A 57,671-nucleotide genomic window follows, 5' to 3' on the forward strand; every position below is an offset into this window, starting at 1 on the left:
ATGGTCGCGCGATCCGGCAGCGACAGCGACTTCGTGCCTTCGCCGAAGAACTCGACGAACTTGCCGACAACCTTCTCTTTACGCAGCATTTCGGTAACCGTCAGCACCAGATCGGTTGCCGTCACGCCTTCGCGAATCTTGCCCTTCAGCTCGACGCCGACCACATCCGGCGTCAGGAAATACACCGGCTGGCCGAGCATGCCGGCTTCCGCTTCAATACCGCCCACGCCCCAGCCCACCACGCCGATACCATTGATCATCGTCGTGTGGCTGTCCGTGCCGACGAGCGTATCCGGGTAATACACGGTGTCGCCGTCGACCGTCTTCTTGTGCACGCCACGCGCCAGATATTCCAGGTTCACCTGGTGGACGATACCCACGCCCGGCGGCACGACCTTGAACGTATCGAAGGCTTGCATGCCCCACTTCATGAACTGGTAGCGCTCGTTATTGCGCTGGAATTCCAGCTTCATGTTCAGGTCGAGCGCGTCTTTCTGACGGAAGTAATCGATCTGCACCGAGTGATCGACCACCAGATCGACCGGCACGAGCGGCTCGATAGCCTTCGGGTCCTTGCCCGCGCGTTTCGCGACGCCACGCATCGCGGCGATGTCGGCGAGCAGCGGCACGCCGGTGAAATCCTGCAGCACGACGCGCGAGACGACGAACGGGATTTCATCGGTACGATCCGCGACCGGCTTCCAGTTCGCCAGTTGCTTGATGTGTTCTTCGCCGATCTTCTTGCCGTCGTAGTTGCGCAGCACCGATTCCAGCACGATGCGGATCGACACCGGCAGGCGTTCGATCTTGACGTTCAGCGCCTTTCCGAGTGCGGGCAACGAGTAGTACTTGCCTTTGCCGGAACCGCTGTCGAATTCCTTGAGCGTTTTGTGGAGATTGTGGGCCATGTTTTTTTTCCCTTGGTTTAAACGAGGAAATACCTTCGAAACGTTTGATCTAAAAGCGGGTGAAGAATCCTGACTAAATCACGTACAAATCTACATATTCATTGACCGGCATTGCTTCGAGCGTTGCCTGATCCAGCGATACCGCGAGGATCGCCTCTTGCTGCTTGGCTGGGAAACGCCGTGCGAGATTGGTCCTGAACTTCTCGACCAGAAGGGGGATGCCGTCTTCCCGGCGACGCTTGTGTCCGATCGGATATTCGACGACGACCTCGTCGAATTTGCTGCCGTCATTAAACTCGACCGTCAGCGCGTTAGCGATCGAACGCTTCTCCGGATCGTGATAATCCTTCGTGAATTGCGGGTCTTCCACGCATTCCATCTTCGCGCGCAACGTGTCGATGCGTTGATCCTTCGCTATGCCGTCTTCGTAATCCGAAGCGGTCAGGCGACCGTGGATCAACGGCACGGCGATCATGTATTGAATGCAGTGATCGCGATCGGCGGGGTTATCGAGCGGACCCTTTTTATCGATGATACGAATCGCCGCTTCGTGCGTGCGGATCGTGATCTTCTTGATGTCTTCAACTTTTTTGCCGGTTTCCGCGAGCTTGGCGTGCAGCGTCATCGCCGCTTCCACCGCCGTTTGCGAGTGGAATTCAGCCGGGAACGAGATCTTGAACAGTACGTTCTCCATCACGTACGAGCCGTATGGACGCTGGAACTTGAACTCGTTGCCCTTGAAGAGCACATCGTAAAAACCCCATGTTTTAGCGGTCAGAACCGACGGATAACCCATCTCGCCCGTCTTCGCGATCAGCGCAAGACGCACGGCGCGAGAGGTCGCATCGCCGGCGGCCCACGACTTGCGCGAACCCGTATTCGGCGCATGCCGATACGTGCGCAGCGAATGACCATCTACAAAGGCCAACGAAACCGCATTGATCAACTCATCGCGCGTGAGGCCGATCATCTGGCCGACTACTGCCGTTGAAGCGAGCTTCACCAATAAAACGTGATCAAGCCCAACCTTGTTGAACGAATTCTCCAGCGCGATACAGCCTTGAATTTCATGCGCCTTGACCATCGCGATCAAAACGTCTTTCATCGACAGCGGCTTCTTGCCGGTAGCCACCGCGTTACGCGAAAGCCAGTCGGCCGTGGCCAGGATGCCGCCGAGATTGTCCGACGGATGGCCCCATTCGGCAGCGAGCCATGTGTCGTTGAAGTCGAGCCAGCGGATCATCGCGCCAATGTTGAACGCAGCCTGAACCGGGTCGAGCTGGAAAGAGGTGCCGGGCACCTTGGCGCCGTTGGGGACAATCGTGCCGGGCACGATGGGTCCCATCAGCTTGGTGCAGGCAGGATAGGTGAGTGCTTCGAGTCCGCAGCCGAGCGTGTCGATCAGGCAGTTGCGCGCCGTGTCGAGCGCGAGCGTGCTGTCGACTTGAAAGTTGAGAACGTAGTCGACGATATCGACTAATACTCGATCCGGCTCGGGCCGGACGTTGGAAATCGGTGCGGACATCGAAAAACCTCTGGTAAAAACTTACTTGACGTTCTTGATCAGTGCGTTGGATTGCGTCGGAGCCGGCGTGCCTGCTGCAGCCATTTCATCCGTCTTGCATTCGTCGGCGAGACGCGACGAGTCCTTGTCCGAGAACAACATGGCCTTGCTCGGGATCACGACGAGGTCCATGCCCGTTGCTGCATCGTGGAAGCGGTCTGCGCCGGTCGTGGTGTTTTCACGCGGCAATTGATAGTCTTTCTTCGCCCAGTTCACGGTAATGACCTGGTCACGCTTCATGTCGCCTTTCAGGTAGAAGGCCAGGCCTTCATTGCACGACCATTTCGTCGAACCTTCCGGGATCGAGTCCACTTTTGCCGCAGCTTTAGCTTCTGTGGCGGGTTTACGCTTGATCAGGCGGCGTGCCGGCGCCGGGCGTTTTGCGACTGCCTTCTTGGCCGTGGTGGTGGTCGTCGTGGCGTCTGCGGCCAGCGCGCTCGTGGTGGCGAGCATGCCCGAGAGGGACAGGGCGCCGACAACGCTAGCGATCAGGAGTTTATTCATCAATGACAGCCTTTCTAAATTTCGTTTAAATGTTCAATCGGGGTCTTTGCAGCGCCAGTTCGCGGGGTGAAATGACCGGCTGCATTGGCCCGTTTTGCGAAAGCACGCGCGCCGATTCGGGCTATCCGGCGCACGCAGCGCGCTATTTTCGCTTATTTATAGATTGGAACTTCAGATTTTCGGGACCGGTGTAATTTGCACTCGGCCGGATGATCTTGTTGTCGATACGTTGTTCAATGATGTGAGCGCTCCAGCCCGAGGTCCGCGAGATCACGAACAGCGGCGTGAACATGGCCGTGGGCACGCCCATCGCGTGATACGACACCGCGCTGAACCAGTCCAGGTTCGGGAACATTTTCTTCGCGTCCCACATCGTTGTTTCCAGGCGCTCGGCGATGTCGTAGAGCTTCGTATCGCCGGCTTCCTTCGCCAGCTTTTTCGCGATTTCCTTGATCACCTTGTTGCGCGGATCGGAGATCGTGTACACCGGATGACCGAAGCCGATCACGACTTCCTTCGCGTCCACGCGGCGACGGATATCGGCCTCCGCTTCATCGGGCGTCTGATAGCGCGATTGAATGTCGAAAGCGGCTTCATTCGCGCCGCCATGCTTCGGACCTCGCAACGCGCCAATGCCGCCGGTAATGGCCGAGTACATGTCCGAGCCCGTGCCGGCAATCACGCGACAAGTGAACGTCGATGCATTGAACTCGTGCTCGGCGTACAAGATCAATGACGCATGCATCGCATCGACCCATGACTTCGACGGCGGAACACCATGCAGCAAATGCAGGAAGTGCCCGCCGATGGAATCGTCATCGGTCTCGGTTTCAATGCGCCGGCCGTTATGAGAATAGTGGTACCAGTACAGCAGAATCGAGCCGAGCGAGGCCATCAGGCGGTCGGCAATATCCTTGGCGCCGGAGATATTGTGGTCTTCCTTCTCGGGCAGCACGGTGCCAAGCACGGAGACGCCGGTGCGCATCACATCCATAGGATGAGCGGATGCGGGGATCCATTCCAGCGCGGCTTTCAGGTTCGCGGGCAAGCCGCGCAAACCCTTGAGCTTGGCCTTGTAGGTCTTGAGTTCAGCGACGGTCGGCAGCTTGCCATGCACGAGCAGATAAGCGATCTCCTCGAACTCGGACGTCCCGGCAATATCGAGGATGTCATAGCCACGATAATGCAAGTCATTGCCCGTCTTGCCGACGGTGCACAGCGCGGTGTTCCCCGCTGTCACGCCCGACAGCGCAACCGATTTCTTCGGTTTGAAGCCGCCGGTGGCGGGTGCTTCTTTCTCTAACGTATCGCTCATTCGACCCAGTCTCCTGATATGTAGAACGCGTTACTTGTCTTGTGAAAAAAGCGTCTCCGCGCCTTCGGGCAGCGCCTGTGCCGACGCTTTCGCGCGGCGCAGCACCGACCAGTAATACCGATAACTCGCACGATCGTGCAGCGTGTCCTGATACCGCGTCGGTCCCCACTGCGCGTTTTGCGCGGCGAGCAAAATCGCCGTGGCGGTCGCAATCTCATCTTGCCGCGGCAGGAAGGCATCGACGATCGGCCGGATCTGATCCGGGTGAATGCTCCACATGCGCGTGTAGCCAAACTCGTTGCGGGCGCGCTGGGCGTCGCCCGCGACCACGCTCATGTCGCGCACTTCGGTGGAGACGTTATGCGACGCCACTTTGCCATGCGCGTGGCAAGCCGCCGCGATCTCGAGTTTCGCGCGCCGCACGAGCGGATGATCGAACTGGCCGGGCGAGCGCATTGCAGTGTCGGGGATCGCGCCGTTATGCGCCGACACAAAGTCCATCAGCCCGAAGCTCAGCGCTTCGACGCCCGGAAGCGCCGCGAGTTCGAAGACTTCGGCCAGCGCGCCATGCGTTTCGATCAGCAACTGGCAGGGGATGGCTTGCTTGATCCCAAGCTCACACCGCGACGCTTCGATGAACGCGACCATCTCGACGGCATCGAAGACGCTGCGAATCTTGGGCAGCGTGATATAGGCGGGCGCTTTTTTGGCGGCGCGCAGGATGATGCGCACGTCGTCGCGCCATGCGCGGTTCTGGAAGTCGTGAATACGCACGCCGACGCGACCGAAGCGGTCGTCCTCGCTGCCGAGAAACGATGCCACCAACTCGGCGTGCGACGCTTCCTGACCGACTTGCGCGCCGTCCTCGCAGTCGAGCGTGACGTCGAACACCGGGCCGAGTTGCGCCTGCAACGCGAGCGATTTCCGGATCAGCTTTTCGCTTCCTGCATAGTGATCGCAGGGGGGCATCACGGCGGGTGGAACGTCGCCTTCAAACAGGACTTCGGCGGGGGTGAGAGCGCGCATCGTCGGCGTCGGGTTGCTTGTAAAGAGGGTGGAAACGGCGGATTCGGGTGGGTTCGGACGTTATTCAAGGCGCCATCAGACGCCAGATGCCAAACGCACTCGAATCAGCAGCGAGCGCCGGCCCTGTGGCCAGGCGCTCGCGTGAAACGCAAAGACTGCCAGACCCGCTTACTTGCCCAGCAGATGCGCAACGCCTTCACGCTCTTCGAGCAATTCGTTCAGCGTGCCGGTCATTTTCTCGCGCGAGAACGCGTCGATTTCCAGGCCTTCAACACGCTTGTATTCGCCGTTTTCGCACGTCACGGGGACACCGTAGATGATGTCTTCCGGGATTTCATACGAACCATCAGACGGAATGCCCATGGTGACCCACTTGCCGTTCGTGCCCAGCACCCAGTCACGCACGTGGTCGATAGCCGCGTTGGCCGCCGACGCCGCCGACGACAAACCACGCGCTTCGATGATCGCCGCGCCGCGCTTGCCGACGGTCGGGATAAACGTGTTGCGGTTCCATTCGTCGTCACTGATCAGCTTGGTCAGCGACTCGCCTTCCACCGTAGCGAAACGGAAATCCGGGTACATGGTCGGCGAGTGATTGCCCCACACAGCCAGCTTTTCGATAGCAGCAACCGGCTTGCCCGACTTCGATGCCAGTTGCGACAGCGCGCGGTTGTGGTCCAGACGCAGCATGGCGGTGAAATTCTTCTTCGGCAGATCCGGCGCCGACTTCATCGCGATATACGCGTTCGTGTTGGCCGGGTTGCCGACCACGAGCACCTTGATGTCGCGGCTTGCCACTTCATTGAGCGCCTTGCCTTGCACCGTGAAGATTTCGGCGTTAGCGGACAGCAGGTCCTTGCGCTCCATGCCCTTCGAACGGGGACGGGCGCCGACCAGCAACGCGACGTCGGCGTCCTTGAACGCGACCTTCGGGTCGTCGGTGACGACCACGCCGGCCAGCAACGGGAACGCGCAGTCTTCCAGTTCCATGACAACGCCCTTGACGGCGCCTTGCGCCTGCGGCAGGTCGAGCAACTGAAGGATGACCGGCTGATCCTTGCCTAGCAGGTCGCCATTGGCGATGCGGAACAGCAGCGAGTAACCGATTTGACCTGCGGCGCCGGTGACGGCAACGCGCTTTGCGGACTTAGCCATTGAGAACACTCCTGAACGGTGCGTGAAACGCTAGGGGAAAACGCCATTTTAGGCGCGTTACGCGAAGCGTTGATGAAGCATGTGAATCGAACTGCGCGGGCCGCCCCGAAAATCCAATGGCGCCGCGCCTGAAGCGAGATTGTCATTGTCTTTCCGGTAGCATGCCGGCAATCGCAGCCCAACCCTCGTGCTGGGAATCTGGCTCTGCGAGCATGGGGATTTGCGCTGGATCCTGCTGGTTCAGCGCCGCGCAACACCTCATGCGTCGCGTTTTCGAGGGCGCGCGGGCGTTGCAAGAGCGGGGCACTGGCAGCGGCAGCGAACACGAAAGCCGTTCGGCTTGAGGCGGTGAGCGGCAGGGCGTTCTGGTGACCAGCGCTAGGCCGGCCGACGCACCGGGTGCGCCGCATGACACACGCAGCATCCCGCAAACCCTTGCTCGCCAAGGAGTGTAGGATTCGATCAAGGCAAAGTCAACCGTATCATATGTCTTATATAAGACATAGGAATGTCCGGGAAAACGCTAGACGCGACTCGGCGCTTTATGATGAAATGCGCGCATGAATTCGAACCCAGCGAGCACCACGAACCTTCCGGGCGCAGCCGGCGCGACGGAAGTCGTGCCCGCTTCGTCGCCGACGTTCAGCCCGCTATACCAGCAGATCAAGGCCCTGATTACCCAAGGGCTTGAGTCGGGCGAATGGAAGCCCGGCGAAATGATCCCCAGCGAAGTCGAACTCGCGGCCCGCTACAAGGTGAGCCAGGGGACGGTGCGCAAAGCCATTGACGAACTCGCCGCCGGCAACCTGCTCGTGCGCCGTCAGGGCAAGGGCACCTTTGTTGCAACGCACAACGAAGATCGCGTACAGTTCCGCTTTCTCCGGTTACTGCCGGAAGACGGCGACCTTCATCCCCACGTGAGCCGATTGCTGGAGTGCCGCCGTTTGCGCGCACCCGCTGAGATCGCTCGCCAACTGGACCTGAAGCCGGCCGACCCCGTCGTGTGTATCAAACGCTTGCTGCAATTCGACGGTGAAACCACCGTTCTGGACGAAATCTGGTTACCCGGCGCGGTTTTCCGCGGGCTGACGGCTGAGCGCCTGGCGGATTACAAAGGCCCGCTTTATGCAATGTTCGAAACGGAATTCGGCACGCGCATGATCCGGGCATCGGAAAAAATCAGGGCGGTGGGCGCGGACGACACAGTCGCGGAATTACTTGGCGTGGCCGTCGGGTCGCCGCTGTTGTCGGTCGAGCGGGTGTCGTACACGTATGGCGACCGGCCGGTGGAAGTGCGGCGCGGGTGGTATGTCACGAACGGCTATTACTATCAAAACGATTTGAGTTGAAACGGGACGTGGATGGCTTGGCGGCGAACCCAAGGGGCGCCTTAAAAGCCTTTCTCACGCGATCAGCAATAGCCTCTTGCGCGGCATTTCGCTGCAGCGCGATATAAAAAGGCGCTAAAATCGCGGACTAGTGTGATAACAAAGTTGGGGTCTAGCATGGCTGAAGCCGTAAAAAAACCAAGACCTGAGTACCGGAATATCGGAATTGCTCAGCTAGCAACCTACCGCTTGCCACTAGCGGGGAAGGTTTCAATTCTTCACCGTATCAGTGGTCTGCTTCTATTCGTATCGCTGCCGTTTCTGCTCTATCTGCTGGACCAAAGCCTGACGTCGGAGATTAGTTTCGACTCCTTCAAGGGCTTTCTCGCCAATCCCCTCGTCAAGATCGTCGTCCTCGTGCTTTCGTGGTCCTTCCTGTTCCACTTTTGCGCAGGCATCCGCTTCCTGCTGCTCGATACCCATCGCGCAGTGAGCAAGGAAGGCGGCAAGCAGACGTCCATCGTCGTCCTCACGGTGTCATCTCTGCTGACAATCGTCGTTGCGCTTAAACTCTTCGGAGCCTTCTGAGAATGGCAGCGAATAACAACAATCGAATCGGTCCCAAGCGCCTCGTCGTTGGCGCGCATTACGGCTTGCGCGACTGGCTGGCGCAACGCATTACCGCCGTCGTGATGGCCCTGTACACACTGGTCCTGCTGTTCTGGTTTTTCGGTGCGCGTGATTTTTCGTACGACGGCTGGGCATCCATATTCGCCATGCAATGGATGAAGCTCGCGACGTTTGTCGCGCTGCTCTCGCTCTTCTATCACGCGTGGGTTGGCATCCGGGACATCTGGATGGACTACGTGAAGCCGGTCGGCTTGCGCCTGTTCCTGCAAGTGGCGACGATCCTCTGGCTGGTCGGCTGTATCGGCTACGCGGCACAGATTCTCTGGAGAGTGTAAAGAATGGCTGCAATCAAAACGTCCCTGCCGCGTCGCCGTTTCGACGTAGTTATCGTAGGCGCAGGTGGTTCCGGCATGCGCGCGTCGCTGCAACTCGCTCGCGCGGGCCTGTCGGTCGCGGTGCTGTCGAAGGTGTTCCCGACGCGTTCGCACACCGTCGCGGCTCAAGGCGGTATTGGCGCGTCGCTCGGCAACATGAGCGAAGACAACTGGCATTACCACTTCTACGACACCATCAAGGGCTCCGACTGGCTCGGCGACCAGGATGCGATCGAATTCATGTGCCGTGAAGCGCCCGGCGCCGTCTACGAACTCGAACACATGGGCATGCCGTTCGACCGTAACGCCGACGGCACGATCTACCAGCGTCCGTTCGGCGGCCACACGGCGAACTACGGCGAAAAGCCGGTGCAGCGTGCATGCGCCGCCGCCGACCGTACCGGCCACGCGTTGCTGCACACGCTGTATCAGCAGAACGTCGCGGCCAAGACGCACTTCTTCGTTGAATGGATGGCGCTGGACCTGATCCGCGACGCCGACGGCGACGTGCTCGGCGTGACTGCCATGGAAATGGAAACGGGCGACGTCCACATTCTCGAAGGCAAGACCACGTTGTTCGCCACGGGCGGCGCGGGCCGGATCTTCGCGGCATCGACCAACGCGTTCATCAATACCGGCGACGGCCTCGGCATGGCGGCCCGCTCGGGCATCGCTTTGCAGGACATGGAATTCTGGCAATTCCACCCGACTGGCGTGGCCGGCGCGGGTGTGCTGATTACCGAAGGCGTACGCGGCGAAGGCGGCATCCTGCGCAATTCCGACGGCGAGCGCTTCATGGAACGCTATGCGCCGACGCTGAAGGATCTGGCGCCGCGCGACTTCGTTTCGCGTTCGATGGACCAGGAAATCAAGGAAGGCCGCGGCGTGGGTCCGAACAAAGACCACGTCTTGCTGGACCTGTCGCACATCGGCGCCGAGACCATCATGAAACGTCTCCCGTCGATCCGCGAGATCGCGATGAAATTCGCGAACGTGGACTGCATCAAGGAACCGATCCCGGTCGTGCCGACCATCCATTACCAGATGGGCGGCATTCCTACGAACATTCACGGCCAGGTCGTGGGTACGCTGAAGGGCGGCTACGAAGAGCCGGTCAACGGCTTCTACGCGGTCGGAGAATGTTCGTGCGTGTCGGTGCACGGCGCGAACCGCCTGGGCACGAACTCGCTGCTGGACTTGGTGGTGTTTGGCCGCGCGGCCGGCAACCACATCATCAAGCATGCGCTGGAAATGAAGGAACACAAGCCGTTGCCGGCCGATGCCGCCGACGCCGCGCTTGAACGCCTCGCCGTGCTGGAGAACTCGTCGTCGGGCGAATACACGCAATCGATCGCTAACGACATTCGCGCGACCATGCAGGCGCATGCCGGCGTGTTCCGCACGTCGAAGCTGTTGGCGGAAGGCGTGGACAAGATCAAGGAATTGTCCGAGCGCGTGAAGCACGTGCATTTGAAGGACAAGTCGAAGGTCTTCAACACCGCGAAGGTCGAAGCGCTGGAACTCGCGAACCTGATCGAAGTGGCGCGTGCGACCATGATTTCGGCTGAAGCGCGCAAGGAAAGCCGCGGTGCGCATGCGCAAAGCGACTTCGAAGTCCGCGACGACGAGAACTGGATGAAGCACACGCTGTGGTTCAGCGAAGGCGACAAGCTCGATTACAAGCCGGTGCACATGACGCCGCTGACGGTCGAATCGGTGCCGCCGAAAGCGCGTACCTTCTAAGGCAAGGAAATCGAAATGGCAAAGCGTACTTTTGAAATCTACCGCTACGATCCGGACAAGGACGCGGCGCCCCGCATGCAGACGTACGAGATCGAGATCGACTCGCACGAACGCATGTTGCTGGACGCGCTGCTGAAGCTGAAGTCCGTCGACGAAACGCTGTCGTTCCGCCGTTCGTGCCGTGAAGGCGTGTGCGGTTCGGACGCCATGAACATCAACGGCAAGAACGGTCTGGCCTGCTTGCAGAACATGAACGACCTGCCGCAGAAGATCGTGTTGCGTCCGCTGCCGGGCCTGCCTGTTGTGCGTGACCTGATTTGCGATTTCACGCAATTCTTTAACCAGTATCATTCGATCAAGCCGTATCTGATCAACGACACGCCGCCGCCGGAAAAAGAGCGTCTGCAAACGCCGGAAGAGCGCGACGAGCTCGACGGCCTGTACGAGTGCATCCTGTGTGCTAGCTGCTCGACTTCATGCCCGAGCTTTTGGTGGAACCCGGACAAGTTCGTAGGTCCGGCGGGCCTGTTGCAAGCCTATCGATTCATTGCGGACAGCCGTGACGAAGCGACGGGTGAACGTCTCGACAACCTGGAAGATCCGTACCGTCTGTTCCGTTGCCACACGATCATGAATTGCGTCGATGTGTGCCCGAAGGGACTGAATCCCACGAAGGCTATCGGCAAGATCAAAGAATTGATGGTGCGCCGCGCTGTCTGAGAAGGACTTGTGTCATGAATGACTCCGGGCATCAGTCCGACCCTCTACGCCGCGCACGCCTTCGCTGGCGCGCGCGGCGCGGTCTGCTGGAAAACGATCTGATCTTCGAGCGTTTTTTCAGCCGATATGAGCATGACCTCAGTGACGCGGACGTTGGTGTTTTGACGCAACTGCTGGAACTGGGCGACAACGACCTGATGGACTTGCTGCTGGCACGCAAGGAACCGGAAGGCGAACTGGCCTCGCCGGATATGAGCCGCGTGCTGGAGATGCTGCGCTCGGCCTGAGTTAGTCCACTGAGCCAGCCATGCGGCGCGTGCAAGAGTCGTGCGAATTATCGAAAACCTGTTTCCATACTTCGATTGAGGATGTGCTATGACCCCGTCAGATGTTAAAGCCACGCTATCGTTCAGCGACAACTCGCCGAGCGTTGAAATGCCGATCTACAAGGGCACCCTGGGCCCGGACGTAATCGACATCCGCAAGCTGTACGGCCAGACCGGCAAGTTCACGTACGATCCGGGCTTCATGTCGACGGCGGCGTGCAATTCCGCAATTACGTACATCGACGGCGATAAGGGTGAGTTGCTGTATCGCGGGTATCCGATTGAGGAACTCGCGGTCAAGGCGGACTTTCTCGAGACCTGTTATGCGCTGCTGCACGGCGATCTGCCGACGGTCGAGCAGAAGGCCGAGTTCGTTGAAACCGTCACGAAGCACACGATGGTTCACGAGCAGATGCATTTCTTCTACCGCGGTTTTCGTCGCGATGCACACCCGATGGCGGTGCTCGTGGCAGCCGTTGGTGCGCTGTCGGCGTTCTATCATGACTCACTGAATATCAACGACCCGCGTCACCGTGAAGTGTCGGCGATTCGCATGATCGCGAAGCTGCCCACGCTGGTGGCGATGGCGTACAAGTTCACGATCGGCCAGCCCTTCGTTTATCCGAAGAACGATTTGTCGTATAGCGCGAACTTCATGCACATGATGTTCTCGAACCCGTGCGAAGAGTACAAGGTCAATGATGTCCTCGTGCGTGCGCTGGATCGTATTTTGATCTTGCATGCGGATCACGAGCAGAATGCTTCTACGTCGACCGTGCGTTTGGCTGGGTCGTCGGGTGCGAATCCGTTTGCTTGTATTGCTGCTGGCATTGCTTGTTTGTGGGGCCCGGCGCATGGCGGTGCGAATGAAGCCGCGCTGAACATGCTGGAAGAAATCGGTTCCGTCGATAATATTCCTGAGTTCATCAAGCAGGTGAAGGACAAGAATTCGGGCGTGAAGCTGATGGGCTTCGGGCATCGCGTTTATAAGAACTACGATCCGCGCGCGAAGCTGATGCGTGAAACGTGCCATGAAGTGCTCGAAGAGCTGGGTCTGCATGATGACCCGTTGTTCAAGCTGGCAATGGCGCTGGAAAAGATCGCGCTGGAAGACGAGTATTTTGTGTCGCGTAAGCTGTATCCGAATGTTGATTTCTATTCGGGTATTGTGCAGCGCGCGCTCGGTATTCCGACGGCCATGTTTACGTGCGTGTTTGCAATGGCGCGGACCGTGGGCTGGATCGCGCAGTGGAACGAAATGATCGCTGATCCGGAACAGAAGATTGGCCGCCCGCGTCAGTTGTTTATTGGTGATACGCCGCGCGAAGCGAAGGCGATTGATAAGCGGTAAGTTGTAGAAGTTTTCTGTGAGTTGCTATTGTGGCTGAATCAAAAACGCCCCAACGGATCATCCGTTGGGGCGTTTTTGTATTGAGTTGCCGCAGCACTACATTTTTTTGCGTTTTCGTCCGAATTTTCTCTGGGGAGACGAGCTTGCGGAACAGTAGCAGCATCCGCCGCCCTCCACGGGTCACGGGCCCTTCCTCGCCACGCTCTGCCTGCGGGCGGCATCGTTCGCTCATAGCAGCCGCATTGGACGTCTTTTTGCTAACGTCAGTTTAAACCGCCTTGCCTTTCTGATTTTTTCAATCTCAAAAATCAACATCTCTTTTACGAAAGACTAGCCGTACGGATTTTATATGGAATGCGAATCGATTAAGAAACTGTTCTATTTCGTCAACAGGTTTATTGTCGCATAACGTGACGACAATTTGTGACATCGTCGTTGGTTCGGGAGGCCTACACTGAAAGGATCAAAATAGGCGATCAAAAAATGAGAGATTTATATAATTCGTATAGCGTATTCTTTAAAAATATTAGCGTGCAACTAGCTTTGCATCAAAGCCTTCTGTTCTCCATCTCTGGCTCTTTACGCCGACTCTTTAGATACAGCTTTGCTGTCCTGCTCGCATTGCCGCTGACCTGCGCGTGGGCCGGTTCGATAAATTACAGCTATGACTCACTGGGCCGCCTCACAAAAGCCGTGTACGTAGACGGGACAACGGTTACTACGCTTAACTACGGATATGACGACGCAGGGAATTGGACGGCCGTCACAACTACTACGCCTTAAGTATCGGATTGCGCGGCGCTATCCGCGAGCAGAAATCTGCCGATTGAAAATAACGAAAATAAATCTTGGATACTTATGTACGGATCGATGCGAAAACACCTAGCCGGTGCATGTTTAGTACTTCTTATGGGAGTGGACGCGGCTAGCGCACAGATTGAAAGCGGAACGCAACACATCCAGCAAGCGACCCCGGCCATCAACCTAGGCTTGGCAAAAACGAGCGTTGTAGAGCCTGACCTGACGATGCGCGCGGCGGTTGTTCCAAACGCTGGGAAGAGCGGCAAGGTGACGGTTCGCCGAGGCGAAACAGCAATTCGTTACTCGTCCGCTGATCTGCCCGACGCAGCAAATACCGGACGAGGACGCGCAGAGTCGGAAAAGGGCACCTTGCGGGCCATCATGGTGCCAGCGAGTGCGGAAGAATCGCAGCAAGCGCGGGCATCCCGTGTCTTTCCCTCAAACCTTAACGAAGGCACGTCGCTGGATGTAAGTGCCACCGCGGGCGGATTGCTAAAGGCAGCTGGTATTACCGGCGACACTAATGCGCGAGGTCCCGCATCAATTGCAGAGCTGGCGCGTTCGCTTAGAAACGATCCAGACTTAATTTATCAGTATGTTCGAAACAATATTGAATATTACCCATTCTTCGGCGTGCAAAAAGGTGCACTGGGCGCGGTGCTAGACAATCAGGGAACAGACCATGACCAGGCTATGCTCTTGGTTGAGTTGCTTCATGCGTCCGGATATGAGGCCAATTATGTGAGTGGCGCAATCACGCTTGACGCAACGCAGGCAGGTTCATGGTTTGGCATCGACACGTCGAATGCTTGCGGGTTTTATAGCGTGCTGGCGGAAGGGCAGATTCCTGTATACGATTTTGTCTCGAGCAAGGCTGGCGATTGTCCCGGCCTTTCCGCTTCGATGCTTACCGTGACAATCGAACATGTTTGGGTCAAGGCCAAGATCAATGGCGCATGGTATGTTTTCGACCCGTCCATGAAGACACACACCATCAAGTATGGAGTCGACCTTGCCAGCAGTGAGACCACGGGTTACAACGCGGGGTCCTATCGGTTTTCGGCGCAGGCCGGTGCTACGTTCTCGACTGGCGCAGTTCAAAATATTAACCGCACAAATATTCGCGACAATCTGGCCATTTACGCCGGCAATCTCGCGAACTACCTTCGCAAGAACAAGCCGGCTGCCACGCTGGACGACGTGATCGGCGGCAAATCAATCGATCAATTTTACGGCCAGCTTCGTCAAACCGCGCTGCCCTATCAGGATTTGGGATGGCCGTCCGTCGAATTCGCCGATATGCCGAACAACCGCAAGGTCACGCTTCGCGTTCAATATCAGGGGATCGACCAGTCGTTTACGTCCGACGCGGTCTATGGGCGACGCCTAACGATCACGTATAACGCAGCCAGTCAGCCTGTGCTCAAACTCGATGGCAATCCCGTCGGCCAGCCGGGTAAAACCGCGCCGGCTGGCAGCCAAACGAGCATCACCTTTACTGTGAAGCACAATGCATATGTATCACCCAGTAGCGATCAAACGTTTTCACAGAACATCCGCGCAGGCGGGACCAATACCTACGCCATTGCCGACGGCTGGGGTCCGGCAGGACGTGGCCCTGCGGAGAACTATCGGCGGGTGATCAGCGATTTGCGCGCGTCAGGCGCGGTCGATACATCGGAGCCGCTCTTGGGTTCTACGCTGGCATTGATGGGCGCACAGTGGATTGCGCAAAGCGACCAGGCCGGCCATGTGATGGGTCAGATCGCAAATGCCACGCTGATTGCGCAGCATCGTATCGGTGTTGTCGGCTATGTCAATAACGCTTACGTCGACCTGCCAGGCAATATGATCTCGATGACGAGCGCGAACGGAGATGCGGCGACCGAGCGCGCTACGTTTATCAACTGGGCAATGCACGCGAGTATTCTCGAGTCGGCCGCTGTGCAACAGACCACAAGCATTTCCGCTGTATCCACCGTTAAACTTATCGATATGGCCGCTGCGGCAGGCCAACGTATTTACAGCGCGACCTCCTTGAATTTCAACGGGGTTGTGCAGCCGAACCTGGTCAATTGCAGCAGTCAGATAGCAGGACTGAAGGCTCAGTTGGCAGAAGGCTACGGGGTAATTACGCCTGCCCGATGCGACATCACGGAGAACAACTGGTCTGGTGCAGGCTACTTCGCCGTCGGCCCCTACCACTTTGACGCCATTATTAGCGACGGCCTCTCGGGTGGATTTAGTACCAAGCTCCAGCCGGCCGCGCAGACGAACATCAATGTCAACAGCAATCAGCAATTACCCAGCAGCCTCGCAGGCTCGGCGTTCCAGTATGGAGATCCCATTGACATGGTGCAGGGTAACTTCCTGTATGACCACGACGACATAGACGCGGGCCTTGGCGGCTATCCGCAAGATCTTTCGTTCAAACGACTTTATAGCTCCGGCAAGCGTTATTCGAACGGTGCTTTGGGCAAGGGTTGGACCCATAACTTCAATGCGACGGTGACAACTGGCTCCGATGGCTTCCAGGCAATGGGCGAAAATTCCGCGCTAGATGCGGTCGGCACGCTCGTGGAGCAGAAGGTGTCGCTGGATTTGATGATGGATCCGGCTCTGCCACTCGATAAAATGGTCATTGCCACAATCGGACAGCGGTGGTTTGGTGACCAGTTGATCGACAACACAGTGATCGTCACACAAGGGACCTCCGGCGAAGTGTTTGTGAAGCTGCCGGACGGGACCTACAACCCGCCTCCGGGAAAGTCCGCGAAACTGACCCGGAACACCGACGGCACGTATAGCTACGAGTCACTGAATCGCGCCGTACTCAAATTCAACGCAGGCGGCAAAGCCGATACCTATACTGACCCGAGTGGTGTGCAGATCAAGTACACTTATTCGGCGGCAGGCGACTTGACGCAGGTAGTCAATAGCTTGGGTCGCGCATTGACCTTTACTTACTCGAATGGCCGGATTGCTCAGGTCAAGAACGGCATGGCGACTATCGGTTACGGCTATGACGTCAGCGGAAACCTGATCACCATCACCGATGCCCTTGGCAAGAACACCACGTTCTCCTATTCCGTACCCGGCAGCATTTCCAGCGTCTACTATCCAAGTTTTCCAACAGTAGCAGCGGTCACCAATATTTATGACACGCTTGGCCGCATTAGCAGGCAGACCAATGCGCGTGGAAAGGCATACGACTATTACTTCGCCGGTTCGCGAACGGAAGAAATGAGTCCCGGCGGCCTGACGCGCACGAACTATCTTGATGGGCAGGGAAATATCCTGCAGTCAATTACGCCGTCGCTCAACGTTACGGTCAATACCTATGATGGCCAGTCGCGCTTGATTCGCTCGCAATTGCCGGAAGGCAATGCGCTCGAATATAGCTATGACGACGCAACCTGCGCGGGTGCGGAGAAGCGCTGTACGCATAACGTCAAGACCCGCAGCAAGGTTGCGCCTGCGGGTTCGGGTATCGCCCCGATCACACAAAGTTTCTCTTATGAGAGCGCGTTTAATCGCATGGAGAGTGCGACGGATGCAATAGGAAATGCGACCCGGTATTCCTACACGGCGCAGGGTTTGCCACTTTCTGTGACATCGCCGCCGGATTCCGCTGGCGTATCGCCGGTGACCAGCTACAGCTATACGAGCTATTCACCACCTGATTTCCCTTCGTTCTATCTGCCTACCTCCGTGGCCATAAAGACGTCGGCGACCAACGCGGTCACCACCACGACGGCCTACGACGCTAACAACCACTTCCCGCCAGCGACAAGCACCGTTGATGCCGGACCCGGGAAGCTGAATCTCACCACGTCCTTTACTTACGATGCGCTCGGAAACCTCCTGAAGGTGACATCCCCAAGCTTGAACACAAATACGTTCGCTTATGACGCAGCGCGGCGCGTTGTGCAGGCTGCGGATCCAACCGGCATGAAAACTGTAACGTCATACGACGCTGACGGACGTCAGATCGAAACCGCGAAGCAAATTAGCCGGGCGGGAACGCAGTGGATGGCGAGTTGTTTTCGCTACAGCGTGACCGGTAAGGTCATACGTGCATGGGGACCAGGAACAACTGCTTCAGCGACCGCTTGTCCGGCCGAAGCAGCGCCGGTTAGCGTTACCGATACAAATTACGATGATCTCGATCGTGTTTCGATTGTGGCGCAACGTTTACCTGCTGCGGAAGGCGGTGATCGCACTACTGAAACTTTCTACTACGCTGACGACACGGTGCAAGCCGTTAATCGAGGAGTTGGAACCGCACTTGCGCAGGTATATGCGAATTATGTATATACCCCGAACGGCAACTTGTCAGCGGCCACTGACGCAAACGGCAACGTGACCTTCTATACGTACGATTCGTTCGATCGGCCGTCACGGATTTACTATCCACATCCGATCTTGTCCGGCTACTTCAACCTGAACGATTATCTGGAAAACACGTACGACGCCAATGGCAATGTAACGACTTTGCGCAAGCGAAATACACAACAGGTTACGCAGACCTGGGACAAGTTAAACCGCTTGGTAGCGCGGGCGTATCCCCAAGGAACCGGCAACGTTCAATTTACCTACGACCTGCGTGGACTGCGCACGGCTGCTCAATATGCATCAGGAGCCCACTCGAACGTGTATACCTGGGACAACGCGGGCAGGTTACGCAGTGCTGTCTTGGACGGACGTACGCTTTCGTACCTTTACGACCCGGATGGAAACCGTACCCGGCTTACGTGGCCTGACGGTTTTTTTGTGACCACTGAATACGACTCCCGCAATTATCCTCTAGCGACGAAGGAAAACGGCAGCGCCTCCCTTGCGGCTTACGGTTACGACCCACTGGGCCGGCGATTTGGAATGGACTGGTACAACGGCTCGGAGACACTGTTCCAATATGACACCCAAGGTCGGATGTCCGGGTTGAGCCGTAACTTCTATGGCGCCGACACTGAGCAGGCTATTTACAGCCGCAATCAGTTGGGTGAAGTGACGGGTGTGAACTGGGATAACAACCTGAATCAGTGGACCGGTGCGGTGCGTGGATCTCGTGGCTTTACGGCCAACGGATTAAACCAATACAAATCGATTCCCAGTGGCACGCCGGCCTATGACGCAAACGGCAATCTCACGCGAGATGGCACTGCTTCCTATACGTATGATCTGGACAATCGACTGAGGTCGGGGACTCGTGCTGGCGTTACGACAACCCTTGAATATGACCCGGAGGGAAGGTTGCAACAGATAGTCACGGGAGGGGCCGCGACCAATCTGCTGTATGACGGCAATGATCTGATTGCGGAATACGATGGCGCGGGCAAGCTGCAGAAGCGGTACGTGCATACTCCTGGTACCACGGAACTGATTCTCTCGTATGACGGGCCTGGTACGACGACGAAAAACTATTTCTATGCGGACTATCTTGGAAGCATCACTGCTACGGCCGACAGAAACGGTATTCGCACGGGTGGATTTAACTACGGACCGTACGGAGAGCCAGGGGCAGCGCCGCAAAGGTTTGGTTTTACAGGGCAGGAGTACATTGGAGAACAGGATCTGTACTATTACAAGGCGCGCATGTATTCGCCAACGCTGGGACGGTTTCTGCAGACAGACCCGGCGGGACCGAAGGATGATCTGAACCTGTATGCGTATGTGGGGAACAACCCGGTGAATCGGGTGGACCCCACGGGGCTGGCGAAGGTGGCGGTCGGGGTTGCAATTCAGGTTGCCGGCGTCGTCACTGATCCCAGTCATTATATAAAGCGGGTAGGGGCTGGAAACATTGATTCAGTCGTTAGCGTGGCGGTTGGTATTGCCCAGTCCCCCGGCTTCGTAGGTGGCACTTCATTTGGAATGACAGTGAATGGCGTAAATTATAACGTGCGTAGTTTTGTGCTCCCAATGGGCGATATTAATCTGGGAACGATTCATCCTGATGATGGCCGTCACAGGTGATAGTGATTTCATTTTATAAGGTGTTTTTATGCACGACGACGAGAGACCAATTCTTGATAGCGAGATTGAGCTTATAAAGGCCTTGCTGAATTATGCATTTCCCGGAGACGACGCATTTTTTACTCAAGTAGATCAATTGGAAAAAGTGATTTCATGGAATTGTGACGACACGCTGCTAAAGCTTTGCTTAAAAAGTGAATGTTCTAACTATCAAAATCAATTTTTCCGCAAGAATTTGAGCGGATTTATTGAGGCGTCGGGAATTGATTTGGATGGGGAGGCGGTGAATGCAATTTTGTGGATAACGGACGGCGAAATTAGGGATCTTGAGTTTTTGCGGCCGGATTCGAAAAAGGTTCAACGCCCTCCGATGGCTACCGACCTTCGGAGTTTTGTAAAAGCAATCTGAAGGCGTCGTCTTTCCGTGCGGCGCAAAGAGCGGCCGATGAAAAACGAAGGGCCGCTGACGCGGCCCTTCGTTGTTTTAAGCGGTGGTAATGATGAGCCTGCCGTGCTCGACGGTGATGCGCACTTGCTGGCCTGCTGTTCCTCAGGACATGCAACAGTCGTTTCATTGGTACAAGCTGGCGGCCGATGCTGGAAACGCTGAGGCACAAGTGAGCGTAGCGCAGCTCTATATAGATGGATCCGGCGTGACGCAAGATTATCAGCAGGCGTTAAAGTGGGTTCAGCTAGCTGCCGATCAAGGTTTGGCTCTAGCACATACAAAGTTGGGCTGGATGTATATGAATGGGTACGGAGTTGCACAGAATTACCGAGAAGCCCTGAAATGGGAAACATCTGCCGCGCAGAAGGGCGATCCTGCGGGACAGTTTAATCTTGCATTACTTTATCTCCGCGGCCAGGGCATTAAAGTTGATAAGCAAGAGGCTCTCAAGTGGTTACAACTATCCGCGGGGCAAGGATACGAGGCGGCGAAAACTGCACTGACAGAGCTATAGCAGAGCGTTCAGACTGCCGTGTTCACGTACGTGTTTGTGATGGCGCGTACGGGGCTGGACTGCACAGTGGAACGAAAATGATAGCTGTTTTGGAGCAGAAGATAGGCCGTCCGCGTCAGTTGGTCATCGGCGAAACGCCGCGCCAGGCGAAGGCGATCGACAAGCAGTAGTTTGCATTGAGTAGGGGTTTGAAGGAAGCCCCGGCGCGTATTTGCCGGGGCTTTTGCATCCACGATGCCTGATTGTTTCTCCGCCTGCCATTCGTCCTTCGCGCTTGCCCCCCAACCCCACCTGCCCAAGCCAAAACTCGCGCAAACACGAGCAATATCAACATGCGACTTGTGTAGTAATGCCAAGATATCCAGGCTTACTGACCCTGCGGGCTTGCCCGCAAACCGCACGAGGAGCTACCGATGTTTCCAGAATTTCGCGATCTGATTTCCACGCTCAAGACGGAAGACGCCCACTTCGCTCGATTGTTTCAGCGTCACAACGAACTGGATCATGAGATCAAGAACATGGAGGGTGGGCCGCTACCCGCGGACGGTCGGACTATCGAAACGCTCAAGAAGGAAAAGCTGCTTTTGAAGGACAAGCTCTATGTCGTCTTGAAGAAGGCCGCGACGCCGGCTTAAGCAGGCAGCGCCTCGTTTAACCCTGAGAGGCGGGGCGCCTAGTTATAAGGAAGAGACTTTGACATCACAGCACGAAAAATCCGACGCTCGCCATTCTGCCGTGCGAAGCGTCGCTCGCGGCGACGTCCTGGAGACCGGTACTCCGCGTGCCGCACAGCTCGATGAAACCGGCCGCGCCGTTCAGGCGGCCAACGAGCAAATCACAAGCACTTTGCAGCACGTATTGTCGACGGGTGCCGCGCAGGACCCGGGCACGCTGATGGACACCATCAAGACATTGATGAGCGGCCTCTCCCCCGATGAAACCACCGCCCTTCGCAGCGTCATGCTCGAGGGTGATCCGGCGCTTTGGCATGCTCGCGTTTCACGGCATCCCGACGACGAACTGTCACGTGACTGGCGCGGCGGCGGGTATCCATATCGGAACCTGATGTCGCGCCATGCGTACGAGAAGCAGAAGTATGCGCTGCAGGTTGAATTGCTGAAGTTGCAGGCGTGGGTACGGGAGACCGGCCAGCGTCTGGTGATCCTGTTCGAAGGGCGAGACGCTGCGGGCAAGGGTGGCGCCATCAAGCGCTTTATGGAGCACATGAATCCGCGCGGTGCGCGCGTCGTCGCGCTCGAAAAACCGACCGAGTCCGAGCGCGGCCAATGGTACTTCCAGCGTTACGTGCAACACCTGCCGACATCGGGCGAAATCGTGCTGTTCGATCGCTCCTGGTACAACCGGGCGGGCGTTGAGCGGGTCATGGGGTTCTGTTCGGAACACGAATATAACGACTTCATGCAGCAGGTTCCCGAATTCGAGCGGCAACTCGTTCGAAGCGGCATGCATGTCGTCAAGTTCTGGTTTTCGGTGAGCCAGGAAGAACAGCGCCGGCGCTTCAAGGAGCGGGAGATTCATCCGCTCAAGCAATGGAAGCTCAGTCCGGTGGATCTCGCCTCGCCGGACAAATGGAACGAATACACGGACGCCAAGGAAGCGATGTTCGCGCAAACCGATACGGCGGATTCTCCATGGGCGGTGGTTCGCTCGGACTGCAAGAAGCGGGCGCGGCTCAACGCAATGCGCCATATCCTGCATAAGCTGCCGTATGCGAACCGGGACGTTCGCGCAATTGGGACGGTCGATCCGTTGATCGTGGGGCGGGCTTTGTAGGCTGGTGTTTGACGGGTTGTTGATACATTCAACGGGTGTAGGTGCAGTCAGCGCTTACACCCATTTTTATGTCCGAAAGTTTGTTCCCTGGGCAAGGTTTCTACACCACGTCACTGAGAACCCCGGATGTGACAGATCTACACGAAGATAAACCAATACGAATGGCGAGCGATGGACCCGGTTTTCATCGCAGGCCGCGACCATCCGGCCCATATCCTGCTGCCCATCGAAGAGTTTCCATGGGGCACCGACGCTTCCAACGCGAACATTGTCGAGCGGTTAGCTGCTCCAGACGCTGCGAATATCGAATTCAAGGCGCCGCGGTCAGGCCGCTTATTCCACCCAGCTGATTTCTCCTGATTTGCTTCCTTAACAGGCCGGCCGCGCGGCTAAACGGCTGATTCTTTTCTGCATTCCGGTTGAGCGGCCCATCCCGGTACTCCCCATACAGGTAGCCCTACTACCACCCTAACTCACTGTTTTATATCGGTTTTTTCTTGGTTCACTAGCGCAAAGCGCCGTCCTGCGTGGCATAATCATCAAACCAAAAAACACCCCCGCAGTCACAACACCTGAAAAGACCATGGCCCAGACCCTGTACGACAAGTTGTGGAATTCGCATGTGATCCACACCGAGGAAGACGGCACGTCCATCCTCTACATCGACCGTCATTTGCTCCACGAAGTGACCAGCCCGCAAGCGTTCGAGGGTCTGAAACTGGCCGAGCGGCCGGTGTGGCGGATCAGCGCGAACCTGGCAGTGTCCGACCACAATGTGCCCACTACCGATCGTTCGCACGGCATCGCGGACCCGATCTCGAAGCTGCAAGTCGACACGCTCGACAATAACTGCGACGCCTACGGCATCACGCAGTTCAAGATGAACGACCTGCGACAGGGCATTGTGCATATCATCGGGCCGGAACAGGGCGCGACGCTGCCGGGAATGACAATAGTCTGCGGCGACTCGCATACCTCCACGCACGGCGCGTTCGGCGCGTTGGCGCATGGCATCGGTACGTCGGAAGTCGAGCACGTGCTCGCCACGCAAACGCTGCTGCAAAAGAAGAGCAAGAACTTGCTCGTCAAGGTCGAAGGACCGCTGCCGCGCGGCTGTACCGCGAAGGACATCGTGCTGGCGATCATCGGCAAGATCGGCACGGCGGGCGGCAATGGTTACGCCATCGAATTTGGCGGTTCGACCATCCGGGCGTTGTCCATGGAAGGCCGCATGACGGTCTGCAACATGGCCATCGAAGCGGGCGCGCGGGCAGGCATGGTTGCCGTCGACGAAACCACGATCAACTATCTGAAAGATCGCCCGTACTCGCCGCACGGCGCGGAATTCGAGCAGGCGGCAACCTATTGGCGCACCTTCACGTCCGATCCGGGCGCGAAGTTTGACCGCGTCGTGGAGTTGAATGCGGCTGAAATCGTGCCGCAAGTGACGTGGGGCACGTCGCCGGAAATGGTGACGTCCATCGACGGCCGCGTGCCGGATCCCGAGCGCGAAAAGGACCCGGTCAAGCGCGACGCAATCGAACGCGCGCTGAAGTACATGGCGCTCGAACCGAACACGCCGATGCAATCGATCAAGCCGGACAAGATTTTCATCGGCTCGTGCACGAATGCACGGATCGAGGACTTGCGCGCCGCAGCCTATGTGGTGAAGACGCTTGGCCGCCGCGTGGCGCCGAACATCCGTCTGGCGATGGTCGTGCCGGGTTCCGGCCTCGTGAAGGCGCAAGCAGAACGGGAAGGGCTCGACAAGGTATTCCTCGACGCGGGTTTCCAGTGGCGCGAACCCGGCTGCTCGATGTGCCTCGCGATGAACGCCGACCGGCTGGAACCGGGCGAGCGCTGCGCATCCACATCGAATCGCAACTTCGAAGGGCGTCAGGGCGCAGGCGGCCGCACGCATCTGGTGAGTCCGGCAATGGCGGCGGCAGCGGCTATTGAAGGCCATTTCGTCGATATCCGCGAACTGGCATGAAGCGCGTCTTTACTCTGCTGGCGTTGATCGCGGTCGTCGCCACTGCTGCGGGCTGCAATACGGTCCACGGCTTTGGCGAGGATCTGCATCACCTCGGCAACTCGATCAGCAACGCGGCCGACAAGTAAGCGGTTTTAAAGAACGGTCAAGCAGACCAAACCGGTGACGGATCATGGAAAAATTCACAGTACATAGCGGGCTCGTGGCGCCGCTGGATCGCGATAACGTCGACACGGACGCGATCATTCCGAAGCAGTTCCTGAAGTCGATCAAGCGCACGGGTTTCGGCCCGAACGCCTTCGACGAATGGCGTTATCTCGATGTCGGCCAGCCGGGCCAGGACAACTCGAACCGGCCGCTGAATCCGGATTTCGTGCTGAACCAGCCGCGCTACAAGGGCGCGTCGATCCTGCTGACGCGCAAGAATTTCGGCTGCGGCAGCTCGCGCGAGCACGCGCCGTGGGCGCTCGACCAGTACGGTTTCCGCGCGATCATCGCGCCGAGTTTCGCTGATATCTTCTACAACAATTGCTTCAAGAACGGTCTGCTGCCAATCGTCCTGACCGAAAGCCAGGTCGACAAGCTGTTCAACGAAACCTACGCGTTTAATGGGTTCAAGCTGACGGTCGATCTGGAACGGCAGGTTGTGCTGACCGGCGACGGCACGGAATACCCGTTCGAAGTGCCCGGTTTCCGCAAGTTCTGCCTGCTGAATGGTTTCGATGACATCGCGCTCACGCTGCGCCATGCCGACAAGATCCGTCAGTTCGAAAACGAGCGTCTCGTGAAGCAGCCGTGGCTGAATAACCGCCTCGTCGGGTAAGTACGAGCGAGCATAAACGCGTACGAATCAACAAAGAAAAGGAAACACCATGAAGATTGCAGTGCTGCCCGGCGATGGCATCGGTCCGGAGATCATCAAGGAAGCCGTCAAGGTCCTGAACGCGCTCGACGAAAAGTTCGAGCTCGAAGAAGCGCCGGTCGGCGGCGCGGGTTACGAGGCGAACGGCCATCCGCTGCCGGAAGCGACGCTCGCGCTGGCGAAAGCATCGGATGCAATCCTGTTTGGCGCCGTGGGCGACTGGAAATACGATTCGCTCGAACGCGCGCTGCGTCCGGAGCAGGCCATCCTGGGTCTGCGCAAGCATTTGCAATTGTTCGCGAACTTCCGTCCGGCCATTTGTTATCCGCAATTGACGGCGGCTTCGTCGCTGAAGCCGGAGATCGTGGCGGGGCTGGATATCCTGATCATCCGCGAACTTAATGGCGATATCTATTTTGGCCAGCCGCGCGGCGTGCGCTCATCGCCGGATGGGTTGTTCGAAGGCGCGAAGGAAGGCTTCGACACCATGCGTTATTCCGAGCCGGAAGTACGTCGCATTGCACATGTGGCGTTTCAGGCCGCGCAAAAGCGCGCGAAGAAGCTGACGAGCGTCGATAAAGCCAACGTGCTGGAAACGTCGCAATTCTGGCGTGACGTGATGATCGATGTATCGAAGGAATATGCGGACGTCGAGCTGTCGCATATGTACGTGGACAACGCGGCCATGCAACTGGTGAAGGCGCCGAAGGCGTTCGACGTGGTGGTGACCGGCAACATGTTCGGCGACATTCTCTCCGACGAAGCCGCCATGCTGACGGGTTCCATCGGTATGCTGCCGTCCGCCTCGCTCGATAAAAACAACAAGGGCCTGTACGAGCCGTCGCATGGTTCGGCGCCGGATATCGCGGGCAAGGGCGTGGCGAATCCGCTGGCGACCATCCTCTCGGCCGCCATGATGCTGCGCTACTCGCTCGGTAAGCCCGAGCAGGCTGACCGGATCGAAACCGCGGTGAAGAAGGTGCTCGCGCAGGGTCTGCGTACGGGGGATATCGCGACACCGGACGGCCGTACGGTCGGCACGCAGGAAATGGGCGATGCGGTTGTCGCGGCGCTTTAAGCTTTAATACTGGTAACGCGCTTTTTCATCGGATGGTTTGGCGAAAAATTCCGATGGAAAAGCGTCTCGCGGCGGACGTTTTTGCCGGATGCCGCCGATCGCGATATTTCATCTCGATTCGTCGCTTTTAGCGCACGAACCACGTCAAAAGGCGTGGAACGCTCGCGCGGAGGGACGAATATGCGGGTTATCGTGTAGACTCTTTTGTTATGGCGAAGATCTCTTCAATCTCTCTGGACTCGATTTCATGCGGCGGTTTTAGCTCAGGCGCCCGCACGACTCGTCTCGCCATTACGCGTCTGGACACGCATCTGGGTACGGTTGCGCTGTCCAAACGCATTACGAAAACCATTTCCCTCAAAACGATCACGTTCAACTGATCGCCCGTCGTGTCCGCCCATCTTCCCCGCGCGGTCACGCCGGCGGAGGGTCTGGCCCAAGCGGGGAAGTGTCCACACATAAGGTTTGTCATGAACGTAGGTCTCGTTGGTTGGCGCGGCATGGTCGGCAGCGTCCTGATGCAACGCATGCAGCAGGAAGGCGATTTCGACCTGATCGAACCGGTGTTTTTCAGCACCAGCAATGCGGGCGGCAATGCGCCGTCGTTCGCGAAAAACGAGACGAAACTCAAGGATGCAACAAGCATCGACGATCTGAAAAAGTGCGACGTAATCATTACGTGCCAGGGCGGCGATTACACCAACGAGGTGTTCCCGAAGCTGCGCGCGGCCGGCTGGAAGGGTTACTGGATCGACGCGGCTTCGTCGCTGCGCATGAAGGACGACGCAGTCATCATTCTTGACCCGGTGAACCTGAACGTCATCAAGGATTCGCTTGTCAAGGGCGGCCGGAATTTCATCGGCGGGAACTGCACGGTCAGCCTGATGCTGATGGCGCTGGGCGGTTTGTTTAATCAGAACCTGGTCGAATGGACGACCGCCATGACGTATCAGGCGGCTTCCGGCGCGGGCGCGCAGAACATGCGCGAACTCTTGCAGCAAATGGGCGTGCTGTACGGCGCGGCCAAGGAAGATCTGGCGGACCCGTCGTCGGCTATTCTGGATATCGACAAGCGCGTGCAGGCTGCCATGTCCAGCGATCGTATGCCTATCGATAACTTCGGCGTGCCGCTAGCGGGTTCGCTGATTCCGTGGATCGACAAGGATCTCGGCAACGGGATGTCGAAGGAAGAGTGGAAGGGCGGCGCGGAAACCAACAAGATTCTGGGATTGCCTGCCATGGGCGAGCCGGGTTCGGTTCCTGTGGACGGCCTATGCGTTCGGATTGGCGCAATGCGTTGCCACTCGCAGGCGCTGACCATCAAGCTCAGGAAGGACGTGCCGCTGGACGAGTTGCACGGCATTTTGGCGTCGGCGAACGACTGGGTGAAGGTTGTTCCGAACGAACGCGAAGCGTCGATGCGCGATTTGTCGCCGGCGGTGGTCACGGGCTCGCTGACGGTGCCGGTCGGCCGCTTGCGTAAGCTCGCCATGGGCGGCGAGTATCTGTCGGCGTTCACGGTCGGTGACCAGTTGCTGTGGGGCGCGGCGGAACCGCTGCGCAGGATGCTGCGCATCCTGCTGGACAAGTAAAGTAAACTACGCGCCACGACGCGCAGCAGTTCACCAAAGCGTCGCGCTTGCGCGGCGCTTTTTCGTTGTGCGGCTGAATGGTTGCTGGCTCGCGCGGCTCGGTTGCCGGTATTGCGCAATCGGTCTGCGGCCAGTTTTTGGATATTGCCCCGTTTTGTTGGTTTCTTGTTCGCTGTCCACTCGCCTGGAGTATCAATGATCGTTCGTCCGAGTCGGCCGCTTCATTCACCGCTTCGCTTCCTCAGCCGCTCGCGGCGCGCGGCGCTGATCGCGGCAAGCGTCGCGAGTGTGCTGCTCGGAACGTTCGTTTCCTCCGATGCCACCGCCCAGGCCAGCAGCGCGTCTGCCGTTTCGGAGGCTTCTGCGCCGGTGTCGGTGTCGGCACCTGTGGCACCTGTCACGCAGTACAGCGTGAAACCGGGGCAATCGCTCAGCGATATCGCCTCCCAGATCACCGGCTCGAACGACCGCGCCACGCGCGAGAAGATGTCACGCGCGCTCTTCGATGCGAATCCCAACGCGTTCATGGGCCACGACCCAAGCCGGTTGAAACTCGGATCGGTATTGAACGTGCCGGCGGTTGAGGGTGCGGGAGTGACTGCTGCCCCGTCTGAGGCTTCTGAGGCTTCTGCGCCTGTGGCAGCATCGTCGCCGGTAGTCGAGGCTAGCGGGTCCGTAGGGGCTGCGGCTCCGGTCGAGGGGACATCGAATGCTGCCGGTGCAGTGAGCGGAGCCGCGATGGCGGCGAGCGGCGCGGTCACTGCGGTTGCGCCCGGCGCATCGAGTGAGGCGAACGCGGCGTTGCCGACATCGGAAGCTCAACCTGCGGCGAGTGCGAGTACGAACGCGAGTGAAGCGGCGCCTGCATCGGAAGCGGCTCCGGTGTTGAGCGCATCGAGCGCACCTGCGGCGACTGTCGCACCGGTGAGCGCGCCATCAGCGACAGGTTCTACGGCTATATCGGCGAACGGGTCGATTGGTTGGCTTGTCGGGGCTGTCGTGGTGATCGGCTTGTTGCTGCTCGTTATGCGTGGTGGCAAACGACGCCGTGCTGCAAGCGCCGCCGCTGCGTTGACTGCCGCTGAGCGCGCGCCGCAAGCGCCGCCGGTGGTATCGACGGCGCCTGAGATAACCGCTGTGCCCCCTCACGATGGATCGACGAGCCACGCGCAAGCTTCCACGGGCGCTGCCGATCTCGACGGTGCATCGGTTCAGCGCGCTCAAGGTGAGCTGAACGTGGTGGCTGCGAGCATGGAAAACTACGATGCTGCGCAGTCCTTCGATACCCCAACCGAGGACAAGCCGTTTCCTCCGGCCGAGAGCAATGCAATAGACGACGATGCCGACGGCGCGCAAGTAACGCCGGGCGAGAGCCGTGCGCAGGATGCCGCAAGTCCGGCCCGCGACACGGACACCAAACGCGCGCCATTCATGCCCGACGCGCCCTCAGCGCTGCATCGCGATTTCACGCCGCCGCGCCCGGGTGCGATCGAGGCGGCATTGGCGGCGGAACGGGCAGCGGCGGATCGCGCCGAAGCATTGCGCGCAGAAATGGAGGCTCGGGAACATGAGCTTCGCGAGGCGGCTGCGTTAGAACAGGCGACGCGAGAGGCCGTGGCGCAGGAAGCTGCGGCGCGTGAGCTTGAGGCGCAAGAGGCGACAGCGCGTGAGTTGGCAGCGCGAGAAGCTGCAGCTCGCGAAGCCGCAGCCCGCGAAGCTGCCGCTCTCGAAGCGCAAGCCCGTGAAACACAAGCCCGCGAAACCGCCGCTCAAGAAGCAGCGACGCGCGCATCCGCCGCGCACGAAAGCGGAGAACACGTGGCATCGGCCCAGTCGGCGATCGCACCCCAATCTGCAACGAACGAGCTAAACGATGCGGAAGACGCGTCCGCCTACGACGACGAACCGTCGCCGGCTTCCCGTTTCCCGCAACCCAAATTCCCGCAGGAGGCTATCGAAGCCCTGAGCGCGCTCGATTTCGGTCTGCCACCGCGTCAGGAGGCGCCCGCGCTCTCGGACGTCCATCCACCGGTGCCCGCTGCCTTCGCCGAACCCACGGCGCAAAACGAAGCCCCCTTGGCTCCCGCGCCTGCCACACCCCAGCCTATCGCCGACCCGGCCGTCTTCGATCGTCAGAACGCGCAACATAGCCACCCTGAATCAGCCACGACCCCGCCATCCGCGAGCGAGCAAATCGAATCCGGCACGGCTGGCGCGGCATCGGTGGCGGGCCTTGGCGCATCGCGTTTTGGTCCGTTGAGCCTCGATTTCGATTACAACACGCCCGCGAGCCAGAGCGAGCCGCTACCGGCCTTCACGCCCGAACAAATCTCGACGATAGCCCGCAACAAGCTCGAACTGGCCGTCGAATACATTGAACTCGGCGATTTATCCGGCGCGCGCACGTTGCTGCAGGAAGTGATCGAATCGAACGATCCGGCTACGCGCCAACCGGCCGTCACGCTGTTATCGACGCTGGCGCCGCTGTCCTGAGATGCCTGTGAAACGCATTGCATTAGGCATCCAGTACGACGGTTCGGCGTTTAGCGGCTGGCAGACCCAATCGGACGTCGAGACCGTTCAGGACGTTCTCGAACACGCGTTGGGAAAGTTCACACAGACGCGCGTGCAGACGGTCGTCGCGGGGCGCACGGATACCGGCGTTCACGCGCTCGGCCAGGTCGTGCATTTCGATACCGAACTCGAGCGCACCGACTTCGCCTGGGTGCGCGGCACGAACGCGTTCTTGCCGCAGAGCGTCGCGGTGCAGTGGGCGCGTCCGATGCCCGATGACTTCCACGCCCGTTTCGGCGCCTATGAGCGCACCTATTACTACGCGCTCTATGTCCACCCCGTCCGCTCGCCGATGATCACCGGCCGCGCCGGCTGGTGCTACGCGCCGCTCGATGCCGCCGCGATGCGCGAAGCCGCCGCCAGCCTGATCGGCAAGCACGATTTCACCGCGTTCCGCTCGTCCGAATGCCAGGCGAAGACGCCGGTGAAATACCTGCATCAGATTGATATCGTGGAACAGGGCGATTTCATCCACTTTCGCTTTCGGGCGAACGCGTTCTTGCACCATATGGTGCGCAACCTGATGGGATGTTTCGTCGCGATCGGGCGCGGCAAGCATCCCGCGTCATGGATGGCGGAATTGCTGGAAGCGCGCGACCGCAAACGCGCCGCGCCGACGTTCATGCCCGATGGCCTGTATTTGGCCGAGGTCGGCTATCCTGAGAACTTCGCGGTGCCTGCGCCACGCCTGGGAAGCTATCCGTGGAGCGCGGTCTGGCAGGACAACAAGAACGAGACAAAAGCATGAGTAACGGAATGAGCAGCGATTTGCGTCGGACGAGAATCAAGCTGTGCGGTTTGTCGAAGACGGAAGATGTCGATACCGCCGTCGCACTCGGCGCCGATGCCGTGGGTTTTGTGTTCTATCCGCCCAGCCCCCGTTCGGTCAGCGTGGGGCAGGCGGTTGAGCTGGCGGAGCACGTGCCGCCGCTCGTTTCGGCGGTTGGTTTGTTCGTCAACGCCACGCCGGAATGGATTCGCGAGGTGACATCGAATGTGAGGTTGTCACTGCTGCAATTCCACGGCGATGAAACCCCGGCCCAATGCGCAGCGCTCGCTGAAGTAGCCGGCTTGCCGTGGTGGCGCGCTGTGCGGGTAGGGCCTGATGCCACTGCGCGCGATTTGGTAGAATCATCTCTTAATTATTCAGCAGCCAGCGGTTTGCTCCTCGACACCTTCGTCGACGGCTACGGTGGCGGTGGAAAGGTATTCGATTGGTCACTTATCCCAACAGATCTCGGGCATCGGGCCGTTTTGAGTGGTGGGTTGAACGCGCAAAACGTCCTTGACGCCATCCGGCGCGTGCGCCCTTACGCAGTCGATGTCTCCAGCGGCATCGAACTAGCGGGGGCGAAGGGCGTGAAAGATCACGCCCGAATGGCGGCGTTTGTACGCGCGGTGCGCGAAGCAGACGCTGGATGATCAAGATGGGAAACGACGTGGGTAAGCGCAACGCTGCCACGTACCGAGAGAGTGACACATGTACAACTTACCAGACGATCGGGGCCATTTCGGCCCATATGGCGGCACATTCGTATCCGAAACGCTGATTCACGCACTTGATGAACTTCGCGATGCCTACGCGGAATGCAGCAAGGATCCGGCGTTTATCGCGGAATACGAATACGAGCTGAAGCACTACGTTGGCCGTCCGTCGCCGATTTATCACGCCAAACGCTGGAGCAACATGCTCGGCGGCGCGCAAATCTTCCTCAAGCGCGAAGACCTGAATCACACCGGCGCGCACAAAGTTAATAACGTGATTGGCCAGGCGCTGCTCGCGCGCAAGATGGGCAAGCCGCGCGTGATCGCGGAAACCGGTGCGGGACAGCATGGCGTCGCCACGGCGACCATCGCCGCGCGTTTCGGCATGGAATGCGTGGTCTACATGGGCTCGGAAGACGTGCGGCGCCAGGCGGCGAACGTGTACCGCATGAAGTTGCTCGGCGCGACCGTTGTGCCGGTCGAATCCGGCTCCAAGACGCTGAAAGACGCGCTCAATGAAGCCATGCGCGACTGGGTCACGAACGTGGAGAACACGTTCTACATCATCGGTACGGTGGCGGGGCCGCATCCCTACCCCATGATGGTGCGCGACTTCCAGCGGGTGATCGGCGATGAATGCAAGGTCCAGATGCCCGAAATGACCGGCCGTCAGCCGGATGCGGTGATCGCGTGCGTTGGCGGCGGATCGAATGCGATGGGCATCTTTTATCCGTATATCGACGATAAAGACGTGAAGCTGATCGGCGTGGAAGCGGCCGGCGATGGCATCAGCACCGGGCGTCACGCGGCGTCGCTGATCGGCGGAAGTCCAGGCGTTCTGCACGGCAACCGCACGTATCTTCTTCAGGATGAAAACGGCCAGATCATCGAGACGCATTCGGTTTCAGCCGGCCTGGATTATCCCGGCGTCGGACCGGAACACGCGTGGTTGAAGGACGCAGGCCGTGCCGAGTACGTGGGTATTACCGACGAAGAAGCGCTGAAGGGTTTCCACGATTGCTGCCGGATCGAAGGGATTATTCCGGCGCTGGAATCGAGCCACGCGCTCGCTTACGCCGCGAAGCTCGCGCCCACATTGCCCAAAGACAAGCTTCTGCTGGTCAATCTGTCGGGCCGTGGCGACAAGGACATGCATACGGTCGCCGAGCGCACCGGCATCACGTTCTGAGCCCGCAACCGATGCGCGATGAAATCGATCATGCAAGTGCGCACGGCGCCGCCGGTGCTGCCGGTAGCGACGTCCACGGCGGCACCACTGACCGCGGTATCCACCTGCATCATCGCGATTTCCTGACCGATGCAGCGAACCTCCCGGACGGCTCGATCGACCTGATCGTGGCCGATCCGCCGTACGGCCTGGGCAAGGATTACGGCAACGACTCGGACATGCGTTCCGGCGATGCCTTCCTCGACTGGACCTACGGCTGGCTTGAACTGGCCATTCCGAAGCTCAAGCCAAGCGGTTCGCTTTATATTTTTTGCACGTGGCAATATGCGCCGGAGATCTTCGTGTTCCTCAAGCGCCGCCTCACGATGGTCAACGAGATCGTGTGGGACCGGCGCGTGCCGAGCATGGGTGGGACGGTGCGCAGATATACGTCAGTGCACGACAACATCGGCTATTTCGCGGTATCGAAGGATTACTTCTTCGATCTCGATCCCATCCGCATCCCCTACGACGCAGTGACGAAGAAGGCGCGTTCGCGCAAATTGTTCGAAGGCAGCAAGTGGCTGGAGCTGGGTTACAACCCGAAGGACGTCTGGTCGGTGTCGCGGTTGCATAGGCAACACGCCGAGCGCGTCGACCATCCGACGCAAAAGCCGCTTGAGATCATTGAGCGCATGGTGCTGGCGAGTTGTCCGCGTGGCGGGCGCGTGCTCGATCCGTTCATGGGCAGCGGCACGACCGCGGTTGCCTGTGCGCGACACGGGCGCGAGTTCGTCGGCTACGAGATCAACGCCGACTATCACGCGATTGCTGAAAAGCGCGTCGCGGAGACGGGTTCCGTCGGAGTCCGGGTTGAACCGAAATCCGAGACCACGGACACTGCCGTCGACCAAGCGAGCGCCGCCTAAGCTGCTGTTAAGTCACTGCTAAAAAACACTACAAGGCGCAAATTTCGCGCAAAGAGATTAACTCATGTCCCGTATCAAAAGCACATTTGCGGCGTTGGCCGAGCAGGGCAAGAAAGGTCTGATCCCGTTCATCACTGCCGGCGATCCGAACCCCGAGCAAACTGTTGAATTCATGCACGCGCTCGCCAAGGGCGGCGCGGACGTCATCGAACTGGGCGTGCCTTTTTCCGATCCGATGGCCGATGGCCCCGTGATCCAGCGCTCGTCCGAGCGCGCGTTGGCCAAGGGCGTCTCGCTGAAACACGTGCTCGCCGACGTGAAGCGCTTCCGCGAGACCAACACCGCGACGCCGGTGGTCCTGATGGGCTACGCGAATCCGATCGAACGGATGGGTACCGAAGCCTTCGCCAAAGCGGCGAAGGAAGCGGGCGTGGATGGCGTTCTGGTCGTCGATTACCCGCCGGAAGAGTCGGTGGAATTCAGTGCATCGATGCGCGCTGCGGGTATCGATCCGATCTTCCTGCTCGCGCCCACATCAACCGATGACCGCATTGCCGCAGTCGGCAAAGTGGCGAGCGGCTATGTCTATTACGTGTCGCTGAAAGGCGTGACTGGTTCGGCAAATCTGGACGTGGCCAGCATCGCGAGTAAAATCCCGGCCATCAAGGCGCATGTCGCGTTGCCGGTGGGGGTGGGTTTCGGCATCCGCGACGCTGCGTCGGCGAGGCTGGTGGCCGATGTATCGGATGCCGTGGTGATTGGCAGCCGTCTCGTGCAATTGCTCGAAGAAGCGCCGCCGGAGAAGGCGGCGGAGATGCTGACGAGTTTTATCGCCGAAATTCGCTCTGCGCTCGATTCTGCAAAATAACCCGTTATTGCGGCCCGGAGGGTTCAAACCCGTTCCAAACGGGCCGCAAAACACGTGAAACAGGAAGGACATACGATGAGCTGGCTCGACAAACTGTTACCGCCGAAGATCAAGCAAACCGATCCGAAAAGCCGCAAGGGCATTCCGGAGGGGCTGTGGATCAAGTGTCCGTCGTGCGAAGCGGTGCTGTACCGCAATGACGTCGAGGCGAATCTGCATGTCTGCCCGAAGTGCAGCCATCACATGCGGATTGGCGCGCGCGAACGGCTCGATGGTTTGCTCGATCCGGAAGGCCGTTACGAAATCGGCCAGGAAATCCTGCCGGTCGATGCGCTGAAGTTCAAGGACAGCCGGAAGTACCCGGACCGCCTGAAAGAGGCGATGGAAGATACGGACGAAACCGACGCCATGGTCGTCATGGGCGGCGCCATCCACACTATTCCGGTCGTGACTGCGTGCTTCGAGTTCTCGTTCATGGGCGGCTCGATGGGCTCGGTGGTCGGCGAACGTTTTGCCCGCGGCGCGCGCAACGCGCTGGAGCAGCGCACGCCGTTCATCTGTTTTACGGCGTCGGGCGGCGCGCGGATGCAGGAAAGCTTGCTGTCGCTGATGCAGATGGCGAAAACCACGGCCATGCTCACGAAACTGGCCGAAGCCAAGCTGCCGTTCATCTCCGTTCTCACCGATCCGACCATGGGCGGCGTGTCCGCCAGTTTTGCGTTTCTGGGCGATGTGGTGATTGCTGAACCGAAGGCGCTGATCGGCTTTGCGGGCCCGCGCGTGATTGAGCAAACGGTGCGCGAGAAGCTGCCGGAAGGGTTCCAGCGTTCGGAATTCCTGATCCAGAAGGGCGCGATCGACATGATTGTGGATCGCCGGAAGATGCGCGAAGAAATCGCGCGCCTGATTGCACTGCTGACGCTGCAGCCTGCTGACGCTGTAGCCTGAGGGTTTTCGTTCGCACTCGGGGTTTGGGTTTTTGGGGTGCTTTTGGGGTGCTTTTGGGGTTGGTCGTTGGGGTGATGTTGGGGTGCTAGGTTTTGGGGTTAGTGGTCGGGGTTGATGCTGGGTTGGTGCTTTCGGCCGTGGTGGTCTGCGAGAGTCGGATTTTCTCTTTATCACTATTAGCCACTGTGCGTGGCGGCACGTCGTTTCTTTGTCCAAAGCGACAAAGAAACGAAGCAAAGAAAGCGCTTTAACCGCTCTACCCTAAGTGTCCACAGCGTGCAGTTTTGATTCATAGGTGCCCCAAAAGCACGGTGCTCGCCAGAGCGAAGGATGTTTGAACCCCTCCTTCTCGCGAATCCTGACACGAACACGCTTCGCCCCGTACGCTCTCGGGCAAGCACGAATTGCCCAGGAACCGGTACGGCCTCACGCGTTCTGCATGCTTCGTTTCTTGGTGGGTTGGCTGCTTGGTCGGCTCGCTTATCTCGTGGGTCACAGCTTGATCCGTAACAGCTCGACGTCACGCGTATTTACTGCCTCGGTCTTTGGTGAATTGGCTACGCGGTCTACACCGTTATTTTCGTCGGTTATGGCCGCCCGCATCTTCGCGACCTCGTTTCCAGCAGGGTTGGCGACATGGTTCGAGGCGCGTACAAATTCGGAGCTCGGTTATCCGCGGATAGCGCGGGGTGTCCCTTGGGCAGGTTCAATCACTGGTGGCGAAGCGTGTGGGTATCGGTGTTCGGAGAAGGAGGGTTTCACACATCCTCCGCTCTGGCGAGCACCGTGCTTTTGGGGCACCTATGAATACAAACTGCACGCTGTGGACACTTAGGGTAGCGTGTTTTAAAAGCGTTTTCTTTGCTTCGTTTCTTTGTCGCTTTGGACAAAGAAATGACGTGCCGCCACGCACAGTGGCTAATAGTGATAAAGAGAAAATCCGACTCAAGCAGACCACTAACGCTGAAAGCAGCAACCCGGCATTGACCCCGACCACTAACCCAGAACCGACCACCCCGGCATAAACCCCGGCCACTAACCCCGGAACCAGGCCCCCCAGCATCGACCCCGCCCACCAACGCCAAAAACACCACCGAGCACCAACCCAGCACCACCGAGCACCAACCCAGCACCACCGAGCACCAACCCAGCACGACCGAGCACCAACCCCTAATCACAATCATCCATGGCGACTTCATCGTTCACCTTCCCCACCCTCGACGCGTGGCTGACTCACCTGGAATCGGCGCATCCTGTCGGCATCGACATGGGTCTGGCACGCATCAGCCAAGTACGCAACGCACTAGGACTAACGTTCAAATGCCCCGTGATCACGGTCGGCGGAACGAACGGCAAGGGTTCGACCTGCGCGATTATCGAAACCATCCTGGTGCGCGCGGGATATCGCGTGGGCTGCCATACATCGCCGCACCTGCTCGACTTCAATGAGCGCGCCCGGATCAATGGCGTCGACGCCACAAACGACGAGCTGCTCGAGCATTTCGAAGCGGTTGAACAGGCGCGCATGAGCTTGGCCGAACCGGTTTCGCTGACCTATTTCGAATTCACCACGCTGGCGATCATGCGGCTCTTCGCATCGCGTGAACTGGACGCTGTGATTCTCGAAGTAGGGTTGGGCGGGCGCCTGGACGCCGTCAATATCATCGATACCGACTGCGCGATCGTCACCAGCATCGATATCGACCATACGGAATATCTCGGCGACACACGCGAGAAAATCGGCTTCGAGAAAGCCGGGATTTTCCGCCCGAATACGCCCGCCATTTGCGGCGATCCCTCGCCGCCGCAGTCGTTGATCGACCATGCCGCGGCGATCGGGGCGGATCTGTGGCTGGTCGGCCGCGATTTCCGCTACGAAGCGCAAGGCGGCAACGAGCGCCAGCAGTGGAGTTATATCGGCCGGACGCAGCGGCGCTCAGCGCTCGCTTACCCGGCTTTGCGCGGCGCGAATCAACTGATCAATACATCGGCGGCGCTGGCCGCGCTCGAATCCTTGCGCGAGCGCATTCCCGTGTCCGCGCAGGATATCCGGCTGGGACTCGCGAACGTCGAGTTGCCGGGACGTTTCCAGGTCGTGCCGGGCAAGCCGCAAGTGATCCTCGATGTCGCTCACAATCCCCACGCCGCCGCCGTTTTAGCTCAGAATCTCGGCAACATGGGCTTTTTCCCCTACACGTACGCAATCTTCGGCGCGATGGGCGACAAGGACATCGCCGGGGTCGTCGAGCATCTGAAGGGCGAAATCGATCACTGGAACGTGACGGCCCTGCCGACCCCGCGCGGCGCCTCATCGGCCATGCTGGAAGGCGTTTTACGCGATGCCGGCGTCAACGACAGTGGCGACAGCAGCGTTACACAATTCAACAGTCCGGCCGACGCTTTTCAAGATGCGTTAAAGCGAGCGTCCGAAAATGATAGAATTTTGGTTTTCGGCAGTTTCCATACGGTGGCCGGTGTAATGGCTTACCGTAAATCGCAGCGTCATTGAACGGACGGCCGGCCAGCCTCTCGCACAAGCCAACCATGTCCTTTTTCTCGTTCGGCAAGAAAGACGACGCGCCCTCAGGTCGCGACGCATACTCCGACTCCCCGCGCGGCTCGCGTCAGACCGTGCGTACCGAACGACGGACGCGCCGCAGCGACCGTCCTGAAGCCGACGCAATGATGCTCGACCCCACCCTGCCCGAAAAGCAGCGTGCGCGGCGGCGTCTGGTCGGCGCGCTCGCGCTGGTCGCAGCGGCGGTGATCATCCTGCCAATGGTGCTGGATTCACATCCGAAGCCCGTCACCGACGACATCTCCATCGATATCCCTGCACGCCCGGCTGCGCCTTTGCCCAAGACGAGTCATAACGACGCGACGGATGCCGGCGCGGTTGATTCGTCAGCGGATACGCAAGCCGGCGTAGCGCCGGACGGTCCTGCAGCGGCTCCGGACAATGCAGCGGCGGTGGCTTCAAAGCCCGGCTCAAAACCTGATTCGAAGCAAGCCTCTAAGGCAGTAGAAACGCAAGCTCAGGCCAAGGCCGCCGCGCCGCAGCCCGAAGCGAAGCCAGTGGCGCCGCCGGCAGTAACAGCCGCCAAGCCGCCCGTGGAAGCGCCTGCGGCCACAGCAGCAACCCCGAAACCGAACACGCCGGCCTCCCCGGCGGGAAGCCGTTTTGTGGTCCAGATCGGTACTTTCGACGATGACACCGCAGCCCAGGGCTGGGTGACCAAGTTGAAGGCGGCGGGAGTGCCCGCATATATCGAACATCGGAAACAGGCTGACGGCACCACTCGCACGCTGTTGCGTGCCGGACCGTTCGCCGACCGGGCGGCTGCATCGGCGGCGCTGGTCAAGGTGCGGCAAGCCGGACTGGGCAGCGGCAGCGGTGGCAGCAATAACGCGTCGGCGAACTAGCTGTAGATGTTTACGAGTTTCGACTACGCGGTGATGGCCGTGATCGGCCTCTCCGCGCTGCGCGGCATGTGGCGCGGCCTGCTGGCCGAAGTGTTCGGCCTGATCGGCTGGATCGCGGCGCTGTTGATCGCGGGGCGGTTTGTCGGGGCGGTCGTGCCGTACATTCCGGCGCACTGGCCGGGCGGGGCGCTGACGCAGTGGCTGATTGCATTTTTGCTGATTGTCGCGGGTGTGCTGGTGGTGTCGAGCGTGGCTGGCGCGTTGCTGACGCGCGTGACCGAAGTGGTCGGGCTGCGCGGTATCGACCGGTCGCTTGGACTTTTGTTCGGCCTCGTGAGAGGGGCCATTCTGGTAGTGATCCTGGTCGCCCTCGCGGGCTTGACCGAGCTGCCGCAACACGATTTCTGGCGTAACGCGTTGTTCCGGCCCGCGGCCGAACAGGGCGTGCGAGAACTGAAACCGCTGCTTCCCGATACGCTCGCCGCGTACCTGCGCACCACGCCGGACGGCTCGCAAGATCCGCCCGCCACGCCTGCGCAATGACGTCCTGGCCCGCTACCCGAGAATCCCGCGACGGCTCGGCGCAATACCCTGCAGTCTTTGTCCCCCCGTCAGGGGCTGTCTGCATTCGTTGCACCGATACGCCTTTTGGACCCGTTTCGACTCTTTGAAGGACCATGCCATGTGCGGCATCGTAGGCGTAGTTTCCCAGACTCCCGTTAATCAGTTGATTTATGACAGCTTGCTGCTGCTGCAGCATCGCGGGCAGGACGCGGCTGGCATTGCGACGGCTGACGGCAATAACTTCCACATGCATAAGGCCAATGGCATGGTGCGCGACGTGTTCCGCACGCGCAACATGCGCAGCCTGCCGGGTAATGTCGGCATTGGCCAGGTGCGGTATCCGACGGCCGGAAATGCGGCGAGCGAGGAAGAAGCCCAGCCGTTCTACGTGAACGCGCCATTCGGCATCATCCTCGCGCACAACGGCAACCTGACCAACTGGCCGCAGTTGAAGGAAGAGATGTTCCGGATCGATCGCCGGCATATCAATACCGCGTCGGACACCGAAGTCCTCCTCAACGTCTTCGCTCATGAATTGCAGCTGTCCAGCTCCGGCCTGGAACTCGATCCGGCCGCGCTGTTCAAGGCGGTGAGCGGTGTGCATCGGCGGGTGAAGGGTTCGTACGCCATCGTTTCGCTGATCGCGGGTTACGGCCTCGTGGCTTTCCGTGATCCGTTCGGTATCCGTCCGCTGGTGCTCGGCAAGCAGGAAACCGCGACGGGCGTGGAATGGATGGTGGCATCGGAATCGGTGGCGGTTGAAGGTATCGGCTTCGAGTTCGTGCGTGACGTGGAGCCGGGCGAAGCCATTTTCATCGATAACGACGGCAACCTGCACAGCCAGCAATGTGCCGAGAACCCGAGCCTGAACCCCTGCATCTTCGAACTCGTGTATCTCGCGCGTCCCGATTCGTGTCTCGACGGCGTGCCGGTCTACAACGCGCGCCTGCGCATGGGCGATTATCTCGCCGAGAAGATCAAGCGCGTGCTGCCGGACGTGCCTATTGACGTGGTCATGCCGATTCCCGATTCATCGCGTCCCGCCGCCATGCAAGTGGCCGCGAAACTGGGCGTGGAATATCGCGAAGGTTTCTTCAAGAATCGCTATGTTGGCCGCACCTTCATCATGCCGGGCCAGGCTGTGCGCAAGAAGTCGGTGCGCCAGAAGTTGAACGCGATGGCGATCGAGTTCAAGGGCAAGAACGTGCTGATCGTCGATGACTCCATCGTGCGCGGTACGACATCGCATGAAATCGTGCAAATGGCGCGCGATGCAGGCGCCGCCAAGGTGATTTTCGCGTCTGCTGCGCCGCCGGTAAAGTTCCCGAACGTGTATGGCATCGACATGCCCACGCGCGGCGAACTGGTCGCGCATGGCCGCACGGACGAGGAAGTGGCGCGCATGATCGGTGCGGATCATCTGGTGTATCAGGACGTAGCCGATCTGAAGCAAGCCATTCGCGACATCAATCCGGCGCTGCGTGAATTCGATGCATCGTGCTTCGATGGCAACTACATCACTGGTGACATTGACTCGGCGTATCTGGATCGGCTGGAGAAGGCGCGTCTTGCGCCGCAAGCGCAGTCGGATCGCGATGCCGCGAGTGACGCGATGGAAGGCGACGTATCGCGTTCGCAGTTGCACTTGCAGTTGTCGGTGGAGTGACGAGTTTGACTCCGGCGCGCGATAAGCGCGTGACAGTCGTGATAGGATTGGGTTTGCGTCGATTTGAGATCAGCTTGCGGACGCGGGTTTTGATGAACGGGCTAGACGTTTAGCTTGAGTCGGAACCCGAAACAGCTAAAGCGAACCGGTGGCGAATCTGGACCACGCACCGGCGACGCTACAGGCTTTTCCGCACCGAGCCCGCTCATGCTGACGCAGAAGCGGGCTTTTTTGCGTCCCGGTTTTTTGGCCGGGCTAATGAATAGATGGAATAGATGGGAATGGAAAACACGAACATGGACGAAAACCTCAACTTCGATACGCTCGCCGTTCGCGCTGGAACGCTGCGCAGTGAGTTCAATGAGCATTCGGAAGCGATTTTCCTGACATCGAGCTTTGTGTTCGAGAGCGCCGCGCATGCGGCGGAGAGCTTCAAGAATTCCGAAGAGGCGTACACGTATTCGCGCTTCACGAACCCGACGGTTGCGATGTTCCAGAACCGGCTGGCGGCGCTTGAAGGTGGCGAGGCGTGCATGGCGACGGCGTCGGGCATGGCTGCGATCATGTCGGTGGTGATGTGCTCGATGCAGCAAGGGGACCATCTGGTCAGTTCGAAGAGTTTGTTCGGATCGACGATCGGGATGTTCTCGCAAATCTTCACGAAGTTCGGGATTACGACCACGTTCGTCGATGCTACCAATCTCGATGAATGGCGAGCTGCCGTGCGTCCTGAGACGAAGATGTTTTTCCTGGAGACGCCGTCGAATCCGCTGACCGAGATTGCGGATATTGAGGCGATCGGGAAGATTTCGAAGGAAGTGGGTGCATTGTTTGTCGTCGATAACTGTTTCTGCAGTCCGGCGCTGCAGCAGCCGCTGAAGCTTGGCGCTGATGTCGTCATGCATTCGGCGACCAAGTTCCTTGATGGTCAGGGGCGCGTGCTGGGCGGCGCGTTGGTTGGGTCGAAGCAGTTCATCATGGAGAAGGTGTTTCCGTTCGTGCGCAGTGCGGGGCCGACCTTGTCCGCGTTTAATGCGTGGGTATTGTTGAAGGGGATGGAGACGTTGTCGTTGCGAGTGGAGAAGCAGTCGGCGAATGCGCTGGAAATCGCGCGTTGGCTGGAGACCCATCCGGCGATCGAGCGCGTGTTTTATCCGGGGCTCGAGTCGCATCCGCAATATGCCATTGCAAAGAAGCAGCAGAAGGCGGGCGGGGCGATTGTGTCGTTCGAGTTGAAGGGCGAGACGCGTGAAGAACAGCGCGCGAATGCTTGGCGGGTGATTGATGCCACCAGGATCTGTTCGATTACCGGCAATCTCGGGGATACGCGCACGACCATTACCCATCCGTCGACGACCACGCACGGGCGGTTGACGCCGGAGGTGCGGGAAGCAGCGGGGATTCGCGAAGGGTTGATCCGGCTGGCGGTAGGGTTGGAAAATGCCGGGGATATTCGAGGGGATTTGGCGCGCGGTTTAAATAGCCAGTAATTTTCGTTCGCACTCGATTGGACGGGGGGGTGGGGTTAGTGGTCGGGGGTCTATGCTGGGGTGGGCGGTTCTGGGTTAGTGGTCGGGGTCAATGCCGGGTTGCTGCTTTCCATGTTAGTGGTCTGCCTGAGTCGGATTTTCTCTTTATCACTGTTAGCCACTGTGCGTGGCGGCACGTCATTTCTTTGTCCAAAGCGACAAAGAAACGAAGCAAAGAAAGCGCTTTAACCGCTCTACCCTAAGTGTCCACAGCGTGCAGTTTTGATTCATAGGTGCCCCAAAAGCACGGTGCTCGCCAGAGCGGAGGATGTGTGAACCCCTCCTTCTCCGAACACGGATACCCACACGCTTCGCCACCAGTGATTGAACCTGCCCAAGGAGCACCCCGCGCTATCCGCGGACGACCTCCCTCCAAATATGTACGCGACGGACCACGTCGCTAACCCATCGAGAAACGGGCCGCGCGGATGCATCGGGCCGTAGCTGGCGAAAAGAATCGTGCATGCCGCGCAATAGCCCACTAAACATGAAGCCGTAAGTATGCGTTTGGCCGTGTAGTCCACCAAAAAAACAGCGCACGCTTGGCCAACGCTCCAAGAAACGCGGCAGCGAATACGCGTGAGGCCGTGCAGGTTCCTGGGCGCCTCGTGCTTGCCCGAGAGCGTACGGGGCGAAGCGTGTTCGTGTCAGGATTCGTGAGAAGGAGGGTTTCACACATCCGTGGCTCTGGCGAGCACCGTGCTTTTGGGGCACCCATGAATGAAAACTGCACGCTGTGGACACTTAGGGTAGAGCGGTTAAAGCGCTTTCTTTGCTTCGTTTCTTTGTCGCTTTGGACAAAGAAATGACGTGCCGCCACGCACAGTGGCTAATAGTGATAAAGAGAAAATCCGACTCTCGCAGACCACCACGGCCGAAAGCACCAACCCGGCATTGACCCTGACCACTAATCCCAGCACCGACCCCCCCCCCGCCTAAACCACCGGAGAAATGACGTGCCGCCACGCACAGTGGCTAACAGTGATAAAGAGAAAATCCGACTCTCGCAGACCACCACGGCCGAAAGCACCAACCCGGCACTGACCCCGACCACTAACCCTAGAACCTAGCACCCCGGCACACACGTCAACCCCGCCCCCAGAACCCCGCCCGCCCAATCGAGTGCGAACGGAATCCCCCCTGAATCTTTAAACCTTGAGCAATTCCACTTCAAATACCAGCGTCGCATTCGGCGGAATCACCCCACCGGCGCCGCGCACGCCATAACCGAGTTGCGGCGGAATGGTCAACTTGCGCTTACCACCTACCTTCATCCCCTGCACACCTTCATCCCATCCCTTGATGACCATGCCGCCGCCGAGTACAAATGCGAACGGATCATTACGGTCGTGGCTGGAATCGAACTTCTGGCCGTCCGTGAGCCAGCCCGTGTAATGCACGCTCACCGACTTGCCGGCAACAGCTTCAGCGCCTTCGCCTTCCGTCAAATCTTCATACTTGAGCCCTGAGTCGGTCGTCACGATCGCCATGTAACACTCCTTGTAAAGGCCGGCACCGCCGGCGGGATCTAAAACCGGTATTGTAGGGCTTTCGGGTGGCATCGTTACATCCGGCGAAGCATGCACGAGGTTTGCTGCACGACCTGGCCAATATCTCGCAAATGGGAGAGGAGGGGCGGCCAGCCCCAAACGGAAAGCCCGGAAGCACTCTCCTATAATGGCTGGTCATCTCGATAACACCGGGCAAGATACTCGCATTCATCAACGCTCAAGGATTTCCTATCGTGACAACGTCTTTCTCCGGCACGGTCGACACGGGGCGCGTTCCCCGTCCTGAAGCGCCGGTCGCGGGCACGGACGGCGTGCTCGTGCTGGATACCGCGCAGCGCTGTCTGTCAGCCGATACCGTCTTTGCACATCTGTTCGATCTCGACGCGAGCTCAATCGAAGGGCGTGCTCTCGCCGATACCGCCTTACCCAAACCCCTGATCGCCGTGCTCGCCGAAGCTGCCGACGCCGCTCTTGCCGCCGGCAGCGTGCGGCGTGCGAAGGTACGCATCGATGAGGGCGAGAGCATGCCGTCAAGATTGCGTTCGTTCGCCATCCTCGCGCTGCCCGGCAGCATCGGCCGGGCCGATACGGTGTCGCTGATCGTTTCGCCGTGCAGCCCTGGAATACCAACGGAAACCAAGCCCGCGCAAGCCGATGAGCGCACCGCGCATCTGCGTGCCGAAGCCGCGCTGTTCATGCGCGATCATGTGCTCGGGCTTGTGTCGCATGATCTGCGCGGTCCCTTGAACGCTATCCACAGCTGGGGCTACGTGCTGGAGCGCAAAGTCGATACCGCCGATGCCCCCGCCCAACGCGCGCTTACCGGGATTCGCTCCGGCGTGGAGCAGCAGGTGAAGCTGATCGAGCAATTCATCGATACCACCCGCGCCGAGACCAAAACGCTGGCGCTCGACCGCGAGCCGCTCGCGCTGCGGCACCTGATGGACGAGAGCGCGTCCCAAGCTCGCGCGAGTCTGGCGAGCGCGCGGCACGTCACGCTGCACGTCGAGTCCGCGTTGGTCGAAGAGCAGATCAGCGCCGACGGCGAACGTCTCGCCCAGGCGCTCTGGCTGATGCTTGCGTTCGCCGCCGAGGCAAGTGCGGCGGGATCGAAGGTGGTGTTGAACGGCCTGGTGGAAGGCGGTGCGTTCAGCGCGGTCGCCACATTCACCGCATCGCAGAAAGCGCTTTTGGATCCTGACGTTCCCCACGTGCTTGAGGCGTTTGCCCGCAATCAGGCAACGTTGCCACGGGAAGCCGCGCGGATCGCGTGGGTACTTGCCCTGTGCAAACGTGTGGCTGAAGCGCACGGCGGCACGTTCGAACACGACGATCTCGCCGATGGCGCCGCCGTTGCGCTCAGGTTTTGCGTGCCGTTGAGCGCCACCTGATTTAACTTTCGGTCAGCTTGCACCTCTATACTGGCGGTTTCATTTTGTGGAGCAGGTTGCTTTGAATCAGGTTGTCGCGCTAATTGGTGCCTTGTTACTCGTCGCGTTGAACGGGTTTTTCGTCGCGGCCGAGTTCGGACTCGTCAAACTGCGCGCCACGCGCGTTCAGGCAATCGCACGGTCGAACGGTTTGCCCGGCCGTTTGCTGGCCAAGGTCCATGGCAAGCTCGACGCGTATTTGTCGGCGTGTCAGCTCGGCATTACGCTGGCGTCGCTCGGGCTTGGCTGGCTGGGCGAACCGGCATTCGCCGAATTGCTGCACCCGTTGTTCGCGCTTGCGGGTATCGAATCGGTCAAGCTGATTGATGCGGTCTCGCTGTTCTTCGCGTTCTCCTGCATTTCGTTCCTGCATATCGTGGTGGGTGAGCTCGCGCCGAAATCGTGGGCAATCCGGCGCGCGGAACAGGTCGGCCTGTGGGTCGCCATGCCGCTCTACGGTTTCTATTGGGCAATGTACCCGTTCATCTGGGTGCTGAATTCGAGCGCCAATTTCGTGTTGCGGTTGTTCGGGCTCGGAACGGGACATGGCGACGACGCTCACTATTCCACCGACGAACTCAAGTTGATCCTGCGTGGCCGGCGCCTGAGCGGGGCATCGACGGCTACGCTGCCAGACACAATCGGGACTGCCGGGTCTGCCTATAACGCGGATGAATGGAACACCATCGCCCATTCGCTCGATTTCAGCCGCATGACGGTCTCGGACCTGATGCGGCCGAACCACGAGATGGTCGGCCTGCGCAACGACGTGCCCATGCGCGACAACATGCAGGTGATCGCGCGCCACCGTTTCAGCCGCTATCCCCTTTTCGCCGATGCCTCCGGCGAACACGTGCTCGGCATGATTCACCTGAAGGACCTGCTGCTCGCACGTAATGGCGCCGGGCGCGGCCTGCTGCAAGGCCTGACGCGGCAGGACACGTTGCAGGACGAACTGGCCAGGCATGTGCGGCCGGTGCAATACGTGGCGGGGAATCTATCGGCGCTTGAACTGTTCCGCCGGTTTCGCAAGGGCGCGCCGCACTTTGCGCTGGTCGGGCGCAAGGGGCAAAAACCAATAGGCTTTCTGACGCTGGATAACCTGCTGGGTGCGCTCGTCGGCCAGATTCACGATGAGTTCCGTCAAGGCGACGCGGACTGGTCGCGCATGGACGATGGCACGCTGATGGGCAAGGGCAGCTTGCCGGTGGTGTCGCTGGAACGGGCGTTGGGGATTGATATCGACGAGGGTCAGGCGGAATCTGTCGGCGGACTCGTGATCAACGCGCTGGGCGACCTGCCGAGCGAAGGGCAACGGGTCGGCTTCGATCGATTCGATATCGTGGTGAAGAAGATGAACGGGCCTCGCATCGTGCTTGTACGCGTGTATCCGCATGAAGAGGTGGCGCAGGAAGCGGAGTGACCTTCTACTCCGCTCGGGGCTGCGTTAAATTCAAACCCGCGGCACCCCTTCCTCCATCAGCAACGCCACAGGCATCGACGCCAGCGCGTCACGCATGAATAAACGCTGGCCATCCGACTTCGGCGCGTTCGGGCTCAGCCAGTCGAACAACGCACGTGAAGCCAGCGCTTCTGGCAACAGGATTGCTGTATCGCCCCAATGTGCAGCATCCACCAGCGGCAGGCCGGTATTATTCTCAGCCAGCAGCGAGTCGGCCAGCCTTGTCGCGATCACCACCGCGTACGCGCTGCCCGCATGCCGCGCAAACGCAATCACGCTGTCCGCGTGCGCGCCTTCCACCTTCAGCGGAACATAAGCGCCCTTCTCGAATAGCGAATGCGCATGCGTCCGCAACGCCAGCGCGCGCCGCACAATACCCAGCTTCACCCGGCCATCGCGCCAGTTCTTCAATTGCTCCGATGGCGCCCCCTCAGCCTCGCCTTCGCTCAACCACGCCCGCCGTTGCTCGAAGTCGACGGGTCGTCGGTTATCGGGATCGACGAGACTGAAATCCCATAGTTCGGTCCCCTGATAAAGATCCGGCACGCCCGGCGATGTCAGCCGCAACAACGTCTGCTGGAAACTATTGATCGCGCCGGTCCGCGCGACACGTTCGACGAACGCCGGCAACTCGCCGAGGAAACCATCGCGGCGCTGGGGCGCGAGGATATCGAAGAGAAAATCGCGGCACGCATTCTCGTACGCCTCATCGGGTGCGAACCAGCTCGTGCGTAACTTGGCTTCACGCAGCGCCTTCAACTGCCATGCACTCACGCGTTCGGCGAGTTCCTTTACGCCGTCCTGATCGTCGGGAGAGAGCGTCGGCGGCCAGCAGCCGACCAGCGTCTGATACAACATGGCTTCGGCGGCCGCGCCCGGCGCCCAGTCGTGTTCATCGCCGTTCAGCGCTCGCCGATGCGGCGTGTTCAACGTCGACCAGCTTCGCAACGTCGCGGCCCATTCATCGGGAATCTCGCTCAATCCCGCGATCCGCGCGCGCACGTCTTCGCCGCGTTTGTGATCGTGCGTCGCGGTGTTGAGCATCGCGTTCGGGAAGCGTTTGGCACGTTCGTAATTGCCCGCGTGGAACGCGTCGACCGACAATGAGAACTCGCCCGGATCGGCGCCCACTTCGTTGCGCGAGATTAGCCGGCCGTATCGATAACACGCGGTGTCTTCAATCGCCTTGGCGGCCACCGGCGAAGTTAGTTGGGAGAACAGAGTTTGTGCGTTGCGTCGATGTGAACCGCTGGAGTTCGAGCCGGCGCTGTTCGCTTGCAGATTCTGGTTAGGCGCACCAGCGGACTGGCGATCGCGGTCCCTATCTCTATCCCGGTCGCGCCCACGATCGAGCAAACGCTCGCGTTCACGCGGTTTCTCTTCGACCGCTTCCTCACCGCCCGGACCGCCGAGCCACTGCGCGACCTGGTCAAGGATGACAAAATCGGCGGGCGCCAGCGCGGCTTTGGCGCCTTGATACGCTTGCGAGAAAAAGCGCTCATCTTCCTCGCTGCGCTGACCACCGACGGGATAGATCCGGTACACCGGAAAGTGCACCACGAGTTCAGCCACGACCCGGCGCAACGATGAATACGTGAAGTCGCGGGTGATGGGGGTATCGCGGGCGATCCGATGCAACGCTCGCGCCACGCGATCGAGTTCGGCGGACAAGTTCTCGGACAGGATCTTGCGCCGCGCGGCTTCGGCTTCAACGGCAAAGTCCGCCGGACGTCCAGACAATTCGGCCCAGCTTTTTGCCAGTGGTTCGGCGCCGCGCGGATCGTGCAGCAACGCGCCGACGTCGTTCATGAAGTCGTAGCCGGTGGTGCCGTCGATACGCCAGTCGTCACGCACGGGTTCGCCGCGTGCGAGGATTTTTTCGACGACGAAATACGTGCGGTCCTGCTTCAGGTTCTCCGGCCGATGTTCCGCGAGTTCTTCAAGCCGGCCACGCAAGCGCTGGCAATATTCACGCGGTTCGGCGAGGCCATCGACATGATCGATTCGCACGCCGTCGATCAGCCCTTCGGCAAACAACCGGAAAATCAGCGCATGCGATGCCTCGAATACTTCGGGGCGCTCGACGCGCATGCCGCCGAGCGTGCTGACGTCGAAGAAACGCCGCCAGTTCACTTCGTCGGCGGCGGTGCGCCACCAGGCGAGCCGATAATGCTGACGCTCCAGCAGCCGATGCAAACGGTCGCGGCCAGCGGGGTTATCGCCGGAGTGGGCTTGTACGGCAGTGTCTATAGCGCGCTTACCCTCGGCCGTTGCCGCGTACTCTTTTAAAGCCGCCCGCGCTTCGTCGGCGCGCGGCTGGTCGCCCGGTTGCGTGGACAGACCCGTGAAGCGCTGCGCCATCTCGGGCGCGTAGTCCTGCAACACCGACGTGTAGTCGAGCGGACTCACCGGAAACGTGTGCGCGTAGTACTCGATCTTGAAGCGGCCCTGGTCGGCGTCGAAAACGAGCTTGATCTTGCCGCCCTGCAGTTCCTCGCCATACGCCGCGCCCAGGAACGGGGCGAGCACCTTGCCGCGCAACGCGGGATCGGGCGAATGCCAGTCGATATCGAAATAGCGCGCATGCGCCGCGTGCCGTCCCCATTCCAGGATGTCCATCCACCAGAGGTTTTCCGACCCGCCCACGCCCATGTGATTCGGCACCACGTCCACGATCACCCCCATCTCGTGCGCGCGCAGCTTCTCGACGAAACGCCTCAAGCCTTCTTCACCGCCGAGTTCCGGATTGACGCGGGTGTAGTCCACCGTGTCGTAGCCGTGCGTCGAGCCGCTGGTCGCCGTCGTGATCGGCGATAAATACGCGTGGCTGATTCCGAGCGCAGCCATGTAGTCGACCTGGCGGACGGCGTCGTCGAAGGTGAAATCCTTGTGTAGCTGCAGCCGGAGCGTGGAGCGTGGAACGGTCATGGTCTCAGTCGGTGGGTGAAGCGTTATGCGTGGCCGCCTTCGTCTGGGCGGATTTTTGCCGGGCCTGATCGACAGCGAGCAGGCGGTCGACGAACGAATCGTCATCGAAGAGTTCGGATACGGGTACAGCCAGCCGCCGGCGCCAGTTCGGATGCTCGTCGATGGAACCGGGCAGGTTCGGCATCTCGGCGAGCGCGAGCAGGTCTTCCAGCGGGTAGATCGCAAGCGGCGCGGGCGTGGACGCCACGAACGCGAGCGCTTCGTCTACGGGTGCGGTTTGCGGGGAAATATCGGCGGCCACGGAGACATCGGGCGCAGCGACACCGGCTTCCTGAAACGCAGACCACAGCAATTTACGATCCTCGCCTCGCTCCACCTGGGCGATCTCGACAGGATCTTGCCCGTCCGCTCGCGCGGCCGTCTGCCCGATCTTCGCGCGCCACACAATGTCCTCGCCGATCCACCAGCCGGTGACCGTCGGCAGGTCGTGGGTGGTGGTGGTTGCGGCCACGTCGTGATCCCAGTCGGCCGGGGCCTTGAAGCCCGGGCCTTTTTCCGCGCGTTCAAACCAGAGCACGCGGATGCCGAGCAGGCCGTGTTCCTGCAAGCGTTCGCGGAAGCCGGGCGGAACCGTGCCGAGATCCTCGCCGATCACGATGGCTTTATGCCGCCACGATTCGAGCGCGATCAGCCGCAACAGGTCGTCGAGCGGATAACGCAGGTAGGCGCCGTTCTTCGCACTTTCGCCGTCGGGCACGAGCCATAGACGCCGCAAGCCGAGAATGTGATCGATACGAATGCCGCCCGCGAGCGTGAACGCGGCACGCAGCATATCGATGAACGCTGAAAAGCCCTGCGTGCGCATGGCGCGCGGGGAAAACGTGGTGAGGCCCCATGACTGCCCGGCCTGGTTGAACAGGTCGGGCGGCGCACCCACCGACACGCCTTGCAGCATTTCATCCCGATACGACCACGCGTGGCTGCCCGCGCTGTCGCAACCCACGGCCAGATCGGCTATCAAGCCAATCGCCATGCCCGAGTCGCGTGCGACGTGTTGCGCATGCGACAAGCCCTTGGCCGCGAGCCATTGCGCGAAGAGGAAAAAATCGACCTCGTCTTTATGCGCGGCGGCGAATTCCGCGACGGCCGCGCTGCGCGGATCGCTTAGTTCACCGGCCCAGTTGCGCCAGTGGCCTTCGTTGGCTTCCTTCAATTGCGTTGCCTGCAGCGCCTCGAAGCGCGCGTGATCTTCCAGCGCGCGTCCGCCGCGTTTCACGAAGCGGGCGAAATCCTTGTGCAACGTGTCGTTTTCGTGAGCACTGAGTTGCGCGTTGAACTGCGCGAACAACGCGCGCAGCACGGCCAGTTTCGCGGTCACCACGCGCGGCCAGTCGATCAGCTGCAGCGCCTCGAGTTCGGCGAATTCATCGGCGACACCGGCTGTTTTTATTGCCGCTTGTGCCGCTTCCACGCCCAGCACCGCTGCCGGATCAATGTGCGCGATGTTCAGGAACAAGCGCGATGAAGGCGAGTACGGGCTGAATTTATTCGGCTCTGCGCTGAACATCGCGTGCATCGGGCTGATCGCGATTGCATGGCTGCCGCGCTGCGCGCTTTCTGACGCAAGCGTCGCGAGCGCGGAGAAGTCGCCTACACCGCCGTCGCCCACGCGCCGCAAACCGTAAACCTGCGCGGCCACGCCCCACATCGGCGGGGTTGCCTGCGGGGTAGCCTGCATGCTGGGCTGGAGCGCGTGCCAGGCATCGTCGACGGTGTAACAGCGTGGCGGCGCCACCGCGAGCGTCGTGCGCTGCTCATTGATCACCAGCGTGTGATAGCCCGGCTCGGAGATCGGCGAGAGCAATGCGGTGGCCCCTTTCGGCGACGTAAACCGCCCGTCGATGACCGCGCCGCTTTCCAGTTCGATCCGATACCGCGCGCCGGATTTCACGGCCGCCATCGGCAGAGCAATGGCGCGATCGATCTCCGCGGTCATCAACGGCGGCAACTTGCGCCCGGACAATTCCGCATCGAGCGTCGCTGCGCTCTGCTTGAGTTGCGTGGGATTGTCACAGGGCAGGCCGAGGCGTTCCAGCAGCACTTTCAGCGTCTCTTCCGGTACGCGCCGGATCTCTTTGTGCGCGTCCCGCCACTCGACCTCGAAACCGGCCTTGGTGGCGAGCGCCTCGATAGCGCTGGGGGTTTTATCCGGCGTAGCCGGGGTATTGAGGGTCGTGCTCACGAGGTTTTCCCCGAAGCTTTGACGCGGCGTGCGTCATGATTGAATGCGGCATCGGCGAAATCGCCCGTCAGCCACGCGATAAAAGTCTCTGCACCCAGCTCGCCGCGATCCGCCGCGTCGCGGGCCCGAGCCGGCGTTTCGAATACGACCTTGCCCGGCGGATGGCCGGTGAGTGGCACGGCTTGCTTGCCCAGATTGAGCGCGACGGAATAGGTGCTGCCGTCGCCGAGCCGCCAGTTTGCCAGCACGGCTTTCTCTCCGATCACCTTGGCGCCTAGCGCCTTCGCATTCTTCAGGTGAGGCATCAGCAGCTTCGTGCGCACGGCCAGCGCCGAGCGATAGAAGTGCAGCCAGTCGTTGTGATCGGCGGCTTGCTTGCTTTCATCGGGCGACGACATTTTGAAGGTCTCGATGGCGTTGGGATCGGGAATCTGGGCGCGGCGTTTTTCGTCGGTGAAAGCGGAGAACTTCGCAAATTCCTTACGACGCCCTTCACGCACGGCATCGGCGAGTTCGTCGTGGTAATCGGTGAAAAACAGGAATGGTTGCGTGGAACCGTACTGCTCTTCCATGAACAGCATTGGGATTTGCGGTGTGAGAAGCATCAGGCCGGTTGCAGCGTAGAGCGAGTCTTCGCTGCATAACGAGCGCAAGCGCTCGCCCATTGCACGGTTGCCGACCTGATCGTGGTTTTGCAAAAACATCACGAAAGCCGTGGGCGGCAAGCCAGCGCTTGGTTCGCCGCGCGGCCGGCCGTCGTGGATGGGCGAGGGCTCGCCTTGATACACGAAACCCTCGCTCAGCACGCGCGCGAGCTTCTGGATCGGCTGGTCGCTGTAGGCGCTGTAATAACTTTCGTCCTCGCCGGTTAGCAGGACGTGGAGCGTGTTGTGTGAGTCGTCGCTCCATTGCGCGTTGAAATGCGATTCGAGCAGGTTCGATGTGTTGTGCTCGTTCTCCAGCACCAGATGCACATGCCGGCCCGGTTCCACGGACGAACGTACGCGGTCCGACAGTTCGCGCAACCATTCGTCGTCGTTGATGGCGTGGACGGCGTCCAGGCGCAAGCCATCGAAACGATATTCCTTCAGCCAGTACAGCGCGTTGTCGAAGAAAAAGTCGCGCACTTGCGGACGTTCGAAATCGATCGCCGGACCCCACGGCGTATTCACGCCTTCGCGAAAGAACGGCTTGGCGTAGGCGCTCAGATAGTTGCCGTCCGGTCCAAAGTGGTTATAGACCACGTCGAGGAAGACCATCAGTCCGAGACCATGCGCGGCGTCGATGAGTGTCTTCAGTTCGTCAGGCGTACCGTAGGCCGAATCGGGTGCGTAGGGCAGCACGCCGTCGTAACCCCAATTGCGGCTGCCGCTGAAGTCGTTGAGCGGCATCAGTTCAATGGCCGTCACGCCGAGATGCGCGAACTCCTTCAGGCGGCGCGTCACACCGGCATAACCGCCCAGCGCGCCCACATGGACTTCGTAAAGCACGGTTTCTTCCCACGGCCGGCCATGCCAGTTCGTGTTTTCCCAGCGATACACACGCGGATCGATCACTTCGCTCGGGCCATGGACGTCGTCGGGCTGGAAACGGGAGGCCGGATCGGGCACCGCCAGATCCGCATTGATCCGATACCGGTAACGCGTGCCCGCGCCGCCTACGGCCAGCGCTTCGAACCAGCCGTCGGCGGTTGGGGTCATGTCGATGAGCGTGGTCGCCGCACTCTCTTCATCAGGGTAGAGCTCCAGTTGCACAGCCGTAAGCGAAGGCGCCCAGAAGCGATAACGCGTATGTCCGGCATCGGTGAGATGAGCGCCGAAGGGCAGGCAATAGGCATGGTGACGCTTGTGCGGATCGATCGGGGTTTCGGACATGATGTGTGTGGCCTTCAGTGCGCTTGGTCAGTTACTTGGCTTGGAGCCTGCCCGGCGTTTTGCATGACTTTTGCATGACATCTGCGAACCGTCTTCGAGCCGTTCAATTTTCCTCCTTTGCGGGCGGCGCGTGCTCGGGCACGGGCGTCTTCCAGGGTTCCGCTGTCCGTCGCGGTCCGATTGTGCCCGGGTCCGGCGGCAACGCCGTCAAGAGCCGCGGCCCCTCGTGGGCGCCGGCCATCCAGACGGCCTGCCAGTCGGCGTCCCCGGTCGGCTGCGCGAGCAGCACGGCCACGCTGTGCGCCTGTACCTCCAGTTCCCCGCCGATCAGCGGATACTGCAGCGCGTCGGGCACAGCGCTATCCATGAGCACGTTCCATTCCAAGTGCGGTGCTGGGGCGGAGAAGCTCAGCGCCTCCGACGATCCGTTCATCATGATCAGGATGACATCGACTTCCCCGTTCAGGCCGGGCCCCGCGCGACGCAGCGTCAGCGCGCGTCCTTCGGGGTCCTGCCACGCGTCGATAGTCAGCGCCGAGCCGCGTTCGTCGAACCAGCTGACGTCGTAGAGACCCGGCAGCACTTCACGATCGCCGTGGAGAAAGCGCATTTCCCGCAACAGCGGGTAGTTTTTGCGCAGCGCGATGACGCGGGCGACGAAGTCCGTCATCGTGCGGCCGGCGGGCGAATCCGCTTGGCGCCAGTCGATCCACGAAATCTCGTTGTCCTGGCAATACGCGTTGTTGTTGCCGCGTTGCGTGCGGCCGAATTCGTCGCCGGCGAGCAGCATGGGCGTGCCGAGCGACAGCAGGTTCGTCGCGATCAGCGCGCGTGCCACGCGGCCGCGGGTTTCGAGGATAGCGGGGTCATCGGTCGGGCCTTCCTCGCCCCAGTTTGAGCTGCAGTTTTCGTTGTGGCCGTCGTTGTTGCCTTCCTGGTTCGCTTCGTTGTGTTTCTGCTCGTAGGACGTCACGTCCGCGACCGTGAAACCGTCGTGCGAGGCGACAAAATTCACCGATGCCCAGGGCTTGCGCATACGCCGATGAAACAGCTCGGCGGAGCCGGTGAGACGCGCGGCGAGATCGGGCCGCACGCCGGCGTCGCCGCGCCAGAAGCGGCGTATGCCGTCGCGGAATTTATCGTTCCATTCGGCGAATCCTGGCGGGTGGTTGCCGACCTGATAACCGTCCGGGCCGATATCCCAGGGTTCGGAAATCATCTTGCGCGTATTGAGGATCGGGTCCTGGCGGATGGCGTCGAAGAAACCGGAACCCGGGTCGAAACCATGGCCTTCGCGGCCTAGCGTCACGCCGAGATCGAACCGGAAGCCATCGATATTGAAGGCCGTCGCCCAGTAGCGCAGCGAGTCCATGACCATTTGCAGGACGCGTGGATGCGACAGGTTCACCGTATTGCCGCAACCGGTTTCGTTGATATAGAGCCGTTCGTCGCCGGGGATCAGGCGGTAGTAGCTGGCGTTATCGAGGCCGCGCCATGACACGGTCGGCCCGAGTTCGTTGCCTTCGCATGTGTGGTTGTAGACCACGTCGAGAATCACTTCGATGCCCGCCGCGTGGAGCCGGCGCACGGCGATGCGCATTTCGTTCAGCCGGTTGGTCGACAGGTATGACGGTTCGGGCGCGAAGAACCCTGCCGTGTTGTAGCCCCAGTAATTCTTGAGACCGCGTTCGACGAGGAAGCGATCGTTGAGGAACGCGTGTACGGGGAGGAATTCGACAGCGGTTATGCCGAGCTTTTGCAAGTGTTCGATGAACCACGGCGACGATAGCGCCGCGAACGAGCCGCGTTCGTGCTGGCGAATGTCCTGGCGCAGCATGGAGGTTCCGCGCACATGTGTTTCGTAGATGACGGTTTCGCCCCAGGGGACGTTCGGGCGTGTGTCGCGGGACCAGTCGAAGGCGTCGTCGGTGACGACGCATTTGGGGGTGGCGGGGGCTGAATCGCGGCGGTCCATCGACAGGTCGAGCCGGTTCGAGTGCACGCGATAGCCGAACAGTGCGTCGGACCAGCGCCATTGGCCGACGAGTTTTTTCGCGTAGGGGTCGAGGAGGAGTTTGTGGGGATTGAAGCGATGGCCGTGGTGCGGCTGATAGGGGCCGTGGGCACGGAAACCGTAGACCGTGCCGGGGTGTGCGCCGGGGAGGTAGCCGTGCCAGATTTCATCGGTGCATTCGGGCAGCTCGAAGCGGGCGAGCTCTTTGCGGCCGGTGGTATCGAAGAGACAGACTTCGATTTTGTGTGCGTTCGCTGAGAACACTGCAAAGTTGACGCCTAAACCGTCCCAGTTGGCTCCGAGCGGGTAAGCCGCGCCCGGGAGTAACTTGTCGGGAAATGAATTAGCCATGGGGTTTCCGTTCGCACTCGGGTTTTTGGTGGTTTGGTTGGTTGGTGGTTCGGGGGTGGCGGGGTGGTGTTGGGGGGCTAGGTTCCAAGGTTAGCGGTCGGAGTTGATGTCAGGGTGCCAGGTTCCTGCGTTAGCGGTCGGGGTCAGTGCCGGGTTGGTGCTTTCAGCGTTAGCGGTCTGCATGAGTCGGATTTTCTCTTTATCACTGTTAGCCACTGTGCGTGGCGGCACGTCATTTCTTTGTCCAAAGCGACAAAGAAACGAAGCAAAGAAAACGCTTTAACCGCTCTACCCTAAGTGTCCACAGCGTGCAGTTTTCATTCATGGGTGCCCCAAAAGCACGGTGCTCGCCAGAGCAGAGGATGTGTGAACCCCTCCTTCTCCGAACACGGATACCCACACGCTTCGCCACCAGTGACTGAATCTGCCCAAGGGGCACCTCGCGCTATCCGCGGACGACCACCACCAAATGTGTAAGTGCCTCGAACCACGTAGCCAACCCGCCAAGAAATAAAGTCGCCAAAATGCGTAGGTCCGTAAGCGACTAAAAGCACCGCGCATGTCAAGCAAACACACTAAAAAAGTGACGCAAAAAATAGGCAGACGGTCGTGCGGTCCACTAAGAATAGACTCGCAGATCACTTGCCGAAGACCATCGGCTAACCGATCAAAAAACGAGGCCGCAAAGGCATCCTAGGCGTAG

At 59.8% G+C, this 57,671-nt stretch carries 43 protein-coding genes and 1 pseudogene (1 of these 44 only partly in view); 33 read left to right on the forward strand and 11 right to left on the reverse strand.

The features are described 5' to 3' along the window. From acnA to ACSQ8V_RS18970, 6 genes are all read right to left on the reverse strand, one after another. A protein-coding gene (gene acnA, locus ACSQ8V_RS18945) for an aconitate hydratase AcnA (RefSeq protein WP_436206744.1) crosses the window boundary here: on the reverse strand, window positions 1-908 show its start. Its footprint begins 1,810 nt before the window's first position; 908 of the gene's 2,718 nt are visible here — the first part of the coding sequence; the start codon lies at window positions 906-908; its stop codon lies off the left edge, out of view. 73 nt (window positions 909-981) lie between these two features. Then, window positions 982-2,433 (reverse strand): bifunctional 2-methylcitrate dehydratase/aconitate hydratase, encoded by a 1,452-nt coding sequence (locus ACSQ8V_RS18950; RefSeq protein WP_436206745.1) that lies wholly within the window; start codon window positions 2,431-2,433, stop codon window positions 982-984. A 21-nt stretch (window positions 2,434-2,454) separates the two neighbouring features. Then, window positions 2,455-2,976 (reverse strand): hypothetical protein, encoded by a 522-nt coding sequence (locus ACSQ8V_RS18955; RefSeq protein WP_436206746.1) that lies wholly within the window; start codon window positions 2,974-2,976, stop codon window positions 2,455-2,457. A 142-nt stretch (window positions 2,977-3,118) separates the two neighbouring features. After that, a complete protein-coding gene (gene prpC, locus ACSQ8V_RS18960; protein ID WP_436206747.1) occupies window positions 3,119-4,291 on the reverse strand; it encodes a bifunctional 2-methylcitrate synthase/citrate synthase in 1,173 nt (390 codons plus the stop codon). A gap of 30 nt (window positions 4,292-4,321) precedes the next feature. After that, entirely contained in the window at window positions 4,322-5,317 is a 996-nt protein-coding gene (locus tag ACSQ8V_RS18965) for an HpcH/HpaI aldolase/citrate lyase family protein (protein ID WP_436206748.1), read from the reverse strand. A 168-nt stretch (window positions 5,318-5,485) separates the two neighbouring features. Beyond that, on the reverse strand, window positions 5,486-6,472 hold the full coding sequence (locus tag ACSQ8V_RS18970; RefSeq protein ID WP_213766688.1) for a malate dehydrogenase: 987 nt from the start codon (window positions 6,470-6,472) through the stop codon (window positions 5,486-5,488). Between the two features lie 560 nt (window positions 6,473-7,032). On the opposite strand from ACSQ8V_RS18970, the gene ACSQ8V_RS18975 reads away from it, so the two are divergent. The 31 genes and pseudogenes from ACSQ8V_RS18975 to ACSQ8V_RS19125 all read left to right on the forward strand — a co-directional run bounded on the left by ACSQ8V_RS18975 (window position 7,033) and on the right by ACSQ8V_RS19125 (window position 43,117). After that, on the forward strand, window positions 7,033-7,821 hold the full coding sequence (locus tag ACSQ8V_RS18975) for a GntR family transcriptional regulator (RefSeq protein ID WP_436183303.1): 789 nt from the start codon (window positions 7,033-7,035) through the stop codon (window positions 7,819-7,821). Between the two features lie 156 nt (window positions 7,822-7,977). Then, on the forward strand, window positions 7,978-8,388 hold the full coding sequence (gene sdhC, locus ACSQ8V_RS18980) for a succinate dehydrogenase, cytochrome b556 subunit (RefSeq protein WP_213766686.1): 411 nt from the start codon (window positions 7,978-7,980) through the stop codon (window positions 8,386-8,388). Between the two features lie 2 nt (window positions 8,389-8,390). Next, complete coding sequence (sdhD, locus tag ACSQ8V_RS18985) at window positions 8,391-8,765, forward strand: succinate dehydrogenase, hydrophobic membrane anchor protein (protein WP_089162203.1); 375 nt, start codon at window positions 8,391-8,393, stop codon at window positions 8,763-8,765. 3 nt (window positions 8,766-8,768) lie between these two features. Continuing rightward, window positions 8,769-10,547 (forward strand): succinate dehydrogenase flavoprotein subunit, encoded by a 1,779-nt coding sequence (sdhA, locus tag ACSQ8V_RS18990; protein ID WP_213766685.1) that lies wholly within the window; start codon window positions 8,769-8,771, stop codon window positions 10,545-10,547. Window positions 10,548-10,562: 15 nt separating this feature from the next. Further along, window positions 10,563-11,267 carry a succinate dehydrogenase iron-sulfur subunit gene (locus ACSQ8V_RS18995; protein ID WP_031362534.1) on the forward strand — a complete coding sequence of 235 codons (705 nt, stop codon included), beginning with the start codon at window positions 10,563-10,565 and terminating at the stop codon, window positions 11,265-11,267. Between the two features lie 14 nt (window positions 11,268-11,281). After that, window positions 11,282-11,554, forward strand: coding sequence for a succinate dehydrogenase assembly factor 2 (locus tag ACSQ8V_RS19000; RefSeq protein WP_436206749.1), 273 nt, complete (start codon window positions 11,282-11,284; stop codon window positions 11,552-11,554). An 88-nt stretch (window positions 11,555-11,642) separates the two neighbouring features. After that, on the forward strand, window positions 11,643-12,944 hold the full coding sequence (gene gltA, locus ACSQ8V_RS19005) for a citrate synthase (RefSeq protein WP_213766683.1): 1,302 nt from the start codon (window positions 11,643-11,645) through the stop codon (window positions 12,942-12,944). Between the two features lie 858 nt (window positions 12,945-13,802). Then, on the forward strand, window positions 13,803-19,721 hold the full coding sequence (locus ACSQ8V_RS19010) for an RHS repeat-associated core domain-containing protein (RefSeq protein WP_436206750.1): 5,919 nt from the start codon (window positions 13,803-13,805) through the stop codon (window positions 19,719-19,721). Window positions 19,722-19,749: 28 nt separating this feature from the next. Continuing rightward, window positions 19,750-20,130 carry a hypothetical protein gene (locus tag ACSQ8V_RS19015; protein ID WP_436206751.1) on the forward strand — a complete coding sequence of 127 codons (381 nt, stop codon included), beginning with the start codon at window positions 19,750-19,752 and terminating at the stop codon, window positions 20,128-20,130. Window positions 20,131-20,218: 88 nt separating this feature from the next. Further along, a complete protein-coding gene (locus ACSQ8V_RS19020; protein ID WP_436206752.1) occupies window positions 20,219-20,683 on the forward strand; it encodes a tetratricopeptide repeat protein in 465 nt (154 codons plus the stop codon). A 6-nt stretch (window positions 20,684-20,689) separates the two neighbouring features. Next, window positions 20,690-20,853 (forward strand): annotated as a pseudogene (locus tag ACSQ8V_RS19025) (citrate/2-methylcitrate synthase); the annotation flags it as partial. Window positions 20,854-21,096: 243 nt separating this feature from the next. Continuing rightward, window positions 21,097-21,318 carry a YdcH family protein gene (locus ACSQ8V_RS19030; protein ID WP_031362537.1) on the forward strand — a complete coding sequence of 74 codons (222 nt, stop codon included), beginning with the start codon at window positions 21,097-21,099 and terminating at the stop codon, window positions 21,316-21,318. A 58-nt stretch (window positions 21,319-21,376) separates the two neighbouring features. After that, the gene (gene ppk2 / locus ACSQ8V_RS19035; protein ID WP_436206753.1) at window positions 21,377-22,477 is read left to right on the forward strand and encodes a polyphosphate kinase 2; all 1,101 of its coding nucleotides are present in this window, start codon (window positions 21,377-21,379) and stop codon (window positions 22,475-22,477) included. A 171-nt stretch (window positions 22,478-22,648) separates the two neighbouring features. Then, window positions 22,649-22,837, forward strand: a complete 189-nt coding sequence (locus tag ACSQ8V_RS19040) for a type II toxin-antitoxin system Phd/YefM family antitoxin (RefSeq protein WP_436206754.1) — start codon at window positions 22,649-22,651, stop codon at window positions 22,835-22,837. 223 nt (window positions 22,838-23,060) lie between these two features. Further along, window positions 23,061-24,470: a 3-isopropylmalate dehydratase large subunit gene (leuC, locus tag ACSQ8V_RS19045; RefSeq protein WP_213766647.1), complete on the forward strand. Its 1,410-nt coding sequence runs from the start codon at window positions 23,061-23,063 to the stop codon at window positions 24,468-24,470. Continuing rightward, window positions 24,467-24,598: an entericidin A/B family lipoprotein gene (locus ACSQ8V_RS19050; protein WP_213766646.1), complete on the forward strand. Its 132-nt coding sequence runs from the start codon at window positions 24,467-24,469 to the stop codon at window positions 24,596-24,598. The genes leuC and ACSQ8V_RS19050 overlap by 4 nt, the downstream gene beginning before the upstream one ends. A 44-nt stretch (window positions 24,599-24,642) precedes the next feature. Then, the gene (leuD, locus tag ACSQ8V_RS19055) at window positions 24,643-25,293 is read left to right on the forward strand and encodes a 3-isopropylmalate dehydratase small subunit (RefSeq protein ID WP_436183308.1); all 651 of its coding nucleotides are present in this window, start codon (window positions 24,643-24,645) and stop codon (window positions 25,291-25,293) included. Between the two features lie 49 nt (window positions 25,294-25,342). Further along, window positions 25,343-26,410: a 3-isopropylmalate dehydrogenase gene (gene leuB, locus ACSQ8V_RS19060; RefSeq protein ID WP_436206755.1), complete on the forward strand. Its 1,068-nt coding sequence runs from the start codon at window positions 25,343-25,345 to the stop codon at window positions 26,408-26,410. A gap of 470 nt (window positions 26,411-26,880) precedes the next feature. Continuing rightward, complete coding sequence (asd, locus tag ACSQ8V_RS19065; protein ID WP_436206756.1) at window positions 26,881-28,002, forward strand: aspartate-semialdehyde dehydrogenase; 1,122 nt, start codon at window positions 26,881-26,883, stop codon at window positions 28,000-28,002. Window positions 28,003-28,197: 195 nt separating this feature from the next. Further along, the gene (locus ACSQ8V_RS19070; RefSeq protein WP_436206757.1) at window positions 28,198-30,495 is read left to right on the forward strand and encodes a FimV/HubP family polar landmark protein; all 2,298 of its coding nucleotides are present in this window, start codon (window positions 28,198-28,200) and stop codon (window positions 30,493-30,495) included. Between the two features lie 7 nt (window positions 30,496-30,502). After that, the gene (gene truA / locus ACSQ8V_RS19075; protein ID WP_436206758.1) at window positions 30,503-31,324 is read left to right on the forward strand and encodes a tRNA pseudouridine(38-40) synthase TruA; all 822 of its coding nucleotides are present in this window, start codon (window positions 30,503-30,505) and stop codon (window positions 31,322-31,324) included. Beyond that, complete coding sequence (locus tag ACSQ8V_RS19080; protein ID WP_436183312.1) at window positions 31,321-31,998, forward strand: phosphoribosylanthranilate isomerase; 678 nt, start codon at window positions 31,321-31,323, stop codon at window positions 31,996-31,998. The genes truA and ACSQ8V_RS19080 overlap by 4 nt, the downstream gene beginning before the upstream one ends. A gap of 58 nt (window positions 31,999-32,056) precedes the next feature. Next, window positions 32,057-33,250 (forward strand): tryptophan synthase subunit beta, encoded by a 1,194-nt coding sequence (gene trpB / locus ACSQ8V_RS19085; protein ID WP_436206759.1) that lies wholly within the window; start codon window positions 32,057-32,059, stop codon window positions 33,248-33,250. Window positions 33,251-33,261: 11 nt separating this feature from the next. After that, on the forward strand, window positions 33,262-34,158 hold the full coding sequence (locus ACSQ8V_RS19090; protein WP_436206760.1) for a DNA-methyltransferase: 897 nt from the start codon (window positions 33,262-33,264) through the stop codon (window positions 34,156-34,158). 64 nt (window positions 34,159-34,222) lie between these two features. Then, entirely contained in the window at window positions 34,223-35,026 is an 804-nt protein-coding gene (trpA, locus tag ACSQ8V_RS19095; protein ID WP_436206761.1) for a tryptophan synthase subunit alpha, read from the forward strand. 75 nt (window positions 35,027-35,101) lie between these two features. Further along, window positions 35,102-35,974, forward strand: a complete 873-nt coding sequence (gene accD, locus ACSQ8V_RS19100) for an acetyl-CoA carboxylase, carboxyltransferase subunit beta (RefSeq protein WP_062086303.1) — start codon at window positions 35,102-35,104, stop codon at window positions 35,972-35,974. A 1,186-nt stretch (window positions 35,975-37,160) separates the two neighbouring features. After that, window positions 37,161-38,483 carry a bifunctional tetrahydrofolate synthase/dihydrofolate synthase gene (folC, locus tag ACSQ8V_RS19105; RefSeq protein WP_436206762.1) on the forward strand — a complete coding sequence of 441 codons (1,323 nt, stop codon included), beginning with the start codon at window positions 37,161-37,163 and terminating at the stop codon, window positions 38,481-38,483. A 35-nt stretch (window positions 38,484-38,518) separates the two neighbouring features. Further along, window positions 38,519-39,397 (forward strand): SPOR domain-containing protein, encoded by an 879-nt coding sequence (locus tag ACSQ8V_RS19110; protein WP_436206763.1) that lies wholly within the window; start codon window positions 38,519-38,521, stop codon window positions 39,395-39,397. A gap of 6 nt (window positions 39,398-39,403) precedes the next feature. Then, a complete protein-coding gene (locus ACSQ8V_RS19115) occupies window positions 39,404-39,940 on the forward strand; it encodes a CvpA family protein (RefSeq protein WP_213766635.1) in 537 nt (178 codons plus the stop codon). 139 nt (window positions 39,941-40,079) lie between these two features. Beyond that, a complete protein-coding gene (gene purF, locus ACSQ8V_RS19120) occupies window positions 40,080-41,627 on the forward strand; it encodes an amidophosphoribosyltransferase (RefSeq protein WP_436206764.1) in 1,548 nt (515 codons plus the stop codon). Window positions 41,628-41,923: 296 nt separating this feature from the next. After that, on the forward strand, window positions 41,924-43,117 hold the full coding sequence (locus ACSQ8V_RS19125) for an O-succinylhomoserine sulfhydrylase (protein WP_213766707.1): 1,194 nt from the start codon (window positions 41,924-41,926) through the stop codon (window positions 43,115-43,117). Window positions 43,118-44,304: 1,187 nt separating this feature from the next. Here ACSQ8V_RS19125 and ACSQ8V_RS19130 read toward each other — a convergent pair. Further along, on the reverse strand, window positions 44,305-44,646 hold the full coding sequence (locus ACSQ8V_RS19130) for an FKBP-type peptidyl-prolyl cis-trans isomerase (protein ID WP_436206765.1): 342 nt from the start codon (window positions 44,644-44,646) through the stop codon (window positions 44,305-44,307). Between the two features lie 254 nt (window positions 44,647-44,900). On the opposite strand from ACSQ8V_RS19130, the gene ACSQ8V_RS19135 reads away from it, so the two are divergent. Both ACSQ8V_RS19135 and ACSQ8V_RS19140 read left to right on the forward strand, forming a co-directional pair. After that, window positions 44,901-46,058 (forward strand): sensor histidine kinase, encoded by a 1,158-nt coding sequence (locus ACSQ8V_RS19135; protein ID WP_436206766.1) that lies wholly within the window; start codon window positions 44,901-44,903, stop codon window positions 46,056-46,058. Window positions 46,059-46,119: 61 nt separating this feature from the next. Then, window positions 46,120-47,520: a hemolysin family protein gene (locus ACSQ8V_RS19140; protein ID WP_436206767.1), complete on the forward strand. Its 1,401-nt coding sequence runs from the start codon at window positions 46,120-46,122 to the stop codon at window positions 47,518-47,520. A gap of 30 nt (window positions 47,521-47,550) precedes the next feature. On the opposite strand, the gene treY is transcribed toward ACSQ8V_RS19140, so the two are convergent. From treY to glgX, 4 genes are all read right to left on the reverse strand, one after another. After that, a complete protein-coding gene (gene treY, locus ACSQ8V_RS19145; protein ID WP_436206768.1) occupies window positions 47,551-50,487 on the reverse strand; it encodes a malto-oligosyltrehalose synthase in 2,937 nt (978 codons plus the stop codon). 4 nt (window positions 50,488-50,491) lie between these two features. Further along, window positions 50,492-52,729, reverse strand: coding sequence for a 4-alpha-glucanotransferase (gene malQ / locus ACSQ8V_RS19150; RefSeq protein WP_436206769.1), 2,238 nt, complete (start codon window positions 52,727-52,729; stop codon window positions 50,492-50,494). Next, the gene (treZ, locus tag ACSQ8V_RS19155; RefSeq protein ID WP_436206770.1) at window positions 52,726-54,603 is read right to left on the reverse strand and encodes a malto-oligosyltrehalose trehalohydrolase; all 1,878 of its coding nucleotides are present in this window, start codon (window positions 54,601-54,603) and stop codon (window positions 52,726-52,728) included. The genes malQ and treZ overlap by 4 nt, the downstream gene beginning before the upstream one ends. Before the next feature lie 103 nt (window positions 54,604-54,706). Beyond that, window positions 54,707-56,968, reverse strand: a complete 2,262-nt coding sequence (gene glgX, locus ACSQ8V_RS19160; RefSeq protein WP_436206771.1) for a glycogen debranching protein GlgX — start codon at window positions 56,966-56,968, stop codon at window positions 54,707-54,709. Between the last annotated feature and the right edge of the window lie 703 nt (window positions 56,969-57,671).

The sequence above is a fragment of the Caballeronia sp. LjRoot31 genome, from assembly GCF_964253885.1.
GTDB lineage: Bacteria > Pseudomonadota > Gammaproteobacteria > Burkholderiales > Burkholderiaceae > Caballeronia.

Coding starts and splice junctions, on each gene's coding strand:
- sdhC (WP_213766686.1), top strand. CDS start 7,978: ATGGCTGAAGCCGTAAAAAAACCAAGACCTGAGTACCGGAATATCGGA.
- treZ (WP_436206770.1), bottom strand. CDS start 54,603: ATGTCCGAAACCCCGATCGATCCGCACAAGCGTCACCATGCCTATTGC.
- accD (WP_062086303.1), top strand. CDS start 35,102: ATGAGCTGGCTCGACAAACTGTTACCGCCGAAGATCAAGCAAACCGAT.
- ACSQ8V_RS19130 (WP_436206765.1), bottom strand. CDS start 44,646: ATGGCGATCGTGACGACCGACTCAGGGCTCAAGTATGAAGATTTGACG.
- ACSQ8V_RS19115 (WP_213766635.1), top strand. CDS start 39,404: ATGTTTACGAGTTTCGACTACGCGGTGATGGCCGTGATCGGCCTCTCC.
- sdhA (WP_213766685.1), top strand. CDS start 8,769: ATGGCTGCAATCAAAACGTCCCTGCCGCGTCGCCGTTTCGACGTAGTT.
- ACSQ8V_RS19080 (WP_436183312.1), top strand. CDS start 31,321: ATGAGTAACGGAATGAGCAGCGATTTGCGTCGGACGAGAATCAAGCTG.
- trpB (WP_436206759.1), top strand. CDS start 32,057: ATGTACAACTTACCAGACGATCGGGGCCATTTCGGCCCATATGGCGGC.
- ACSQ8V_RS19020 (WP_436206752.1), top strand. CDS start 20,219: ATGATGAGCCTGCCGTGCTCGACGGTGATGCGCACTTGCTGGCCTGCT.
- ACSQ8V_RS19010 (WP_436206750.1), top strand. CDS start 13,803: ATGTACGGATCGATGCGAAAACACCTAGCCGGTGCATGTTTAGTACTT.
- purF (WP_436206764.1), top strand. CDS start 40,080: ATGTGCGGCATCGTAGGCGTAGTTTCCCAGACTCCCGTTAATCAGTTG.
- ACSQ8V_RS19110 (WP_436206763.1), top strand. CDS start 38,519: ATGTCCTTTTTCTCGTTCGGCAAGAAAGACGACGCGCCCTCAGGTCGC.
- treY (WP_436206768.1), bottom strand. CDS start 50,487: ATGACCGTTCCACGCTCCACGCTCCGGCTGCAGCTACACAAGGATTTC.
- glgX (WP_436206771.1), bottom strand. CDS start 56,968: ATGGCTAATTCATTTCCCGACAAGTTACTCCCGGGCGCGGCTTACCCG.
- ACSQ8V_RS18955 (WP_436206746.1), bottom strand. CDS start 2,976: ATGAATAAACTCCTGATCGCTAGCGTTGTCGGCGCCCTGTCCCTCTCG.
- folC (WP_436206762.1), top strand. CDS start 37,161: ATGGCGACTTCATCGTTCACCTTCCCCACCCTCGACGCGTGGCTGACT.
- leuD (WP_436183308.1), top strand. CDS start 24,643: ATGGAAAAATTCACAGTACATAGCGGGCTCGTGGCGCCGCTGGATCGC.
- prpC (WP_436206747.1), bottom strand. CDS start 4,291: ATGAGCGATACGTTAGAGAAAGAAGCACCCGCCACCGGCGGCTTCAAA.
- ACSQ8V_RS18950 (WP_436206745.1), bottom strand. CDS start 2,433: ATGTCCGCACCGATTTCCAACGTCCGGCCCGAGCCGGATCGAGTATTA.
- ACSQ8V_RS18965 (WP_436206748.1), bottom strand. CDS start 5,317: ATGCGCGCTCTCACCCCCGCCGAAGTCCTGTTTGAAGGCGACGTTCCA.
- ACSQ8V_RS19070 (WP_436206757.1), top strand. CDS start 28,198: ATGATCGTTCGTCCGAGTCGGCCGCTTCATTCACCGCTTCGCTTCCTC.
- ACSQ8V_RS19050 (WP_213766646.1), top strand. CDS start 24,467: ATGAAGCGCGTCTTTACTCTGCTGGCGTTGATCGCGGTCGTCGCCACT.
- trpA (WP_436206761.1), top strand. CDS start 34,223: ATGTCCCGTATCAAAAGCACATTTGCGGCGTTGGCCGAGCAGGGCAAG.
- ACSQ8V_RS18970 (WP_213766688.1), bottom strand. CDS start 6,472: ATGGCTAAGTCCGCAAAGCGCGTTGCCGTCACCGGCGCCGCAGGTCAA.
- leuC (WP_213766647.1), top strand. CDS start 23,061: ATGGCCCAGACCCTGTACGACAAGTTGTGGAATTCGCATGTGATCCAC.
- leuB (WP_436206755.1), top strand. CDS start 25,343: ATGAAGATTGCAGTGCTGCCCGGCGATGGCATCGGTCCGGAGATCATC.
- ACSQ8V_RS19040 (WP_436206754.1), top strand. CDS start 22,649: ATGGACCCGGTTTTCATCGCAGGCCGCGACCATCCGGCCCATATCCTG.
- ACSQ8V_RS18995 (WP_031362534.1), top strand. CDS start 10,563: ATGGCAAAGCGTACTTTTGAAATCTACCGCTACGATCCGGACAAGGAC.
- gltA (WP_213766683.1), top strand. CDS start 11,643: ATGACCCCGTCAGATGTTAAAGCCACGCTATCGTTCAGCGACAACTCG.
- ACSQ8V_RS19125 (WP_213766707.1), top strand. CDS start 41,924: ATGGACGAAAACCTCAACTTCGATACGCTCGCCGTTCGCGCTGGAACG.
- ACSQ8V_RS19000 (WP_436206749.1), top strand. CDS start 11,282: ATGAATGACTCCGGGCATCAGTCCGACCCTCTACGCCGCGCACGCCTT.
- ACSQ8V_RS19015 (WP_436206751.1), top strand. CDS start 19,750: ATGCACGACGACGAGAGACCAATTCTTGATAGCGAGATTGAGCTTATA.
- ACSQ8V_RS19090 (WP_436206760.1), top strand. CDS start 33,262: ATGCGCGATGAAATCGATCATGCAAGTGCGCACGGCGCCGCCGGTGCT.
- sdhD (WP_089162203.1), top strand. CDS start 8,391: ATGGCAGCGAATAACAACAATCGAATCGGTCCCAAGCGCCTCGTCGTT.
- ACSQ8V_RS18975 (WP_436183303.1), top strand. CDS start 7,033: ATGAATTCGAACCCAGCGAGCACCACGAACCTTCCGGGCGCAGCCGGC.
- ACSQ8V_RS19030 (WP_031362537.1), top strand. CDS start 21,097: ATGTTTCCAGAATTTCGCGATCTGATTTCCACGCTCAAGACGGAAGAC.
- asd (WP_436206756.1), top strand. CDS start 26,881: ATGAACGTAGGTCTCGTTGGTTGGCGCGGCATGGTCGGCAGCGTCCTG.